This window comes from Streptomyces sp. NPDC048255 (assembly GCF_040652415.1).
In the GTDB taxonomy this organism is placed as follows: domain Bacteria; phylum Actinomycetota; class Actinomycetes; order Streptomycetales; family Streptomycetaceae; genus Streptomyces.
Window position 1 is genome coordinate 1 of the sequence record NZ_JBEZMA010000025.1, and the last position, 57671, is coordinate 57671.

Sequence of the window (57671 nt, forward strand, 5' to 3'; positions counted from 1 at the left end):
GCCGGGAGCCGGGAGCCGGGAGCCGGGAGCCGGGAGCCGGGAGCCGGGAGCCGGGAGCCGGGAGCCGGGAGCCGGGAGCCGGGAGCCGGGAGCCGACGTTCGGCCTCTCGCCGGAGTGGCTGCTGGCCGATGGCGAGCCGTTTGTGGACGGTCTCGTGCTCTCCCACCCGGAGCAGCTGGAGCGGCTGCGCCGCGTGTGCCCCGAAGCCGAAAAAGCAGCCGTACTCGCCGGCGACCCTTGCTTCGACCGCATGCTGGCGGCCCGCCCGTACCGTGAACGGTTCCGTCGCGCCCTGGGCGTACGCCGTGGCCAGCGGCTCGTCGTACTGAACTCCACCTGGAACCCGGAGGGCTTCTTCGGGAACGGCGGCGGTCGGGATGTCCTGCCGAGTCTGCTTCCCCGTCTCACCGCCGAGTTGCCGGCGGACGACTACCGCCTGGCGGCCGTCCTGCACCCGAACGTCTGGTACGGGCACGGTCCGGGTCAGATACGTGCCTGGCTGGACCGGGCCCGCCGCAGCGGGCTGACCTTGATCGACCCCGTGCACGCCTGGAGGCAGGCCCTCCTGGCCGCAGACGTCGTTCTGGGCGACTTCGGCGCGGTCTCCTACTACGCCGCAGCTCTGGGCCTCCCCGTGATGCTGGCGGCCGCCGCTCAGGACAGGCTGGATCCCGAGGCGCCGCTCGCGTCGTTCGTACGCGACGCACCGCGACTCGATCCGCACGGCCCCCTGCGGGAGCAGGTCGAACGGGTGCTGACCGATCACCGTCCGCTCGCCGGGCCGGCGGAGTTCACCACCTCGGCTCCGGGCGCCTCGGCAACCCTCCTGCGGCAGCACTTCTACACGTTGATGGACCTCGCGGAGCCCGAGACCCCCGCGCTGCTGGAGCCGCTGCCCCTGCCGGCTTACGATCCGCCGCGGCGTACGGCGCCTCTGCGCGTGCGGACCCGGGTCCAGGCGTCGGACGTGGTGATCGAACGTTCCACGGCGCACCCCTACGGGGCCGGCGGCCACACGCATCTCGCCGTGCACGAGGACACCCTGGACCCCAGCGTCCTGGACTCGGCCGACGTGATCACGCGTGAAGGGCAGCCGGACGATCCCCGCCTGGGCGGTCCGGAGGTGTGGACCGCGGAGGTGCTGCGCCGGTATCCGCACTGTGCGGTCGCCGCCTACGTGACCGGGCCGCACACGTGCACCGTCCGGACCCGGGAGCACGGCGTGTTCCGGTTGTCAGCAAGCCCGGGAGCGGACGCCGACCCGGCGGCGTACGCGTCCTCGCTGGCCGCATGGCTCGCTGTCAGGGGCAGGGTGCCTCCAGCCGGGACCACGCTCCGGATGCACACGGCCGGTGGCGTGCATCCGGTGGCGGTAGAGCCGGTGCTACCCGGCGACCTCACAGCGCAGTCGTAGGGCAGCCAGGTACCCGAGGTGCGGGGTCGCGGCCGGCGTGAGCAGGCGTTCGGCCGCCGCGATCTTCGTCAGCGCCTCGGTGTTCTCGCCCGCGTCGTGCAGGGTCTCGGCCAGGTCCGTGAGGGCGCGGGCCTGGTTGTACGCCTCTCCCCGCTGCCCGAAGAAGTCCGTCACGGTCTCCAGCAGGCGGCGTGACTCGTCGAGCCGGCCCATCCCGCGCAGGGCGCGTCCCCGGTGGCGCCGGGACAGGGCGAAGGCACGAGGGAGGTCGTCTGCGCCTTCCTGACCGGGCGCGATCCTGCCGTAGACGGCTTCCGCCTCGACGAACCGCTCGTGTGCCGTCTCGTACGACCAGCGGTGCAGGTGCAGCAGACCTTGCAGCTCCACGGAGGATGCCTCACCGCGTAGGTGACCGGCCTCGCGCTCGGCCCTGGCGGCGGCCTCCGCCTCCCGGTCCGCCTCTTCCCAGCGTCCCAGTTCGCCCAGGCAGTGGGCGAGCTGGAAGTGCAGCGCTCCCGCGATGCGGGACCCGGGCTGGTGTTCTTCGGCGCAGCGGGCCGCGACACGGAGTGCGGGCAGCACTTCGTCCCAGTGGCCCGCCTTGAGCTGGAGGGGCCAGAGGGCACGTCCCAGGCGCAGTGCGGTGGTGGTGTGCTGGTACTCGCGGGCGACGAACACGGCACGGACCAGGTTGCCCGCCTCGGCCGCCAACGCTGCCACGCCCTGCGCTTCGTCGCGGTACGCCTCCCCCTGGGCGGGCGCCGGCTCGGTCCGCCAGCTCTGGGGCAGAGCCGCGTGGGCCGCGTGCAGCGCCCTGTTCAGCAGGGCGTCGAGGGTCCGGGCGACGGCTGCGGAACACTCGGGGATCCCGTGCTCCGGTCCCGCCGTGTCCGCCAGATAGCGACGCACCTCGGGTCGGAACCGGTAGCGCTCGTCGGGCAGGGGCTCCAGCAATTGGGCGTCGGCCGCTTCGGCCAGCATGCCGGCGGCCTCTTCCTCGGCGGCGCCCGCGGCGGCCGCGGCGAGGCGGGCAGTGACGGACGGCCAGCCGCCCAGGGCAGTCAACCGGCAGAGCCGAGCCGTCTCCGGCGGGACCTGGCGGCACCCGATCCGTGCCGTGGCCCGTACCGGATCGCTCCCTGACCCCTCGGTCACCAGGGCCGGGAGGTCCAGCTCCGGGCCCTCGGCCAGCAGGCGCATCGCCGTCGTCCTCAGGGCGAAGGCGTTGCCCGCGCAGTGGGCCAGCACGTCCGGCATCTGCGACTTGGCAAGCGCGATCCTCTCCCGGCCGGCGACCTTTCTCATCATCTTCAGCGCGTCCCGGTCGCTCAGCCGGGGGACGGGGACGGGCTCGGCTTCCAGAACGAAAGGCGAGCCGGACACGATCACCAGCAGAAAGACCTCGGGGGTGGCCGGGATGAGACCTCGGACCTGTGCGACCGAGGACGCGTGGTCGATCACCACCATCGCCCGGCGGCCGGCGGTGAGACGCCGGTAGAGCTGTTCCCGGCCCGCCTCGGTCGGCGGTATCCGGTCGGACGCGACGCCCATCTGCCGGAGAAGGCGCTGCAGAACGGCTGCCGGAGCCGGGCCGAGCTCCCCGGAGTCGGCGCGGAGGTCGACGTAGAACTGTCCGTCGGGGAACCGGGCGTGGCAGGTCGCGCCGAGGTGCAGGGCCACCGCGGTGGTGCCGATCCCCGGAGGGCCGTACAGCAGGGCGACGCGCGGCCGACCCGCGGCGGGGCGTGTCGCCTCTCGCCTCAGTTGCTTGACGACACCCTTGCGGTCGGTGAAGTGGCGCGTAGCAGGGGGAAGTCCGTTCCCGGAGGGAAGTTCCGCCGCGTGCTCCGGAAAGCTCCGGACGAGCAGCGACCACTCGTCCGCCTGCCGCGGATCGTCACCCAGGCGGGCGTGTACGTGACCGGCCAGCGACTCCCAGCCCTCCCGGCTGGTGGGCAACGGGGTCTCCCGTCCCGTGACTCTTCTCGCCAATGCGCCGGTCGACAGCAGCAGTTGCTTGCCCATCTCGCCGGCCGCACCGTTGCCCACCGAAGTGAGGAATGCGGTCAGCGCGCTGAGCGCCACGATCTCCAGCATGTCGGCCCCTCCCCTGGTCCCGATCCGCCCCTGGCCGGACTGTATCCCCGCACCACGCGCTCGGGGAAACCACCTCGGCGGATCAGTAGACGTCGCGAACGTACCGCTTGTCGGCGCCGAGTTGCTTGACGTACAGGGCTGCCGCGTCCTCGTCGAGGCCGCCCTGGGTGACGGCGATGTCGCGCAGGGCCCGGTCGACGTCCTTGGCCATCCGCGCGGCATCGCCGCAGACGTAGAAGTGTGCGCCTTCCTGGAGCCAGGACCAGAGCTGGGGACCGCGTTCGCGTATCCGGTCCTGGACGTAGATTTTGGCGCGCTGGTCGCGCGAGAAGGCGGTGTCGAGCCGCGTGAGGGTGCCGTCGCTGAGGAAGGCGGTGAGTTCGTCCTCGTAGTAGAAGTCCGTGGCGCGGTGCTGTTCGCCGAAGAAGAGCCAGTTGGGGGCCCGGTGGCCGCGGGCCCGGCGTTCTTCGAGGAAGCCGATGAAGGGAGCCACCCCCGTCCCCGGGCCGACCATCACCACCGGCGTCCCGGGGTCCGCCGGAGGCTTGAAGTGGGGGGAGCGCTGGACGAAGACCGGGACCGCGGCGTCGGGCGCGGCATCGGCGAGGAAGGGCGAGCACACGCCCTTGCGGGGGCGTCCGTGGACGTTCCCGTACCGGACGACGGAGACCGTCAGCGACACCTGGTGGGGGTCGGTGAGCGGGCTGGAGGATATGGAGTAGAGGCGGGGCTGGAGGCGCTTGAGTACGGTCGCCCACTCCTGCGCGGTGGCGCGGACCGGGTGCTCGGCGATGACGTCAACGGCCTGGCGGCCCCAGGACCAGCGGGCGAGCTCGCCCTTGTTGTCGGGGCGCAGCAGCTTCTTCAGTTCGCGGTCGCCGGTGCGTTCGTTGATGAAGCCGAGCAGTGCGGGGGTGAGTTTTGTGATGTCCAGGTGCCGGTGCAGGGCGTCGGCCAGGCCGACCCCGCCGATCCCGGCGACCTCGACGGTTTCGGCAGGGTCGACTCCGGTGACGGCCAGCCATTCGGTCACGAGGTCGGGGCAGTTGACGGGGTGCACGCCAAGGGCGTCGCCGGCTTCGTAGACGAGCGGAGTGCCGCTGTCCCTGGTGTCGAAGGTGAACCGGCGGACCTCCTTGCCCGCCCCCGGAAGGCTGAGCAGGCGGTTCCCCGTCAGCAGTGCGGTGGCCAGGGCCGGCTTCGAGGCGCGGGCGGGTGCGACAGCATGGGCAGGGACAGGGGCAGGGGCAGGGACAGGGGCGGGGGCCGCGTCCTTCGCCGGCTGCTCGGAGAGATGGGTGAGGACCTGTTCCAGCCAGGCGTGGGCAGAGGGCTCGTAGTCCGGTTCGCAGTCCGTGCGCGGAGCGAGACGTACGGCCCCCAGCTCGTCCAAGCGCTGGTCCAGGCGTCGTCCGTGGCCGCAGAAGTCCTCGTACGCGGAGTCGCCGAAGGCGAGCACGGAATAGCGCCGGCCGTTCAGGCGCGGGGTGTCGGCAGCCGTGAGGGCTTCCCAGAACGCGGAGCCGTTGTCAGGGGCGTCGCCGTCGCCGAACGTGCTGGTGACCAGCAGCAGATCGGCGGCAGGCGGAAGGGACGTCAGCTCCGCGTCCGCCATGCCCACGAGCGCGGCACGGTGCCCCGCCGCGGACAGCCGCTCGGCAGCGGCCGCGGCGAACTCCTCGGCGTTGCCCGTCTGCGAGGCCCACAGCACGACGACCTCACGGCCCGGGGCCGTGGCCCCCGCCATGGCGCCCGCCGTGGTTTCCGCTGCGGCCTGCGGGGCTCGGGAGTACAGGCCTGCGAGCACCCCGTTCACCCAGCGCGCGTGCTCCTCCCTGAACGGCGCACCGGCCGGCAGGACGGGGACGCCGGGAGCGCCCGATTCCAGCCCGGCGAGGAATCCGACCAGGTACTGGCGTTCGTGCTCGGTAAGCACGGGCGGCGGTGTGCTCCGCAGCCCGAGTACGGCTGCCGCACCAGGGTGGACGGCCGTCGGCACGATCGCGGCCGGCTCCTGGCCGGGGGCGGGGGCAGTCACGGGTGCCGGAGCCACGGTCACCGGCGTGGCGACCTTCGCCAGGGTCACCGCGCACACTTTGAACTCGGGCTGGAAGGAGATGGGGTCGACGGCGTCGCTGGTCACCGCGTTGATGCTCAGGTACTCGCCGAACAGGTCGTTCCAGTGGAACGGCGCGAAGCAGCAGCCCGGGCGCACCCGGTCGGTGACGACGGCCGGCAGTACGGCGCGGCCGCGCCGGGAGGCGACTTCCACCGAGTCGCCTTCCGCGATCCCGAGCCGCTCCGCGTCCTGCGGGTGGACCTCGACGAAGGGAGCCGGGTTGAGCTTGTTGAGTGCGGGGACCTTCCCGGTCTTGGTGAGGGTGTGCCACTGGTGCTGGAGCCGCCCGGTGTTGAGGACGAACGGGTAGTCGTCGTCGGGCATTTCGGCGGCGGGGATGTGCGGGCGGGAGAAGAAGACGGCTCGTCCGCTCGCGGTGGGGAACACCGGGCCCCCGTCCTCGCCCAGGTAGCGGATGGGGTTGCGGTCCGGTCCGTCGGCGGTCGCGGCGGGCCACTGGACGGGCGTCTCGCGAAGCCGCTCGTACGTCACACCGCGCAGGTCGTATCCGGTCCTGGGGTTCGCCGCGCGCTTGATCTCCTCGAAGATCTCCTCGGCGCTGTCGTACGAGAAGGCGTGGGCGTAGCCCATCTCGCAGGCGATGCGCGCGATGATCCGCCAGTCCGCGAGCGCCTCTCCCGGCGGGTCCACGGCGGCCTGGGCGAGGGTGAGGTTGCGTTCGCTGTTGATCAGTACGCCCTCGGTCTCGGTCCACAGGGCGCCGGGGAGCACGACATCGGCGTAGGCGTTCGTCTCGGTGTCGGCGAACACGTCCTGGGTGATGACGAGTTCGGCCGTCTCCAGCGCCTCGATGACGGTCCTGCGGTTGGCGACCGAGGCGACCGGGTTGGTGCAGATGATCCAGCACGCCTTGATCTCGCCGTCCGCCATGCGCTGGAACATCTCGACGGTGCCCTTGCCGGATCCGTCCGCGCGTACGGCGCCGGGCTCCAGTCCCCACAGTTCCTCGACGAAGGCACGGTCCTCGTCCACGAGCACCGACCTCTGTCCAGGCAGGCCGGGGCCCATGTAGCCCATCTCGCGGCCGCCCATGGCGTTGGGCTGGCCGGTGAGGGAGAACGGGCCGCTGCCCGGGCGGCAGATCGCGCCGGTGGCCAGGTGGAGATTGATCAGGGCGTTGGTGTTCCAGGTGCCGTGGGTGGACTGGTTGAGCCCCATGGTCCAGCAGCTCATCCACTCCCCCGCCGCGCCGATCCACTCCGCGGCCCGCCGGATGTCCGCTTCCGGGATGCCGGTGATCTCGGCAACCGTCGCGGGCGGGTAGTCGGCGAGGAACTCCGGCATCGCCTCCCAGCCTTCGGTGCGCTCCGCGATGAAGACGGCGTCCGTGCGACCGTTCTCCACCAGCAGGTGCAGCAGTCCGTTGAGCAGGGCCAGGTCGGTGCCCGGCTTGATCTGCAGGAAGAGATCGGCCTTGTCGGCGGTGGCGCTGCGCCGCGGGTCGACGACGATCAGCTTGGCCCCCGCCTTCACCCGCTCCATCAGCCGCAGGAACAGGACGGGGTGGCAGTCGGCCATGTTGGAGCCGACGACGAAGAAGACGTCCGCCTTCTCGAAGTCCTGGTACGAACCGGGCGGGCCGTCGGCGCCGAGGGAGAGCTTGTAGCCGCTGCCGGCGCTGGCCATGCACAGCCGGGAGTTGGACTCGATCTGGTTGGTGCGGACGAAACCCTTCGCGAGCTTGTTGGCCAGGTACTGGGCTTCGAGGCTCATCTGCCCGGAGACGTAGAACGCGACGGCGTCGGGCCCGTACTCGTCGATGACCGCCCGCAGCCGCAGGGCCGTGGTGGAGATCGTCTCGTCGACACCGACGGGTATCGGCTCGGCCCCACGCTCCGAACGCACCAGTGCGCTGGTCAGCCGTCCCGGGGCGGCGAGCATGTCGGCCGTCGTCGCGCCCTTGGTGCACAGCCGGCCGAAGTTGGCGGGGTGGGCCTTGTCGCCCGATGCCTTGAGGACCTTACGGCGGCCGTCGGGTCCGGCGGCGACGTCAAGGAGCATGCCGCAGCCCACACCGCAGTACGAGCAGACCGTCCGCACCTGGGAGACGGCCGTCGACGAGTCCTGTGGGGGCACCGGATGACCTCTCTGTTGATCGACGCGTGCCCCGACGGTACTAAACGCTCATTACGCGATGTGACACCGGACGATCATGCGCGGTAACGGTCGACACACACCCTCACGGTGGACGCTGTGAGGACGAGCGGAATGATGCACATGCCGTCATTTGCTCCAGATGTCCAGCAGTTGGTTTGCCGCACGGAAATGATCGGGTGAATCCACGTTGCACACGACGGTGACGGCAGTGTTACGGTCCGGACTCACCTTGAAGGTGCTGTGAAACCCCTCCCAGTCGCCGCGATGTACCAGGCTCTTGTCGGGGAGAAGGAGGATTCCGGCCCCGTACCGCCCTTCTTCGATGCCACGCGGGCGCAGGACGTCGCCCACACTCACCGCTCCCTCCGTGACCCCGGCGAGCAGCTCGGTTCCACCGATGCGGCCAGTGCGGTAATTGTCGGCCCAGCGGACGAATTCCCCAGGGGTGGTTTGTACGGACCCGTCTCCGTACTGCTTCCAGGGGGAGGAATTGGGAGTGAAGGAGCCGTCCTTGTCGTCGTACGACTTTGCCTTGCCGGGAACGTCCACCGCCGGGGACAGAGTCATGCGCAGGTGCAGCGGGGTGAAGAACTCCTGTTGGACGAAGGTCGGGAACGGCTTGCCGGTGACCCTCTCGGCGACCTGTGCCAGGAGGACGTAGTTGGAGTTGGAGTAGGAGAATCGCTTGCCCGGCGAATCCTCCGGCTTTGAGGCGAGGATGGCCGCGATCGCTTCCTCCTGGCCGGCCGGATCCGTCAGCTCGATGCCCTTGGCCTCCAGCAGATCCTGGTAGTCGGTGATGCCGCTGGTGTGACGCATCAGGTCGCCCAGGGTGACGTCCCGCGTCCAGGCGGGCGGGTCGTCGAGGAAATCGGACAGGGGGTCGGTCAGCGCGAGTTGGTCTCGTCCGGCCAACAAGAGGACGGCGTCCGCGGTGAATTGCTTGGAGTTGGATGCCATGTCGAAGACGGTCTTCGAGGTGATGGCGCGCCCGGTCGTCAGATCGGCTTTTCCCCTCCCCGCCTCCCAGACAACGCTTCCCCGAATGCCGACAGCTGCCGCACAGCCCGGGCCATCAGAAGAAGGCACCAGCTTCTGGAGAACATCTGCGCTGCGCTTCTCGCGGTCCTCGCCGGTCGCGTATGCCTGCGGCCCTGCGACACCGGCCAGTACCACCACGACCATGGCGCCCCCGGCGGCGCACAACGACGCAATCCGATTCACGGGACACCGCCTTCATTCTCCACTTGAATCAACGCTACCGGGCGGTCCGAGGACGCGCACAGGGACGGAAGACGGCCCTGGACGGACGGCCGGGGACGGCCGGGGACGGCCGTCAACGGCCCTGGTCACGGGTCGCGACCACTCCGGGTGCGCGCACGGCAGCGACCCGGTAGCGTCGAAGACGCGCGTTCCGCCCAAACGCTGCGGCCTGGCCCGGCAGGGCCGCCGCCGATGTCGGCAGAGGAACGAGATCACATGCCCAAGCACGGCGTCCCCGCGGTGACTGCAGGGGTGGCTCTGGTCTGCCTGGCGGCATTCGGCCCCACACCCAGCAGCGCCGCGTCAGCACCCGCCCAGCCCGCCGGGCAGCCCAGTCCGGCGGCCCCCCGGTTCGTGCCGGGCGCCTGTCCGGAGCCGCCCGAGCCGATCAAGGCGCTGAGCGACGCGAAGTGCGGCTTCCTCGAGGTCGCCGAGAACCGCTCCCGCCCCGGCAGCCGCACCATCAAGCTGGCCGTTGCGCGCATTCCGGCCACCTCCGCAAAGCCCGCCGCGGACCCCGTGGTGTTCATGGCGGGCGGCCCCGGTGGCGAAACGTTCGACGACATCCCGTTCCTCGTCGACTCCGGCCTGAACAAGGACCGCGAGCTGATCATCATGGCCCAGCGCGGCAACCTCTACGACCAGCCGAACCTCGCCTGTCCGGAGATCGACCGGTTCAACGAGCAGGCCGTCGGCCTGGGCTACGACGCGCAGCGGGCAGAACAGCTCTTCCTGAAAGCGGTGAAGGACTGCCGGGACCGCCTGACGGCCGACGGCACCGACCTGAGCGCCTACAACACCACTGAGAACGCCGCCGACTTCGCCGACCTGCGCAATGCGCTGGACATCCCCCAGTGGAACGTCTACGGGTACTCCTACGGCAGCAACCTGGCCCTCACCTACCTGCGCCTGCACCCCGAGGGCATCCGCGCGGTGGCGATCGACTCGATCACCCCTCCCCAGGTCGTGACTCTGCCGTGGACATGGGGCAGCACCGCCGAGGGGATCCGCAACATCTTCGAGGCGTGCGCGGCGCAACCCGCCTGCAAGGACCGGTACCCGGACCTCTCCCAACTGTTGTCGGAGCAGGTGCGCAAGCTGGAGGCGAAGCCACTGACCCTGAACGTCCCGCCGCCGAGCGGTGGAAAGCCGGTCAAGGTCGTCCTCGACGGGGGCGCACTGCTGAACCTGATCGTCGCCTTCAACCCGCGGCCCAAGGACATCCCGGCGGCGCTCGACGAACTCAGCAACGGAAACCCGGAGCGCTTCGCGAAGGCCCGCGCGGCCGGCTCGGTCCAAAAGGTCGGTGAGTTCGCGCACGGTCTGACGAATTCGGTGGTGTGCAGCGAGTGGGCTCCGGGGTATTCGGAAGCCGACGTGCTGAAGGCAGGACAGAAGGCCTACCCCGGGTGGCCGGACACCGTCCTGGCGCAGGTGCCGCAACTTCCCTTCCAGTACCCGGCATGCGGGATCTGGAACGTTCCGGACCGCGCCTCCGTCCAGCGGGTGGCCACGGTCAGCTCGGTGCCGGCGCTCGTCGTCTCCGGCACGTTCGACGTGAAGACCGCAGCGAGTTGGGCGAAGGACGTCGCCCGCAACCTGTCCCGCTCGACTGCCGTACAGGTCCCCGGGATCGGCCACTGGGTGGTCCCGCAGTCGGCGTGCGCGCAGAGCGTGCTGGCCTCGTTCCTCGCTCGCCCGACCGCGCCCGACACCAGTTGCGTGGACGATCTCGAGCCCGCAGCGTTCACGATCATCCCGAAATGACTTGGGAGGGCAGATGACTCTCCGCCAAGCGCCCCGTCGTCGGCGCACCGCACGACGGCTCCTGGCCACGTCGGCCGGCATGGCGACCGGTCTCCTCGTCACCGGCCTGCTGACAGCGCCCGCCCAGGCACAGTCCCGCACCGGCACCAGCCCCAGCCCTGGGGCGCCGATCGGCACGGTCGCGCGGACGGTGGGCGACGCCCGCTTCGAACCGGGCTCCTGCCCGAGGACGGCGGAACCGATCGAGGAGCTGAAGGGGGCCCGCTGCGGAACGCTCACCGTGCCCGAGAACCGCGCCAAGCCGAGCAGCAAAACGATCAAACTCGGTGTCGCGATCGTGCCGGCCGCAGCCGACACACCGAAACCCGACCCCATCGTGTGGCTCGCGGGCGGACCCGGAGACGACGCGGTGGGAGAGGCGAAGATGGCGATCGACGGTGGCCTGAACCGCGACCGTGACGTGATCCTCATGTCCCAGCGCGGTACGTACTCGGCCGACCCGGCCCTCCTCTGCCCCAACGTCGACAAGTTCAACGGCCAGGTGATCGGCCTCGTCTACGATGCTCCGTCCACCGAACGCCTGCACGTCGACGCCACGAAGGCCTGCCGCGACGAACTGGCGGGCCGCGGGGTCGACCTCGGTGCCTACAACGACACCCAGAGCGCTGCCGACTACGACGACCTGCGCACCGCGTTGGGCATCGAGCAGTGGAACCTGTACGGCATCTCCTACGGCACCCACCTGGCGCTGGTCTACATGCGCCTGCACCCCGAGGGTCTCCGCTCGGTGGGCATCGACGGCATCCTGCCGCCGTCCAATTCCGGGTCCGCACAGACGTGGAGCAGCTTCCGGCAGGGTGTCGAGGGACTGTTCAAGGCATGCGCGGATCAACCGGCGTGCGACAAGCGCTATCCGAACCTGTCTGCCACCTTCGAAAAGCTCGTCCAGGACCTCGAGGCCAAGCCGGTCACCACGACCGTCACGCTCCCCTACAGCAAGGAGCCGGTGAAGGTCGTGCTGGACGGCGGAACCTTGGTGAACTGGCTGACCTCCGCCACCCACACGGCGGAGGCCGTACCCCTCTCCATCGACGAGCTGGCGAACGGCAACCCGCAGCGGATCGCCCAGCAGTGGGCGGGCTGGAGGCTCAACCCCAAGGGCATCGGACTGACTTCGCACGGTCTGGCCTACGGAATCTTCTGCAGTACGTGGACGCCGTACGAGAGCAAGGACGCGGCGCTCCAGGGTGGACAGAAGGAGTTCCCGTCGTTCCCCAGCTCGGTGCAGGCCCAGGCTCCGCTGCTCACCTTCCTCCGTGGTGACTGCGACGTCTGGAACGTCCCCCCGGCCGCGCGCTCGGTCCGGGACGTCACGAGCAGTGACATCCCCACCCTCGCGCTGTCGGGTGCGTTCGACGCCCAGACCGGCGCGGCCAACGGGCCGTACGTGGCCCGTACGCTGAGCAAGGCCAAGGTCGTCACGATCCCCTACGAGCCGCACGTGGTGTTCGCCACCTCGAAGTGCGCCCAGGAGATCGCCGTCTCGTTCTTCGAGACCCCGGACGCGCCGAAGACCGAATGCCTGAAGGGCCTCGAGGCGCCCGAGTTCGAGATCGCTCCCTGAGACCGCTTCCCACCTCTTCGGAGTCACCATGGCCCCAACGTGGGAGCCACGTCGCCCGCGCCCCTCCGGGCCCTCGCTGCTGCCGGTCCTGCTTCCCATCGCGGTGCTGGTCTTTGTGGCGGTGGCCGTGGGGTCGTGGCTGCAGTTCACCGAGCGGCAGGCGATCGACACGGTCCGCACGGTCGGATCCCAAGCCGTCGACCGGGTGGAGGTGGTGGCCACCGTCCAACGCGTCGACGCCGTGGCCAGAGAGCTGGCACTACGGGTCCGGGTCACCCCGCGCGGGAACCTCGGCGAGCAGGACGGGACCGCCCCGGTGGCCGATCTCAGGCTCCAGACCTCCGCGCAGACCCTCGGCGACCTGGAGTTCAAGGCGCACGAGCGGATCGCGATCAGGGACGTGAAGGTTGCGATCACGGATGGATCGGTCAACGACTACCCGTTCGACACCTACAAGACCGACATCGAGTTCTGGGCGGAGCAGGGCGGCAAGCAGGTGCCGGTGCGGTTGCTGTTCTCCAACAACGACACCCTCTTCTCCATCTCCGCGACACCCGCGCCCTCCTCGCAGGAGGCTGTCCTGGGCCTGGGTGTGGCCCGATCGGGCAGCCTGCTCGTCTTCGCGGTCTTCATGATGGTCGTGATGTGGGCGCTGGCGGCGTCCGTGCTCCTGGGGGCCTGGTATGTGACGACGCGCACAGAGGGCCTGGTATGGGCTGCCCTCGGCTGGATGGCCGCCACCCTGTTCGCCCTCTCGGCCTTCCGCAACAACGCTCCCGGCACACCCCCGATCGGCTGCGTGCTGGACTGGTTCGCCTTCCTGTGGGCCGAGACCGTCATCGCCCTCTGCCTGATCGCCGTAGTCGTCACGGGCGTCCGCACCGCCCTCCGACACGACGACACCCACCCCACCTGAGGGCTCGCAGAGAACGGCCCGGACGCCGGGGTGGAAGGGTGCTCAGTGCGCGTCGGCGCAGCACCAGGAGGGCGCGCCGACTCGGAGCGTCTACTGCACGTCCGGGCAGATGAATTCCTTTACAGGAATTCGTTCCTCAGGTATTCGATGGCCTTGTCGAAGGCAGCTCGATCGCGGGCGGCGAAGACAACCCAGCCGATCTTGTCGTCGTTGATGACCGGGCCGTGGCGCTCGGGGGCCGCGGCACCGATGTGCAGCCGATGGATATCGACATCCACCAGGTTCGCCCGCAGGACGTCCGGATCGACCGGCTCGTAGAAGAGGTGGGACGAGGCGAACTCGTAATCGCCCTGTGCGCCCGTAGGCTCCGGCTCGCCCGCGAAGAAGCGGATGGTCTCCCGGAACATGCTCACACCGGTGGTCAGCTCCGCCAGGAGGCCCACGTAGTCACCGCCGACCCGATTGTTGATCTCGATCAACCGGATGCGGTCCCCGTCGAGCTTCAGCTCGATATGGCAGGGGCCGTGTTCGTGGCCGATGAGAGTGAGCAGCCGGGTGCAGAATTCGGCCAGCCGCTCCCTGGTCCCGGAATCCACGACGTCCGGGGTGACGATGTGCCTGGCCTCCGCCAGTGCGCCAGGGTGGAGCGTCTTGTCGGTGACCGTGAGAAGCCGGTGCCGCCCGTCGATCGTCAGCGTTTCGAGGCTGACTTCACGGCCGGGGAGATACTCCTCGGCCAGCATCGAGAACTGCTCTCCGCCGAGCACCTTCACCGCTCTGACCAGGTCGTCCTCGTCATGGATCACGAACACGTCCTCGCTGCCCGAGCCCGTGGGCCGCTTCAGGACGAGGCCGGCCGGATTCTCGTGCAGGAAAGCCCGGACATCTGCCGCGTTCGCACATATCACACTGGCGACGGCGAACTCGGTGCCGCGCAGATGATCGCGCATCATCCTTTTGTCCACGCACAGCCGACAACTGGACTCTGACATTCCGGGCAGACCGAGACGACTGGCCGCGACGGCAGTCGGGAGCAGACCGTCCTCGGTGAAGGAGAAGACATGGTCCACGCGCTTGTCGGCCAGAATCGCACCGACCACTTCGACGACGGTTTCCACCTCGAAGTCGCCCACCGGACGAATGTCATCGGTCAGGGCACGCAGATTCGGCCCGATCGAACCTTCGAGCTGCACGACGGTGAACGTCAACGGCAGGTCCCCGAAGTGCGTGAATGTCTCATCGTGCCCACCGATCAGCACGATGTTCTTCATGAGCGGTACCCCTTCGAAGCGCCAACACGAGGTGACACTGGTGGTGCCCGCCCGATGTGCATGACCTGCCTGTTTGCAGAAGTCGAAGTTGATCTTAAGTAGTTCCGGAAGCGGTTGTCACTGGGTTTCGGGGCATTTTTCGGAGGTAGAGGGCTTGGGCGCGAAAATGGACAGGATCCGGGCAGCCTCATCAGCATCACGCTGCTGAGCGAGGGCCTGGCCAGCGCCTCATCTCGTCCACGCCGCGCTCAGCTCCAGCCCCCAGAGAGCACGGGCACGCTCCGGCCGGGCCGACGCCGGGGCGGCGAAAGGGTTGGCGTGAGGGGCCGACGGAACCAGGTACCGTCTTTGTCATGTTCTTCCAGAGGCCGATTTACGAGTGAGGGCGTGATGGGCCCCTGCTGACGTCCTTCGACGTCGCCGCCCGTCCCCCACCGATGAATCCGTAGATCACTTCACACATCATTACCGGGAGAACCCGTGACCGTGAGCAAGAACATCAACAACCCCGTGGGCCAGGGCGGCGGCCAGCGCAAGCGGCTGTCCCGCGCCGAACGGCAGAACAACGGCCCGCACCGCAACCTCGACCGCCAGGGTGCAGCCGACCAAAAGGCGGAGCTGGTGCGCAAGATGCGCGAGAAGGCAGGCGCAGCTGAGGGCACCGGGCAGGCGGGCGACGACACCGCACAGGGCTGACGCACCGCCGCCGCACGGCGGCACCGCACGAGCAGGGCCCGGACCGCGACGCGCGATCCGGGCCCTGCTGCCGTACCGGGGGCCCTGCTGCCGTACCGGCTGCGGCCGGTCCCGCTCAGCTCGGGGCCGGCCACCACTCGCGTCTCAGCCGACCACAGCATCAGCTCTGGAAGTACGGCACCCAGCCTGAGGATCCCGCCCCGTCTCCTTCACGGCCGCCAGAAGTTACCCAGAATCCTGACGGACTGTCACCAAAGTCGGCATGGGGTCGGCATCGGCGCCCAAGGAGTCCCGCACCGCACGGCAACGAAGGCGCTCGCTCACGGCATGGGCATCTTCTCCAAGGACTGTGAGCACCCGCAGTCCCGCTGGTCGAAGTGTCCGCACGAGTACACGATCCCCTGCCGCAGCGCAGCTGTCAGGCCGCTGGTAGTTCTTGAGCCGGCAGCCGGCCTGCGCGTACTGCGTCGGCCAGGGCTTGGAAGTCGCGTTCGTTCTGGTCGGCATAGGCTTCGGCGAAGGTGACCAGCGCCCGGTCGAAGCTTTCTGCGCGGCCCAGGTAGGCGGCGATCGCGATCCGGTCGCCCGACCGCGCATGCGCACGGGCAAGGGTGATGCCGCACACCTCGCCGAACGTCTTCAGCTGCCCGGGCGACATCGTCTCCGGCATGGCGATCCCCTTCCAGTCGCGTAGCTGGCGGATGTAGAAGTCGCGCTGCTTGCCGTCGATCCCCTCCAGCCGTTCCCAGCCGAGGAAGATGTCGCTGGCCGCCTGCATCAACCGCTGTCCCGCCACCACACGCTCGCCTTGGTTGCGGTACCGGCTTGTGCCGACGTGGGCGGCGAGGACGGAAGTATCGGCTTCCTTGGCCTGCAGCAGGAGCGGGTCCCGCCCGTCACGGCCGAGCAGCAGCAGGATCCAGGAGCGGGTACCGACACTGCCGACACCGACCACTTTGCGGGCCATGTCCACCAACCGGTAGTCCTCCAGGAGAGCCCGCCGGTCGGTCGCCAACGTCTGGCCGTAGCGGGCGAGCAGCCGGCGGAGCTGGTCCTCGAGCGCGCTGCGCTCGACGTCCGGCAGGAGGTCCGCGATCGGCACCAGCAGCGGGGGGTCCGCCGCGATTCTCGGCCGGCCCTCGACCATTTCCGTGAGCTTTCCGAAGACCTGCAAGGTGTCACGCGTGCGGGCCTTCGCCATGGCACTGGCCAGCTTCTTCCGTCCACCCTCGTCGAGCTGACCGGTGGTCAGGGCCTCCAGGCGGTCCGCGTCGATCTTCGCGTACCAGACGTCGAGGTTGCCCATGCCGGCGAAACCGCGCATGGCCTCGCGGTACGAGCGCACGCCACTGCTCACGATGCGCGCACGCTCGGCATCGTCGAAGCCGTTCGCCCGCCCGGCGATGACGAGGCTCGCCGCCAGCCGTTTGACGTCCCACTCCCAGGGGCCTGGCAGTGTCTCGTCGAAGTCGTTGATGTCGAACATCAGCCGCCGCTCCGGGGAGGCCAGCAGCCGGAAGTTCAGCAGGTGCGCGTCGCCGCACAGCTGGGCCGTGATCCCCGAGTCCGTGGTACTGGCCAGGTCGGACGCCATGATGGCGGCGGCTCCCCGGTAGAACCGGAAGGGGGACTCCAACATCCTGCCGTAGCGGATCGGGACCAGCTCGGGTATCCGCGCCGAGGACTGCGCCTCCAGGATCGCCAGCGGATCGGGCCTGTCCGGAGACGGCCGGTACACGGCGTGCTGCGACCGCGGCGAGCGGCGCCGGGCCCCTCTGCCGTGGGTCGCGCGTTCCTCAGGGGTGCTGTGGGGTACCGCGCGCATCGCCGTGGTCGAGGTCCGGGACATCGTCACACTCCTGCCTGGCTGTGCGGTCCCCCAGGACGGGAACGGCGCCCTTATCTGCCCGCCGAGGCCGTCTGCGCCGCGGCGCCGGGTGTCAAAGCTCGACCTCGGCCGGGGTGACGGTGGCGGTACGCAGCGCCGCGCCGCGCCGCGCCGATGTGAGGGTGTCGTCCCACCCGAGTGTGGGCATCGCGACGACGGCAGAGGAGTTCCATGATCGCTGGTATGCCTCCGGTTCAACCCTAGAGCCTCACCGGCTGCTGCGCATGGGGGCACGCACTCGCCCGCCCGCCCGGACCAGCGCGCCGTACCACACCCGCTTAAAATGGGGCTGATAGGTAAATAATGCACATCCGACGGCTGCGAGGGCCCTTACAGGGCCTCCGGCCGGCCCGGGAGGCGTGATGACCGTATCCCCCGACGCGGCACCGCAGCACAGGCAGAGCGATCCCGAGGACGTCCTCAAGCGGCTCGGTGGCTCGTGGCATTGGGCGCTCGGCTTGGCCCTTGCGACCCTGATCCCGGGCATCTTGGTGCTCGTATGGCCCGACGAGACGCTGCACATCCTTGCCGTCATCATCGGTCTCCAGCTCCTGGTGGCCGGTGGCTTCCGTTTCGTCACGGCCTTCTCGCACAGCGATGACGGGGGCGGCAGCAGACTGGCGGGCGTCCTGATCGCCATACTGGCGTTCCTGGCGGGCGTCCTGGTCCTGCGGCACCCCTTGCAGACGATCGGCGCGCTGTCCCTGATCGTCGGAGTGTTCTGGCTGCTGACGGGGGTGCTCACCGCGTACGTCGCGGTCGCCGATCGCGCGCTCGTGCACCGCGGCCTGCTCTTCGCCCTGGGCGCCCTCGGCGCCGTCGCCGGAATCGTTGTGCTCTGCTTCCCGGTGGATTCCGCCGTCGCCCTGACGCGGCTGCTGGGACTGTGGCTCGTCCTGCTCGGCGTGTTCGAAGTGGTCATGGCCCTCGCCCTGCGCACCGCCACCCGCGGGATCAGGCCCACGCCCCGCGAGTCGTAGTTGCCCAGGACCACCACCCGGCCCGGACGGCAGCCAAGCCGACTGGCGAACGGGCCCCTGTCCTGTGGGACGGGCGTGACACCGGCGTCGCCAGCTGACGCACGATCGTCTTCGGCCGCTGGCCGGTCAGCGGCCGGAGTCGTACGCGCACTCGCCGCCACCACCGAGGAGAAGGCAGGAGCCGCTCCCGCAGGCGGCTCGGTCCGCTGACGTGGCGAGTGGAGCACGGCAGGGTGCCGCCACGTCGCCGGTGTGGTCGCATCGGCTCATGAAGGATCCGTTCGCGTGCGACGATCCGGCGGTGCTGTCCGCGTCCGCGTCTGCTCCGGCCGACCGTGTGGCTGCTCGCCGTGCGGTGGCCGCGCATGCCGAGAGTCCCGCCGAGTGCGAGGTGCTGCTCGACATGCTCGGGCTGCTTCCCGACGAGGAGCGCCTGGGGACGTGGAGCTCAGGCCCCGACTGCCGCGGCCAGGTAGCGGAAGGAGTGGACCCTCTTTCCGGGCGGAGTGACGGTGACGACGCGCATGCCGTCGCCCGGTCGGGCACGGGCCCGGTGGGCGGACTGGGCCGTGGTGCAGTGGCCCATTCACTCACCCGGCGCTGCGCCGGAGAGCACATCTGCAGGCGGTGCGCTGACACGCAACCGGCCTGGACCCGAGGCGAATGACCCGAGCCGCGGGAGAGCTGTGCCGAAGCCGAACGGTGGGAGTGCGGGTGCGGATGGTGCTTGATCGTGTGTATGTGGTGATGGGTTCGGTATGGATCCGCCCCCGCCATCTCGCTTGAGGAGTCACGATGAAGCGTCTTCCCGTGATCGGCGTGCTCTGCGCCACCGCGGTCTTCGGTCTCACCGCCTGCTCCGACGACAGCAGCTCGCCCTCGGAAGAGGCCACCAAGGCCGCGAGTGAGCTGTGCACGGACCTCTCCGAGCTCAAGGCCGACAACGCCAAGCTCAGGGCGCTCAATCCGTCCTCCGCGACGAAGGACCAGGTGAAGGAAGCCCACCAGGCCGTCCAGGACGACTGGAACAGCGTCAAGGAGAACGCGAGCCAGCTCAAGGAGGCCGAACGCTCGGCCGTCCAGACCGCTGCCGAGGACCTGAAGAAGGCGTACGAGGCCCTGCCGGGCGACACGACGGGCCAGGACGCGCTGGCGAAGCTGCAGCCGCAGATCCTGAAGCTGGACGAGGCCACGACCTCCGCCTCCACCGGCCTCAAGTGCTGACGACACCTCCGTAGCACTCGGCTGCGGAGGCGTCTGCCGTACGGCGGTCTGGAGGCGCGGCGCACGGCCGGCCGGGCTGACGATGCGAGGGCGACCGCGGCGCCGGCGTACGGTGCCGGGTCAGCCGGTGAGCTGATAGAGGCTCCTGCCGACGAGCCACAGGCCCAGGAGGAGACAGATGACGACGATCGCCGGGTCCTTGTGGCGTTCCAGCCATCCACGCAGGCCCAGCAGGGCGAGTTGTGCCTTGTCGGGTGCGAACACCATGTACAGCTCCATGACCAGCAAGGTGGAGGTCGCCAGGATGCAGAAGGCCGTCAGGGCCAGGAAGGACTCGGGGTGGGAGAGATCGGCCTGTACGACGGTGGCGGCAGCGGCGCCGACCATCCCCCACGGCTGAAGGAGCACGGCGAGGCCCGCCGCGGACCATCCGGTGGCGTCGTCCATCCTCGAGGTCACGGACGAACCGGACGCCGTAGTCAGCTCTTGCGCAGAGGACTCCGGGGCTTTCGCCGGACGACGGCCGCGGCGGCGCCGGTGTTCGCTGTACACGACCAGGCCGACACCGATCACCAGCGTGGCCACGAGCGCCCCGATCGACGGGGGCGAACGGGGCAGGGGCGGCTGCCCGTCGGTGAGCAGGAGAACGACCGCCATCACGGCGACGAGGCACGCCAGCCAGGCGAGGATGAACGCCAGGCCCTTGCGCACGCCACGGGGTGAGGACACAACCAGCACAAAGGCCATGATGGGCAGCGGAAACAGCGTGACCGCCAAGCCGATGACAAGCAGGTCAAGCACCATGGCAGCGCGCACCGCCCCCGCGCTTCCTCCCGTACGGCAGGTCGGGCCGAGCCGAGGCCGGCACCACTCTCACAGAAGTGAGGCTCATGTGACCATCGTGACCCCGCTCTTGCTCGGGGTGCAAAAGATGCATCTTCGTAGCAGGTGACGTGACCTGGGCGCCGTAGACCCGGACATCGGCTGCTGCTTGGGTGATGCGGTGCACGGCGGCGGCCTCGATCGCCGGGTTCGAGGCGTGCGGGACGACGGTGGACACGCACCGGCCGGTGTCCGGCACGATGTCGTGGACCCACACCGTGATCAGGGAGACCGGCACGAGGAGGCAGGTGAGGTGAACGGCAGATTCCCGATCGTTGGATACGTCGCGTCGCGCACTCCCCGCCGGAGTACCTGACACGCCGTCTAGGGCTGTGTCGAGCGGGGCTGGGTCGTCGGGATGCGGTGAGTGAAGAACATCGCGAGTAGGGCGGCGAAGGCCAGGATGGCGAGGGCGGCCTGGAGGCCGTCGAGTCGTGCTGCGGCGTTCGCGTCCAGCGCGTCCTGGGTCACTTCGCTGCTGATGCCGGCTTCGTCGAGGGCCGTCTCGAGCTGGGCGTCCGACAGGAAAGGTGCGCCACTTTGGATCTTGACGGTCGCCTGACTCTTGACACTGTCCGGGATCGCCGGATTCTGCTCGACGCTGGTCAGGAAGGAACTGGCGAGCGCGGCGATCATGATCGATCCGGCGAGTGCCGTACCGATCGACGCGCCGAGGTTGGTGACGGCGTTCTGAACGCCGCCGACCTCTGCGCTCTTCTCCTCCGGTACCGCGGACACGGTGACCGACCCGAGCTGGGACGCCAGCGCACCCATACCGAGCCCGATCAGCAGCAGGGGGACGGTGACGACTTCCGCACCGGCATCCGCGTCGAGCGCGGCCATCAGGACCACCGCGCCCGCGAGCAGGGCGAGTACCCCCAGCCGTACCACCCGCCGCGGCGAGACGTCCGGGAGGAAGCGCGGGATCAGGACCGCGGCCGCCAGCAGTGTCACCGACAGCGGCAGGAGGCGGGCGCCGGTCTGCAGTGCGGACAGGCCGAGGGCGACCGACAGGTAGAGCGGTACAACGAAGAACACGCCCATCTGCACGAGGTACTGGAAGAAGAACATGGTCAGCCCGCCGGTGAGCTGCTTGTTCTGCAGCAGCGCCGGGTCGATGAGCGGGTCCCTGCCCCGTTCCACGAGGCGGGCCTCCCAGCGCAGGAAGAGCCAGATCAGCAGCAGACCTGCCAGCATCAGCCACACGACCAGCGAGATCCCGAGCCACGACGGCGCGTCGGGCTTGGGCTGGAACCAGCCCCATTCGTCCGAGCGGAGCACCCCGTAGACGAAGAGCCCGAGCCCGAGTGCGGACAGCACGGCGCCGACGAGATCGACGCGCCGGCGTTCGCCGACCGGGGCGTCGGCGATGCGGCGGGCCAGCACCAGGATGCCGAGCACCACCAGCACCTCACCGGCGAACACCCACCGCCACGAGAAGTACGTCGTCGCGACACCGCCGATGAGCGGCCCGACCCCGATCGCCACGGCCCCCGCCGCCGCGACGAGTCCGTAGGCGGCGGGCCGGCGTTCAGGGACGAAGTTCCCGGCCACCAGCGCCACGATCGCGGGCAGGATGAGAGCCGCACCGATGCCTTCGAGGAGCGCCCAGCCGAACAGGAGCACCGGTAGGTTCGGTGCGAGCGCCGTGGTGAGAGAGCCGGCCCCGTAGATGCAGCAGCCGATCAGGAACGCGCGTTTGCGGCCGATCAGCGCCCCGACCTTGCCACCGGGGATCATGAACATCGCCATCACCAGGGTGTAGGCGGTGATCGCGCCCTGGATGCCCGTCACGGTCGTGCCCACGTCCTCGGCCACCGTCGCGATCGAGACGTTCATGACCGAGCTGTCGAGCGCCATCAGGAACTGACCGGCCGAGAGCGTCAGCAAGACAACTCGCGCTTTCGCAGAACTCTCGGCAGTACCCGTCCTTGATGCCATGGGCGGGATCGTCCCAGCAAACCCGGCAGGCGCATCCGCGACCCGCCACGCATCATCCGATCGGCAGACTGTCCTACTCCGTGCGCAATGGGCACAGGGAAGCCCGGCGGGCGCGGCGGACGCGGCGGACGCGGCCAACCTGCGCCGCTTCATGGCAGGCGTCTACACCGGGTGGGTTCCCCTGTGATCGAGCCGCTGCTACCGAAGGTGGAGCGGCAGCCCCGGCACCCCGGGCGCAAGCGGCATCCGGACCGGCTGGTGTTCCAGGGCATCCTGTTCGTCCTGCACACGGGGATCGCCTGGGAACATCTGCCTCAGGAGCTCGGCTTCGGCTCGGATCTGACCTGCTGGCGCCGCCTGCCTGAGTGGACCGAGGCTGGAGTCTGGCCCCGGCTGCACGGGGTCCTCCTGGCCAAGCTTCGCAGCGCGAACGCCCCGGACTTCTCCCGGGCGGCCGTCGACGGCTCCCGCATGCGGGAGCTAAAGGGAGATCCAACCGCCCGGACGTGGTGTTGGGCACCCGCACTGGTTCCGCCGCCCGCGGATCCGCTGGTGATGCGCGACGACATGCACGCAGCCTTCCGCCCCCTCGGATGCGCGCTGATCCGCTGGCGATGCCTGAACTCCCGGTAGGAGTTTCAAGACGGGCACGGCTCACGTTGACGGCCCGGTGGCCGACCTCAGGTTGGCTTGCGCCACACGGAGATGTGCTTCGCGGAGTCCTGGGTGAACGGCGCCCCGTCCCAGTCCGCGACGCGACGCTCCAGGTCGAGCCCAGCGATCCGTGCCATCAGGTCGAGCTCTGCCGGCCAGGCGTAGCGGTGCCGGGATGCGTCGCGGCGGTAGCGGCCGTCGTCGCCGTCGCGGGTGAAGTGGTGCGAGACGAGGATCTGCTCGACCAGGTCGAAGGTGTCGAAGCCGAGATGCTGCTCAGAGACGTCGAACGGCACCGCGACCTGACCGGGCGGCAGGAACCGCAGCGGCGGCACGCCCAGCTCGATGACGAATCGGCCGCCGGGCTCCAGATGCCGTGCGGCGTTGCGGAAGCACTCGACCTGCTCGTCCTGCGTGAGCAGGTTCGTGATGGTGTTGTAGACGAGATAGACCAGGGTGAACTCGCCGGGAACGACGGTGGTGGCCATGTCCCCGATGACTACCGGGAGCGTGTCCTCGTCGATCTTGCGCCGCAGCACCGCTGCCATGTGCTCGGACAGTTCGATGCCCACTACCGGCACGCCGCGTTCCCGGAGCGGGACGCCAACTCGTCCGGTCCCGATGGCGAACTCCAGTGCCCGGCCGTCTCCGGCGAGTTCGGCGAGGAAGGCGAGGGTCGGTCCGAGAACGGCGGCCGAGGACGTCTCGGTCTCCTCGGCGTCGTAGCGGTCGGCGGTCGCGCGGGTCCACAGCTCACTGGTCGTCACGGGCGGCCACTTTGCCGGGTACCGAGGGGCGTTGTCGACGCATTTGCCTTCCACCGGCTCCGATCACACGGTTCGGGGCGGGCCGGTACAGACCTTTCAGGGCACCGCCCGGCTCGGGGCGCACGGTCACGGCAGTGGTGCGGTCGTTCCCCTCGGCGCGGCGTGCACCGCCCACAGATCGCCGTCGACTTCCCATGGCTTCGGCCGAGCGAGCGCTTTTGTCTGCGTCGGACGCCCTCAGCCGTCCGGTCGTATGACGGCCCCGTCGGTCATGGGTAGCGCTTCGGTTCGCCGGGGCGCTCGAAGTAGAACCCGCGCGGCCCGTGGGGTTCCGCGGCACCATCGCACAGGCAGGGCAGGCTCTCGCCCTCGACCAGACCGCTGCCGTCGAGGAGGGGCTTCCCGTCGAAGCGCCGCCCGACAGAGCCGAACAGGTGCGTCCCGCGGCCGAGCCGCATCAGGCCCGCAACGACGCGCCGCGGCGGGACGGGCAGTCCGCCCGACACGAGGGGGACGAGCAGGAAGAGGTTCCTCTTGTCCCGTGCACTCGGGCCGGTCCACAGCGCGACGATCACTGCGGCGTCGTCGGGGTCGGGAACACATCCGCGGACGTAGTATGGCCTGGCGATGGGGGTGTCGGTGTACTGCCAGAGGGCTGCTGCAACGGCGCTCTGCGCGCGGGAGAGGCAGCCCCCGGAACAGGTCAGTTGACCCATGACGGGCATTTCTGCACCCCCCGGCAATAGGCCGTGATGACTCCGACCTTCCCCTTTGCGCCGGGTGCTTCGTACCTGTCGTCATCGGTGGTCTTGGCGTAGCGGACCTTGACCACGAAATCGACTTGGCGGCCGTTCTTGATGGCCGAGCCCCAGTACTCAAGGTTCCGCTGCTGGTCGGACAGCTTGTCGGGCTTGCCGTTGAGCGCGGCGTTGATGAGTCTGCAACTGGTGATGCCGTGCGGACGGGAGAAGTGCTGCCATCCGAGCTCGGCGTTTCCCGTCCGCGTGGGGATGCGGCGGTGGTCCCAATCCGTCTGAACGCACCTCTCCGTGGTGTCCCAGGATTCTTGCGGGGCACCGGCCGGAGCAGCGCCCAGGAGAGCCGCGACAGCCACCATGACGGCCGTCCGCCGTAAAGGAGCAGTGATCACCCGCCAAGGATCCCGGCCCCCTCGCCTGCGCGTACATGGGCGGCATGCAAGTTCACCCGGATGCCGGATCAAGCCGCTGCGGCCGGCCGCCGGCTCCCGTACCGGGCCGGGGACCGCACGCTGATACTCAACGGGAACCCGCTCGCCGAACCGTACCTGCCACCCGAGCCCCCGCCCTCGGCAGCGGCCTTCGACATCCTGGTCCCCGAGGGCAAGGTCGTGGCCCTGCGCGACAACCGGGTCGAGCCGCACGAGCGCGACTTCCCGGAAGGCGGGCCCGGCGCGTTCGCCGCCGCGCCCGCCCAACTGCGAAGCTAGCGGTGGGGCGGTGCCCCGGCCCACCGGGCGTCCCCCGTTGTCGTGTCTCGGGTGTCAGCCCGACAGGCGGGCGACGTCTGAGGCCAGTTTCTCCGGCGCGGGGTGCGCGAAGAGCACGTCCTGCCGTAGCCCTCGGTCCCGTCGGCGCTAGGCCCTGTCCGGGCGATCTTCGCGGGCCCGCGCCGCCTGGTACGGCGCCTCGCCGCGTTGTCGGACCGCGCGAGTACGGCCGAGTACGAGCGCTCCTCCGCCTTGCGATGCACCGCACCAGACGACGCGGGCTGATCCACGAAGATCGCCCGGACAGGACCTAGTAGCCCTCGCGTCAGGCAAGCACGCACCGACCCTGACTGCTCGCGGCAGTCGGGGCCGACAGGAGTTCCACCACGCGCCTCGCGCCTTCCCGCCCCGGGCCCGAGCCGGCCGAACCGGCCCTGTGTCCCTGGGCGTTCCGGCGCTACACCGCCGCAGGCGAGCTCAGGGTCTACGGCGACAAGTGCCTGGACGCCGCCGGCACCGGCAACGGCACCAAGGTCCAGATCTACAGCTGCTGGGGTGGCGACAACCAGAAGTGGCGCCTCAACTCCGACGGATCCATCGTCGGAGTCCGGTCCGGCCTCTGTCTCGACGCCACTGGCAACAACACCGCCAACGGCACCCTGATCCAGCTCTACTCCTGCTCGGGCGGCAGCAACCAGCGCTGGACCCGTACCTGACGACCTGCCATGAAGTGGAGCCAGGACGATCCTGGCTCCACTCCGTCGTCCATCGCCGGGTGGGCGGGGCGTGACGATCGTTCAGGAGCAGAGTGCACCGTTGAGCGTGTAGCGCGCCGGCATCGCGTTGGTACCCGAATACGTCGCCTGGAAGCCGAAGCTCACGCTGCCGCCGGGTGCCAGTGTTCCGTTCCATCCGGTGTCCCGGGCGGTGACCGTGCTGCCCGACTGGCTCACCCTGGCGTTCCAGGCGTTGCCAGGGGGGTGGGGGCTCGGAGTGGGAGCGCTCCTAATCAAGCCAGGCGCCCGGCAAGGACGTCAAGTCGCCTGCCTGGGACGGCGGTTGACCGTCCTTCATCCGAGAACAGGCCAACTACCACCACAGCTTCGGCGCACGTTGAACCGGTGGCGCGAAATCGCCGATCAGAGGGGGCGCCGGCCAGGCGGCCGGCTCCCGGGCAAAGTCGCGCCCCGGCACAGGGTCGACGCAAGCGATCCGTCCCGCGCCGCCGCAGCGGGTAACGGCGAGACGGTGCGCGGCCTCAGACGCTCGGGGTGTGCGGGACGTTGCCGTAGTAGGCGTCCGGTCCGTGCTTACGGGTGAAGTGCCGCTCCAGCAGATGCTTCGGCGGTTCGGAGGCTTCCCCGAGGCGGGACCCCAGCGCCAGCGTGTGCAGCGCCATCTCCGCCACGGCCTCGCAGACGATGGCGTTCTCCAGCGCCGCCTTCGCGGTCGCACCCCAGGTGAAGGGTCCGTGCCGTGAGACGAGCGCTCCGGGGACCTCCTCGGCACGACGGGGGTCGCCGTCGAGCCGGGAAACGATCACCCGTCCGGTGTTGTACTCGTAGTCCCGCTCGCACTGCTCGGCGGTGAGGTCCGCCGTCACGGGGACGGGCCCGTTGAAGGTGTCGGCGTGCGTCGTGCCGAGTACGGGGATCGGGCGGCGCGCCTGGGCGAAGGCGACGGCGTGCGTCGAGTGCGTGTGGGTGACGCCGCCGATGGAGGGGAAGGCCCGGTAGAGGCACCGATGGGTTTCGGTGTCGGTGGACGGCCTGAGGTGTCCCTCGACGACCCGCCCGTCCTCCAGCGCCACCACCACCAGGTCCTCCTCGGTGAGGTCGGCGTAGGAGACGCCGGACGGCTTGATGACGAAGACGCCCGCGTCTCGGTCCACTCCGCTGACGTTTCCCCAGGTGAGGGTGGCCAGACCGGCCTCCGGGATGCGCAGGTTGGCCGCGAGGACCTCGCGACGGAGGTCCCCCAGGAAGGTCTCGCTCACTACGCTCTCACCGTCTCTCCGGCATGCGCGGCGGGTTTCTCCGGGACCGCTGCCCGGCAGGCCCCCGCGGTCGCGCATGAGTGGACTGGACTGATCGGGGCTGCAGCACATCGCGGCTGGCCCACCTTGGCCGCCCCGATCAGATTGTGAGCGCTAACACGCAGCAATCTCAAGAGGTACGAGGAGATTCCTGCCCACAGCATGCGATCAACGCTGCATAATGTGAACGCAAACATCTACACCTGGTCGACAATCCTCCGGTCGGTCCGAGATGTGTGCGGGCCGCGGCTGGTTCGGTACCTTGAGGGAAGGCCGCTCGATGAGGAAAGGAAGAGAGTTGACCCAGCTCCCAGACGTCTCGCGAGCGCCCACGATGACGGACGTCGCACGCGTCGCCGGCGTGTCCCATCAGACCGTTTCGCGGGTGCTCAGCGACCACCCGAACGTCAGCGCCAAGACCCGGGCCGCGGTGACTCAGGTCATCGAGCAGCTGGGGTACCGCCGCAATTCGGCGGCCCGGGCTCTGGCCACCCGCCGGACCCACACGCTGGGCGTCATCGCGGTGAACACCACTCTGCACGGGCCCGCCAGCACCGTGGCGGGAGTGCAGGAGGCGGCTCGGGACCGCGGCTACCTCACGTCTGCCGTCACGCTTCGGACCGCCACCCAGACAGCCCTCGCCGAAGCCATGCAGCACCTCGCCGGGTGGGGCGTGGAGGGGATCGTCGCCGTCACTCCGCAACGCGCCGCGGTGCGCGCCCTGGCGGCACTGGAAGCACCGTGCCCGGTGGTCACCGTGGAAGGCGGCCACACCCTCGACCTGCCGGGGGTGTCGCTGGACCAGAACCTCGGCGCCCGCATGATCACGGAGCATCTTCTCGCGTCGGGCCACGCCACCGTGTGGCATGTGGCGGGCCCCCCCGACTGGCTCGAGAGCGAGGCCCGCACGCAGGGGTGGGAGGACGCGCTGCGCGATGCCGGCGCCGAGGTGCCGCCCGTGCTGCGCGGCGACTGGAGTCCGCTGTCGGGATACCAGGCCGGCCAGCAGCTCGCGGGTCGGGTCCTGGCGTCAGGGCGGGGAGCCGGCCTCACCGCGGTGTTCGTCGCCAACGACCAGATGGCTCTCGGTGTCCTACGGGCCTTGCGGGAAGCGGGCCTGCGCACGCCCGAGGACGTGGCGGTCGCCGGCTTCGACGACATCCCCGAGGCGGAGTTCTTCCCGCCCCCGCTGACGACGATCCGCCAGGACTTCGCCTCGCTCGGCCGCGACAGCATCGGGCTGCTCCTGGACCACATCGAGGGCAGGACCGACGAGTCGGCCCACCTGGTGGTGGCGCCCGAGCTCATCGTGCGCGCCAGCACGGCCCGCAGGATCGCTCCCCCCGGCGAATGACCCCCACGTGCCCGGCGGTTGACCCCTCTCGCAGGAGGCCGGGCCCCGGGGGCACCTTCGTACGCGGGAAACCGGGCGCAGGCACCAAAGCCGCTGTCCGGTGCCCCCCGGCACCGGACAGCGGCTACGGCCGCCGCCGCCCCTCTCAGGCGGCGACCGTGGTGAAACTGTGGATCGTGGTCGACCGGTACAGCTCGCCCGGGCGCAGGACGACCGTCGGGTAGTCGGGGCGGTTCGGGGAGTCCGGGAAGTGCTGGGTCTCCAGCGCGACCCCCGCGTAGGCGTGGTACGGCCTGCCTGCCTTGCCCGTGATGTCACCGGTCAGGCCTTGCGCGGTGTAGACCTGGATGCCCGGTTCCGTGGTGCGCACCTCCATGCGGCGGCCGGATGCGGGGGCGTACAACACGGCGGCCTTACGAGGACTGTCTCGCCGGGCGTCGTCGAGGACCCAGTTGTGATCGAAGCCTCCGCCGGCGAGGGCCAGTTGCGCCTCCGTATGGGTCAAGGCGTCGGAGAGACGCCGGTGTCGGCGGAGGTCGAACGGGGTGTCGCTGACCGGGCGGTGAGGGCCGTCGGGGATCAACTCGGCGTCGACCGGGGTGTAGAGGGGGGACGCAACCTGGAGGTGGTGGGCCAGGATGTTGCCGCGCCCCTCCCCTTCGAGGTTCCAGTAGGCGTGGTTGGTGAGGTTGACGATCGTCGGCGCGTCGGCGACCGCCTGGTACGACACGGTCAGGTTGTCGTCGCGGTCCAGCGTGTACGTGAGGCGGACGTTCAGGGCACCGGGGAATCCCTGATCCCCGTCGGGGCTGTGCAGGAACAGGCGGACACCGGTGCGGTGCGCTGAGTGGAAGGGTTCGCACCGCCACAGGCGCTGGTCGAACCCGTCGGGACCGCCGTGCAGCGTGTGCCCGTCCTCCTGGGTGGCGAGCCGGTGGGTGACGCCGTCGACCACGAGCCGGCCACTCGCGATGCGGTTGGCGTAACGGCCCACCGTCGCACCGAAGTAGCGTGCGGAACCCTCGCAGGCGGCGGGGTCGCGGGGCGCGAGCACCACGTCAGCGGTGTGGCCCCAGCGGTCCGGCAGGATCAGGGAACGGAGGCGGGCGCCGCGCGTGTGGACCTCGGCACGGGCCCTGCCGGGGAAGCCGAACCGCCACCTCTCCCCCGTTCCGCCATCGTCCAGACGCAGGGGGCGGGCCGTCCGCGGACAGGCGGCCGTCTGCCTGGGCTCGGCGGCCTGGTCGACAGATTCGTATGCGTGTTCCATGACGGCATTCCCTGGAAGTCGGTCCACCGGATGCGCGCCGGGACCAAGCTGTGATCGCGGCACGCGAACGCGGTGGCACGGGCGGGTGGGCTGCGGAGCCGGAGTCAGTCGGCGGCGGGGCGGCGGCCGCTCATCAGTCGTTGCAGCACGATGAACACGAGCAGCAGGGCGCCGATGACGATGCGGGTCCACCAGGAGCTCAGCGTGCCCTGGAAGTTGACGACCGTCTGGATCATGCCGAGGACGAGCACGCCGAGTGCCGTGCCCAGGACGAAACCGGAGCCTCCGGTCAGCAGCGTGCCGCCGATCACGGTGGCGGCGATCGCGTCGAGTTCCATGCCCATGGCGTGGAGGGCGTAGCCGGAGAGCATGTAGAAGGTCAGCAGCAGGCCGCCGAGTGCGGAGCACAGGCCGCTGACGGCGTATACGGCGATCTTGGTGGAGCCCACCGGAAGACCCATCAGGCGTGCGGAGGCCTCATTGCCGCCCAGCGCGTACACGTTGCGGCCGAAGCGCGTGTGGTGCAGTACGACGAAGGCGATCACCAGCACGGCCAGGGCGATGACCACCGGGATCGATACGAACAGTCCTCCCGGGCCGTACAGCCGGGTCTGCGCGATTCCGGCCGTGGTGGGGTCGCTGATCGTGATGGATTCGGTGCTGATCGTGTAGCAGAGCCCGCGGGCGAGGAACATGCCGGCCAGGGTGACGATGAACGGCTGGATCTCGAAGGTGTGGATGATCCAGCCCATGAGCGTCCCGCTCGCGGCGCCGACCAGCAGGACCAGTGGGATGACGGTGGCCAGGGGCCAGCCGTGCGACTCGACCAGCCAGGCGGTGAGCATGGTGGACAGGGCCACCATGGAGCCGACGGACAGGTCGATGCCGCCGGTGAGGATGACGAAGGTCGCCCCGACCGCGACGACCAGCAGGAATCCGTTGTCGATCAGCAGGTTCAGCACGACTTGCGCGGAGAGGAAGCCCTCGTAGCGCACCGATCCGACGCCGAGCATGACGACCAGCAGGACGGCCGTGACGATCAGTGGGATACGGGTGCGGGTGCGCGGGGACACGGTCGCGAAGGGGCGGGTGAGGTGCGCGGCGGCGCTCGCGATGCCGGTACTCATGCGCGTACCTCCTGCTGCTGCGGGGTGGCGCCCGCCGGGGTGTGGGATCGGGGAGTGCTCGTCCTGCGGCGGCGCAGGACCTTGGCCCGGAAGACCGGGGACTGCACGAGGCAGACGACGATGACGACGAAGGCCTTGAAGACGAGGGTGGTCTCGGGTGGGACGCCGAGGGTGTAGACGGTGGTGGACAGGGTCTGGATGATCAGTGCGCCCAGGACGGTGCCGCCGAGGGAGAAGCGTCCTCCGGTCAGTGCGGTGCCGCCGACGACGACGGCGAGGATCGCGTCGAGTTCGATCCACAGGCCGGCGTTGTTGCCGTCGGCGCTGGAGACGTTGGAACTGATCATCAGTCCGGCGACGGCGGCGCACAGCGCGCTGAAGACGTAGACCAGGGCGAGCAGGCCGCCGGCGCGGATGCCGACCAGGCGGCTGGCGGCGGGGTTGCCGCCCACGGACTCGATCAGCATGCCGAGTGCGCTGCGACGGGTGACGAAGGCGGTGAGCGCGACGAGGGCGGCCGCCAGGAGGACGGCGAACGGGAAGGTCAGCCAGTAGCCGCCTCCGATCATCTTGTAGGGGGCGCTGGTCACCGTGATGATCTGGCCACCGGTGATCAGCTGGGCGACGCCGCGGCCCGCGACCATGAGGATCAAGGTGGCCACGATGGGCTGCACCCCCAGCCCGGACACCAGGAAGCCGTTGGCGAGGCCCAGCACGAGGGCGACGCCGAGGGCGAGGGAGACGGCCGTGAGCATGGTGGCGACGCTGCCGGGATGCGCGGCGGTGGAGATGTGTCCACAGGCGAGGGCGCCGGCGATGGCGACGGTGGAACCCACCGAGAGGTCGATGCCGCGGGTGGCGATGACGAGCGTCATGCCGAGCGCCACCAGGATGAGGGGCGCGCCGAACTGGAGGATGTCGATGAGGCTGCCGTAGAGGTGGCCGTCGCGTACGCGGACGGAGAAGAAGTCGTGGTGGAACGCGAGGTTGCCGAGGAGCAGGGCGAGCAGGATGAGCGCGGGCCACAGCAGGCGGTGGCCGGCCAGCCGTCTCCCGATCGCGGCGGCCGCCCCGGACTTGGCGGGCTGGGTGGTCATGAGTCCGTTCCGGTGGCGATGGTGGTGAGGAGGCGTTCGGGCGTGACGGTGTCGTCGTTCGCGAGGGTGGCCACCATGCGGTGGTCGCGGAGCACGGCGATGCGGTGGCTCAGGCGCAGGACCTCTTCGAGTTCCGCCGAGATGAACAGCACGGCGGTGCCTTCGCCCGCCAGGCGGGCCACGAGTTTCTGGATCTCCGCCTTGGCCCCGATGTCGATGCCCCGGGTGGGTTCGTCGAGGATCAGGAGCCGGGGTGCGGTCAGCAGCCAGCGGGCGAGGAGGACCTTCTGCTGGTTGCCGCCGCTGAGGTGGCGCACCTGCGCTTCGGGGTCGGCGGGGCGGATGTCCAGGGCTTCGATCCAGTGCCGTGCCAGTTCGTCCTGCTTCGAACGGGCCAGCGGCCTGGTCCAGCGGCGGGCGGCCTGCAGGGCGAGGACGATGTTCTCGCGGACCGTGAGCTCGCCCACCAGTCCCTCGGACTTGCGGTTCTCGGAGCAGAACGCGATGCCTCGGGCGATGGCGTGGCGGGGGGTGCGCAGGAGTACCTTCTTGCCCTCGATGCTCACTTCTCCGCCGTCCGCGCTGTCCGCGCCGAACAGGAGGCGCGCCGCCTCGGTGCGTCCCGAGCCCAGGAGGCCGGCCAGTCCGATGACCTCCCCGGCATGGATGTCGAGGTCGTACGGTTCGATCGAGCCCGTGCGGGTCAGTTGTCGTGCCTGGAGGAACGGCTCGCCGGCCGCCCGTTCGGCCGCTTCCTCGTGGGCACGTTCGGACAGCTGGTCGAGGGTGGCCAGTTCTCCGCCGATCATGCGCTGTACCAGCGTCACCGGCGTGAGTTCCCCGATCGGGTACTCGCCTTCCAGCCGGCCGTTGCGCAGGATGGTGACGCGGTCGCAGAGGTCGAATACCTGGTCGAGGAAGTGCGTGACGAACAGGACGGCCACACCGCGGTCCCGCAGGCGCCGCACCAGGGTGAAGAGCTGGGCGACCTCCTCGCGATCCAGGCTGGAGGTGGGTTCGTCCAGCACGAGCACCTTCGCCGAGACGTCCACCGCCCGGACGATGGCGACCAGTTGCTGCACCGCCAGGGAGTGCGAATCGAGCAGACTGGTGACGTCCAGATCGAGGTCGAGTTCCGTCAGCAGCTCTGCCGCCCGCTGCCGCATCGCGGACCAGTGGATGAGACCGAACCGGCGCGGTTCGCGCCCGATGAGGATGTTCTCGGCGACCGAGATGTTCGGGCAGAGGTTGACCTCCTGGTAGACGGTGCTGATTCCGGCCTGCTGCGCCTGGAGTGGGTCTGCGAATGCGTGGGGCCGGCCGTCGACGAGGAGGGTGCCGCCGTCGGCGGGGTGGACACCGGTGAGCACCTTGATCAAGGTGGACTTCCCGGCGCCGTTCTCGCCCATCAGGGCATGCACCTCACCGGGGAAGAGGCGCAGGGCGACTCCGTCGAGCGCGAGCACGCCCGGGAACCGCTTGCGGATGCCGTGGGCTTCCAGGACCGGCCGCGGGCCGCCGGCGCCCGTGGCCGGCGGGGTGGACGGATGCGTCATCCGCCCTCCTCTCATGTGTGGGGTGGTGGAGCGGGCTCCGGAGGGTGAAGGAGGCACCGGAGCCGGGCCTCCTCCGGCACCAAAACCTGTCGCGTCAGTAGTTCCGGGACGGCAGGGCGGCCGCGGCCTTGTCCTGCGGGAAGACGCCCTCCTGGGTCTCGACCCGGGTCGGCACGCTCTCCCCCGCCACGACCTTCTTGGCCAGCTCCATCAGCTGGTCGCCGAGCATCGGGTTGCACTCCACCACGACGTTGATCTTGCCCTCGGTCATGGCGACGAAGGCGTCCTTGATTCCGTCCACCGAGATCACCTTGATGTCCGTACCGGGCTTCTTGCCGGACTCCTCGATGGCCTGGATGGCGCCGAGGGCCATGTCGTCGTTGTGGGCGTAGAGGACGTCGATGTCCTTCTGCGACTTCAGGAACGCCTGCATGACCTCCTTGCCCTTGGCTCGGGTGAAGTCGCCCGTCTGCGAGGCAACGATCTTGAACTTGCCGTCGGTGCGGATGACGTCGGCGAAGCCGGCCTTGCGGTCGTTGGCGGGTGCGGAGCCCGTGGTGCCCTGGAGCTCGACGATGTTGACCGGGCCCTGCTCGTTGGCGTATGCGCCGGTCAGCCACTCGCCCGCGGACTTGCCCTCCTTGACGAAGTCCGAGCCCAGGAAGGTCTTGTAGAGGGAGGTGTCCTTGGTGTCCACGGCGCGGTCGGTGAGGATGACCGGGATGCCCGCGTCCTTGGCCTCCTTCAGCACCGTGTCCCAGCCGGACTCCACGACCGGCGAGAAGGCGATCACATCGACCTTCTGCTGGATGAAGGTGCGGATCGCCTTGATCTGGTTCTCCTGCTTCTGCTGCGCGTCGGAGAACTTGAGCTCGATCCCGGCCTTCTTCGCCGCCTCCTGGACGGACTTGGTGTTGGCGGTACGCCAACCGCTCTCGGCGCCGACCTGGGCGAAGCCCATGGTGATCGCGCCGCCGGAGTCCGCCTTGGCCCCGGAGGCCGGGCCGGAGGCGGGGCCCTCGGTCGAGCAGGCGGTCAGCGCCGAGGAGGCGAGGAGGGCGGCGGTGAGGACGAGAGCTGCTCTGCGAGCCATGACGGGTGTCCTTTCGGGGGCTACGGATGAGGCTCCGCACGGCCGGTGCCGGGCTGCGCCCGTGGTCATGGGCGTGGCGGGGCGGGGGCGGGGGCCGGGGGCGGGGGCGGGGCGACAGGAGCGGGATGCCCTTGAGGGGGCGCCGTCGCATTGTGAGCGCTAACAAGCCGGGTTCTCAACCCCTTTGCGCGCGTTACCTGTCCGTTACCGCGTCACGTGCGACAACAACGCGGACTCCATCCGTTCGCGCGACCATCGACCCCGCCTACCCGAATCGGAGACCTCAACCCGCCTCGCACCAAAGGCATATCGAGCCGCGGCCCCGTATACGAAGGCCGCCGCACCATGAGGGTCTCCCACATGATCCACGCAGACCCCTTGCCTATCGACATTGTTAGCGCTCACACTGCAAGCTCATCGGATCCTCCGCCGACCGCCAGGATGGTCGGGACGGCATCTCCGGCTGCCGGGCCGCGCCGCGTGCCGCCCACGGCTCCTTCGAAAGGCACTCTGTTGACGTCACCCCATCTCCTCGCGCCCGCCCCTCCTTCCGAGGAATCGGAGCAGTACACGGTCGGTGTCGACTTCGGCACCCTGTCGGGCCGCGCCGTGGTGGTGCGGGTTCGCGACGGTCAGGAGCTGGCCGCGGCGGTCCACGCCTACCGGCACGGCGTCATCGACCGGCATCTGCCGCACGGCGGTGCGCAACTGCCTCCGGACTGGGCCCTGCAACACCCCCAGGACTGGCGGGACGTACTGCGTCACGCCGTCCCGGAGGCCGTGGCGGCGGCCGGGGTCGATCCTGCCGCGGTGATCGGCATCGCCACCGACTTCACCGCGTGCACCGTCCTGCCCACCCTGGCCGACGGGACTCCCCTCGCCGAGACGGAGCTCGCCGGACGGCCCCACGCGTGGCCCAAGCTGTGGAAGCACCACGCGGCCCAGTCGTATGCCGACCGCATCAACGAACTCGCCCACGCCCGCGGGGAGAAGTGGATCGCCCGCTACGGCGGCCGGATCTCCGCCGAGTGGCAGTTCGCGAAGGCCCTCCAGGTCCTGGAAGAAGACCCGCTCGTCTACGAAAGCTGCGCGCGGTGGATCGAGGCCGCCGACTGGATCGTGTGGCAGCTCACCGGAACCGAGTCCCGCAACGCCTGCACCGCCGGATACAAGGGCATCCACCAGGACGGCGCCTACCCGAGCGAGGAGTACCTGGCCGCGCTGAACCCCCGGTTCGCCGACTTCGCACGCACCCGCCTCGAATTCCCCCTCGCCGCTCTGGGATCACGAGTGGGCTCGCTCAGTACGGAGGCGGCAGCAAGGACAGGGCTGCGCCCCGGCATCGCCGTGGCCGCGGGCAACGTCGATGCCCATGTCACCGCGGCGGCGGCCCAGGCAGTCGAGGACGGACAACTGCTCGCCATCATGGGGACCTCCACCTGCCACGTCGTGAACTCCCCCGTCCTCGCCGACGTCCCCGGCATCTGCGGTGTCGTGGCCGGCGGGATCGTCGAGGAAACCTACGGCTACGAGGCCGGCCAGAGCGCGGTCGGCGACATCTTCGCCTGGGTACTGGACCAAGGCGTCCCGCCGGACTACCTCGCCGAGGCCGCCGACCGCGGCGAGGACCTGCACACCCTGCTGACCCGGAAGGCCGCCTGCCAGCCGGTCGGCGGCCACGGACTGGTCGCCCTCGACTGGCTGAACGGCAACCGTTCGGTCCTCGTCGACCACCACCTCTCCGGAGTCATCGTGGGTCTCACCCTCGCGACCCGCCCCGAGGACGTCTACCGCGCACTGCTCGAAGCCACCGCGTTCGGCACCCGCGTCATCGTGGAGGCCCTGGAAGCAGGCGGCGTACCGGTCCACGAGTTCATCGTCGCCGGCGGACTGGCCAAGAACGAACTGCTGATGCAGATCTACTCCGACGTGCTGCGCCGCCCCGTATCCCTGGCCGCGTCCAACCAGGGCCCCGCCCTCGGGTCGGCCATCCACGCCGCCGTAGCCGCCGGCGCGCACGGCGACGTAAGGACGGCCACCGCCGCCATGGGCCGCCGGCTGCCGGCCGTCTACCTGCCCGACGCCACCCGGGCCGAGGCGTACGACGCCCTCTTCGCCGAATACCGGCTCCTGCACGACCACTTCGCCACGGGTGGCCTGCTGCACCGCCTCAGGCACATCCGCGACACGACCCACACCGCGGGCTGACCCCCGCCCGTTGTCCGTTCCCGCATTCCCACCCGCCCGCCGCCCTCACCACCGTTGCGGGACGTCACCTTCAGGAGTCCATGTGCCCAGCCGAACATCTCCCGCCCAGGAAATCTGGTTCCTCACCGGCAGCCAAGGCCTGTACGGGGAGGAGACGCTGAAGCAGGTCGCCGAACAGTCGCTGCAGATCGCCGCCGCGCTGGCCGACGCCTCCGGCATTCCCGCGCGCGTGGTGTGGAAGCCGGTACTGACCGACGCCGACGCCATCCGCCGGGTGTGCCTCGACGCGAACGCCGACGACCGGTGCATCGGGCTGATCGCCTGGATGCACACCTTCTCGCCGGCCAAGATGTGGATCGCCGGACTGGACGCGCTGCGCAAGCCGTTGCTGCACCTCCACACCCAGTCGAACGTGGCCCTGCCCTGGGACACCATCGACATGGACTTCATGAACCTCAACCAAGCTGCCCACGGAGACCGTGAGTTCGGGCACATCCAGACCCGTCTGGGCGTACCCCGCAAAACGGTGGCCGGCCACGTCACCGATCCCGAGACGAGCGCACGCGTCGCGATCTGGGCGCGGGCGGCCGCCGCACGATCCGAACTGGCCACCCTCAAGGTCGCCCGCTTCGGCGACAACATGCGCGACGTGGCCGTCACCGAGGGCGACAAGGTCGAGGCCCAGCTGCGCCTGGGCGTCTCCGTCAACACCTACGGCGTCAACGACCTGGTGAATGTCGTCGACAGCGCGGACGAGACCGACGTGGCTTCCCTCGTCGAGGAGTACGCCGACCTGTACGACCTGGCGCCGGAACTGCGACCGGGCGGCGAACGGCACGACGCGCTGCGTTACGCGGCCCGCATCGAAGCCGGCCTGCGCACCTTCCTCCAAACGGGCGGCTTCGGGGCCTTCACCACCAACTTCGAGGACCTGGGCGGACTGCGCCAGCTGCCCGGCCTCGCGGTCCAGCGGCTCATGGCCCAGGGGTACGGCTTCGGAGGAGAGGGCGACTGGAAGACCGCCGTCCTGCTGCGCGCCCTCAAGGTGGCTGCCGCCGGCCTCCCGGGCGGCACCTCCTTCATGGAGGACTACACCTACGACCTGACACCCGGCAACGAGCTCATCCTCGGCGCGCACATGCTGGAAGTCTGCCCCACCATCGCCGCCTCCAGGCCCAGCTGCGAGATCCACCCACTCGGCATCGGCGGGCGGGAGGACCCGGTGCGGCTGGTGTTCGACGCGGCACCCCGCCCGGCCGTGGTGGTCGGGCTCGCCGACCTCGGCGACCGCTTCCGCCTGATCGCCAATGACATCGACGTGGTGGCACCCCCTCACCCGCTGCCCGCACTGCCCGTCGCCCGCGCGGTCTGGCGGCCCCACCCCGACCTGCGGACCTCCACCGAATCCTGGCTGACGGCCGGAGGACCGCACCACACCGTCCTCAGCACCGCCCTGACCTCCGACCACCTCGACGACCTGGCGGAAATGCTCCGCCTGGAGCTCGTCCTCATCGACGAGACCACCACCCCGAAGCAGTTCCGGCGCGATCTCCGCTGGAACCAGGCTTACTACCGGCTGGCACTGGGACTGTGAACCAGTTGAAGCCCGGCACGGTCCGCGCAGCCTGGCACCGGCCGCGACCGTCCACATCACGGCCGTGGAGCAGTGGCCGGCCGCCTGTCCGAGCGGCGACTCGCTGCGAGCGCGATCGACGACTGACCGCCCCGGTGCACCGGGGAACGGCGGCCACCAGCCCGGCGAACCCACGCGGTCACAGCACTACCGGGCCGGCAGGCGAGTGGGATCGGCGATGATCTCTCGGACGGTCGACCAGGCCGCGCCCAGCACCGGTCCGCGGCGCCCCAGGGCGGAGGGGCGCACCGCCTCCGGGTTCCAGGGCCGGACGGTGATCCGGGCGGCCAGTTCGGCGCGTATGGACGGGAGGAGCCAGTCGGCGAGTTCGGCGTAGGCGCCGCCCAGAACGAGGCCGTCCGGGTCGATCAGGTTCACCGCCGAGGTGAGGGCGAGGCCCAGGGCCCGTCCTGCGCGGTCCAGGGCGCGCAGGGTCGCCGCGTCCCCGGCGGCTGCCCGCTCGGCCAGCAGGGCCACCGGTTCGCCGACGAGTCCCAGCCCGGCCTCCCGCAGCACGGCCGCCTCGCCCGCGTACTGCTCCAGGCAACCGCGCGCCCCGCAGGCGCAACGGGCGCCCTCCGGGTGGACGGGCAGGTGGCCGAGTTCGCCCGCGAAGCCGCGGGCGCCCCGGAACAGCTGCCCGCCGATGACCAGTGCGGCACCGATTCCGGCCTCGGCGGAGACGTGTACGAAGGTCTCGGCGGGGTTTCCCTGGTACCACTGCTCGGCCAGCGCCCCGAGGTTGGCTTCGTTCTCCGGCTCGGGCGCGGTGTCGGGGTCGGGCCAGTGGTCGGCGGGGCGGACGGCTTGCCAGCCGAGGTTGGGAGCGTTCGCGACCAGTCCGCCCGGCTCGTTCGGCACCACCCCCGGCACGGCCAGGACGCGGCCCTCGACGCGCAGGCCGAGGGCCGCGGCCTCGGACTCCGCCTCGGCGCCCAGCGCGGCGGCCTCCGCCAGCACCTCTCCGGCCGGCCGGCCCGCGTTGGCCCGCTCCACGCGACGCCAGACCCGGGGTTCACCGCGCAGGTCCACGACGCACGCGGCGAGATGGGTGACGCCGATCTCCAGGCCGAGGCCCGCGGGACCCCGATCGTTCAGGGCCAGCGCCCGTCCGGGGCGGCCGACCCGTCCGCTGGGCGCGGTCTCCGTCTCGGTCAGCGCTCCTCGACCGATGAGCTCGTCGGCCATGGAGGAGACGGCCGGCCTGGTCAGGCCCGTGTGCCCGGCCACGTCCGCCCGGGAGAGCGGGCCGTGCGCGGCGACCACGCCGATCACCACCGCGAGGTTCCGCCGGCGCATCCCCTGCTGCGAGGCGGGCGCGGCCTCCGTGCCCCCGCTCCCCCTGCCGGTCCCCGTCATCGGCCCGACCCTCCTATCGCTCTCCCGGCATGACCTCCTGCAAGGCCCGTGCCCGCCGCAGCGTACTGGTGATCCGTTCGAGCGTGTCGTCGTCACGGGGTACGGGCTCCAGCACCCGGCCCCCGGCGGTCCGCCAGCGCCGGGCGACGGCGTCGGCGGGCTCACCCGTGAGCAGTGCGGCAGCCTGGGCGGCGGCCCCGAGCGCGACCAGTTCCCGGGCCTCGGGCACCTGGACCGCACGGCCGGACAGCCGAAGGACGGTCCGCTGCCAGGCCCTCCCGCGGGCTCCGCCGCCGATCAGCAGCAGTGGTTCGTCGGGGGCGGGGTTCTCGCCTCCGACACGCAGCACGTCGTCCAGGGCCGTGAGCAGGGCTTGGGCGGCGCCGTCGTAGGCGGCCTGGAGCAGCTGGCCCGGCGTGGTGTCGTGGCGCAGGCCGTGGACCAGGCCGGAAGCACCCGGGAGGTCGGGGGTGCGCTCGCCGTCCAGGTAGGGAAGCACCACCGCCGTGCCGCCTCCCTCGACGTCCTCCCGGTCGCGGCCGACGAGGGCGGCGAAGCGGTCGACGGCGACGGTGCAGTTGAGCGTGCAGGCGAGCGGCAGCCAGCTGCCGAGGGCATCGGCGAAGCCTGCGACGGTTCCGCCCGGGTCGGTGGGCCGGGTCCGGCCGACGGCGTAGACGGTGCCGGAGGTACCGAGGCTCAGCACCGGACGTCCGGGGGTCAGGCCCAGGCCGAGGGCGGCGGCCATGTTGTCACCGGTCCCGGTGGCCACCAGCGCGCCCTCGCGCAGTGGCATCCCGGCCCGGACGACGCCCGCCAGGGCGCCCGGCGGGAGGACGTGTGGCAGCAGCCCGGGGTCGAGGCCGATCCGGCCGAGGACGTCGGTGTCGTAGCCGTCCGGGCCCCACCAGCCGGTTCCCGACGCGTCTCCGCGATCCGTCACCGCCTCACCGGTCAGGCGCTCCGTCAGGAAGTCGTGGGGAAGCCGGACGGCCGCCACGCGGTCGGCGGCGGCGCGCTCGTTCGTGTGCAGCCAGGCCCACTTGGCGGCCGTGAAGGCGGCCGTGGGGACGCTTCCAGTGCGGCGGGCGAGCTCTGCCGCACCGAACGCGACTGCGAGTTCGGCGGCCTGCGGGGCGGAGCGGACGTCGTTCCACAGCAGCGCCGGGCGCACCGGCCGTCCGGCCGCGTCGAGGGTGACCAGACCGTGCTGCTGGCCGGCGATCGAGCAGGCGGCGGCGCGATCCGCCCAGCCGGTGCCCGCCATGGCCTCGCCGAGCGCCCGCCACCACTGTTCGGGGTCGCTCTCGCGTCCGGCGCCCGCGCTGACGGTGTGAGCGGCGCGGCCCTCGCCCAGGACGGCGCCGGTGTCCAGGTCGACGGCGAGGGCCTTGGTGGCCTGGGTCGAGCTGTCGACACCGATCACGACACGCTGAGCAGACATGCGTTTCCTCCGGTGGGGTTCCTTCTGGCGTGTCCGCATACTAATTTGTTTTTCGCCATTACAAATAGCCCTCGGCCCAGATCCGGAGCGCCCCATGACCAGCGACCCGCTCGTCCCCACCCCCGCGCACAGGTTCACCTTCGGCCTGTGGACCGTCGGCTGGCAGGGGCGGGACCCGTTCGGCGACGCCACCCGACCCGCCCTCGACCCCGTCGAGAGCGTGGAGCGGCTGGCAGGGCTCGGCGCCTACGGCGTCACGTTCCACGACGACGACCTGATCCCCTTCGGCGCCGGCGAGGCCGCCCGCGAGCAGGCGGTCAAGCGCTTCCGCACCGCACTCGACACGGCCGGGCTGAAGGTCCCGATGGCCACCACCAACCTCTTCACCCACCCGGTGTTCAAGGACGGCGCCTTCACCGCGAACGACCGGGACGTGCGCCGTTACGCGCTCCGCAAGACGATCCGCAACATCGACCTGGCCGTGGAACTCGGCGCCTCGGTCTACGTCGCCTGGGGCGGCCGCGAAGGCGCGGAATCGGGCGCGGCCAAGGACGTGCGCTCCGCCCTCGACCGGCTGAAGGAGGCCTTCGACCTGCTGGGCGAGTACGTCGAGAACCAGGGATACGACCTGCGCTTCGCGATCGAACCCAAGCCCAACGAGCCGCGCGGCGACATCCTGCTGCCCACCATCGGCCACGCCCTGGCTTTCATCAACGAGCTGGAGCGGCCCGAGCGGGTCGGCCTCAACCCGGAGGTCGGCCACGAGCAGATGGCCGGGCTGAACTTCCCGCACGGCATCGCCCAGGCCCTGTGGCACGACAAGCTGTTCCACATCGACCTCAACGGCCAGTCCGGCATCAAGTACGACCAGGACCTGCGCTTCGGCGCGGGCGACCTGCGCCAGGCCTTCTGGCTGGTCGACCTGCTGGAGACGGCCGGCTACGACGGCCCCCGCCACTTCGACTTCAAGCCGCCGCGCACCGAGGACTCCGCCGGCGTCTGGGCCTCGGCGGCCGCCTGCATGCGCAACTACCTGCTCCTGGCGGAGCGTTCCCGTGCCTTCCGGGCCGATCCGGAGGTCCGGGCGGCGCTCGCCGCCTCCCGACTGCCCGAACTCGCCCTCCCCACCGCCGAGGACGGCCTGGCCGGGCTCCTGGCCGACCGGTCCGCCTTCGACGAGTTCGACGTCGATGCCGCCGCCCGCCGCGGCATGGCCTTCGAACAGCTGGACCAGCTCGCCCTCGAACACCTCCTCGGAGCCCGCTGAGCCGGTGTGCCCACGAGCCGGGCCGTGACGTTCCACGGCCCGGCTCCGCTACGCCTTGGCCACCGGTACAGGATGAGGAACCCCAGCCGATGCGCGGCTGGGGTTCCTCGGTGCGGTGAGCACGGGTCAGCAGGTGGAGCTGCCCACGCCATGAACCGCTCGGCTGCGCGTCGGCGGAACGCACCACATCGCGAGCGCCGTGGTTCAGACGGGTCAGCGCTGCAGGGTGAGCAGACCCGGCCGGTACGGCAGCTTCAGGTAGTCGGTGTTCTCCGGTGTGGTGGTGGGGAGGCCCTGATAGAGGAACTGCAGGTTGCAGGGATCGATGGTCATGGTCTGGTCGGGGTTGTTGCGGACCAGGTCACCGTGGCTGACGCCCTTGGCCCAGGTGGAACCGCTGTTGGCCTGACCCGCGAAGGGGCTGCTCTCGCTGCCGGCCTGGACGGTCCACGGACCGTCCAGGCTGGAGGCGGTGAACGAGCGGAAGTAGCGGTTCGAACCCTGCGCCTCAACGATCATGAGGTACTGGTTCCGGCCCTGGACCTTGTAGACCTCCGGCGCCTCGAACAGAAGGTCCGTCGCGTCGCTCATGACCGTCGTGTACGAGGAGCCGAAGTTGCCCGGGAAGTTCCCGATCGGCATGCTCGCCCGGTAGATCTTGCCGTTGTCGGCGGCGAAGAACAGGTACATGTTCTGGTCATCGGCGATCATGGTCGGGTCGATCGGGGCGTCCCTCCGGTCCCCGGGTCCCACGGGCAGGCTGCCGGTGAACAGCGGCTGCGCGGCGGACCAGCCGTTGGGGTCGGTGGGGTCGCTGGAGGTGCGGTAGTAGAGCGGCCACTGACTCCACTGGGACACCATCACCCAGACGTCCTTGGGCGCGAAGTAGAACAGTTCCGGCGCCACCGCGGGTTCGTTCATCCTGGTCTGGGTGGCCGCCCCCATGTCCGACCAGTTCGTGAAGGGGCTGAACGCCGTCGAGCCCCACGCCGTTCCGTTGGAGGTGGTCGCGTAGACCAGGTGCTTGCCGTTGTACGTGGTGGTGGAGAAGTCCTTCAGCGCCAGCTGCCCGTTCGCCGGCTGCGCCAGCGGACCCGTCGAGGTCCACCGGTAGGCCGACGGAAGAGCACACGCGTTGCTCACCCCGGACAGGCCGGTCCACTTCTGGTTGCTGCCACCGTGGCACGACCAGGTCTGCACCCCCGTGCCGTTGGCCGTGCCCCAGCCCGAGACCTCCAGACACAGCCCGGACCGCACGCCGACGATCGTGCCGTCGGAGTTCACCCGCCACTGCTGGTTCTCACTGCCGTTGCACGTCCAGATCTGCACCGGGGTCCCGGACGTGGTGGCGCCGCCCCGGACATCCAGGCACTTGTTGCCGTACACGGTCAGCTGGCTGCTGTCCGTCAACGTCCACTGCTGGTTGATTCCACCGTGGCAGTCCCAGATGTGCACGTTTGCGCCGTCGGACTGGCTGAAGCCCGCCACATCGAGACAGCGGCCGGAAGCAACACCGCGCAAGTCGCTGGTGGTGGCCGCCTGAGCCGGGCCGGCGACGAGCAGCGCCGCCAACGCGGCCAGGGCCGCGACCACGGCGGCGAGCACCGCGGGCAGGCGGCTGCGGCTGGAACTTTGTCTGCGCATTTGAGATCTCCTTTGTGACCGGATGAGCTGTCACACGGTTTGGGCAGGGGCGACCTGCCCTCGGCACCTGCGGATCCGGCTGCACGGCGCGTCGCAGCGGCGGAGCGGCGACAAGGTGTGGCCCCTGAGGGTGGTGGGGGACGCCGGAGAATTGTTAGCGCTAACAATTTGCAGCTCGCACATGGGCGTTGGAGGCAGGAGACCAGGGGCCTGAGCGACTGTCAAGATCTTCTGCAAGAATCCGTCGGATCACTGAAACAACATCAGGACGGTCAACCGCAAGGGGAGCTGATGAAGTCGAGGCCCAGCAAGTCGACCTCGACCCGTAACGGGACCGCACTGCCCACCTGAAGCCAAACGGCTCTGGCCGCGAACTGGGGCGGCCTGGAAGGGCGCGTGGTCGCGGATCACGACCCAGAGGACATTGCCGCGGCGCCGAGCGAGGGTGAGAACTGCTCGCTGTGCCCTTTGCCTTCCTTCCCCTTCCGGTCGCATTACGCCTTGGAGACCGGGCAGAAGAATACGCTGACCTGCGCGGAGAGGTAGAGGTTCCGCTGGAGGCCGCGGTGGTAGCGGCGGCGTCCGCGCAGGTCCCGCTGACCGTCCCGGAGTCCCAGGGGACGGGTGCCAGGCGGGCAAACGCGGGCAGGCGGTCGGGGCCGGCAAAGGCGGTGAGTTCACCGCCGGTCGCGGCGACGAACTCCGCTCCAAGAGTGCGTCCCATGCCGGGCATCGCGAGGATGACCTCGGCGTCCTGGTGCCGGCGGAACCGGGTTTCGATTCGGCCGTCGAGTTCGGCCACTTCGTCGCTGTGGGCGGCTACCGCGCGGGCGACGAGCTCGGTGCCCAGCTCTTCGCCTCGCAGGGCGGTCATCTGGTTCTGGGCAGCTTCCACGGCCCGGGCTGCGAGCGCGGCCGCCCCGCCGACCTTACGGTTACGGAGCCATGCCTCCAGCCGCCCGACACCCATGCGGCGGATCGCGGCTGGGGTCCGGTAGGCGGTCAGCAAGATGGCGGGCCCTTCTTCGTTAGGTCCAGGGCCCGTTCCAGTACAGGGAAGAACTCCAGGAGCTGGGCCCCCAGGCGGTTGATCCGGCGGCTCCGGTCGTGGACCACGCCCAGACGCCGTGCAGTGAGAACCCGCAGGTCGAGGGCAATGTCGTCGCCGGGCCGGAACATGCTCACGCCGCGGCGGACGCGGGCCTGGTCCGCGATGATGAAGGCGTCGCGGGCGTCGGGCTCGTCCTCGCCCCGGTAGGGGGTGGGCGCTTGGTGGACGGCCCGGCCTGTGAGGTATGCGACGGGCTGGCCGTGGTTGAGGAGGAGACCGGGCAGTTCTGTCTCGTCGTTCATGACGCGGCGGGACAGCTCGGGCACGGTTCCCTCCGCCAGCTCGTCGTCACACTGTTCCCGCAGCCGACGTCGTCTTACAAGCGACCGAGTCGCGAGGCCATGGGACCCTCGGCCGGCTGCTGGAACCGACCGCGGCGCGGGGCACAGAACTGGCGCGCCGGCCGCCGCACTGACGGCGGAGATCCGGTACGCGATCACGTCGACGTCTTCCAGGCCCTGGCCGAACGGCGGGGTCGAGTCGAAGCCGACCACGCCGAGGGTGTGCGAGCTGCGGGTGACCAGAACACGGGCAGCGGGGTCGGGCCGGTGGTCCAGCTCCCGGAATTTCCGCGCGCATCCGCTCCCGCACGCCGGAAGTATGCCCCGACAGCGATCCGAACAGACCCTTGACGGACCACTTGTGAGCGTTAACACTCAGGTATCGCCAGGCCGGAGCCGCCGCGAACCCGGACTTCACACAGTGCGAGGAAACGACTCCCGGCCGGCCCCGCTCGACCGCTTCCGGCTTCTCCCAACCGGGTCGCACCGTGCCGGTCGCGGAACATCACTGGAGGAACTGTGCGGAAGCTTTCAGCCGGCCTTGTCACCCTGGGCCTCACGCTGTCGCTGGCAGCCTGCGGCCAGAGCGCCAACGGAGCAGGCGAGGGCGGGGGTGGCGGGGAGGCCAAAGGCGGCCTCGTCGGCATCGCGATGCCGACCAAGTCGTCGGAGCGCTGGATCAATGACGGCAACAACATGGTCAAGGAGTTCCAGGCCAAGGGTTACAAGACCGATCTCCAGTACGGCGACAACGTCGTGGAGAACCAGGTCTCCCAGGTGGAGAACATGATCACCAAGGGCGCCAAGCTGCTGGTGATCGCCGCCATCGACGGTTCCTCGCTCACCAACGTGCTGCAGAAGGCCGCCGACGCGCACGTCCCCGTCATCTCCTACGACCGGCTGATCCGCGGCACCGGGAACGTCGACTACTACGCGACCTTCGACAACCACAAGGTCGGCGTCCTCCAGGGCAGTTACATCGTCGACAAGCTCGGCCTCAAGGACGGCAAGGGCCCGTTCAACATCGAGCTGTTCGCCGGCTCACCGGACGACAACAACGCCACGTTCTTCTTCAACGGTGCGATGAGCGTCCTCAAGCCGTACATCGACGACAAGAAGCTGGTCGTGCAGAGCGGCCAGACCTCCTTCAATCAGATCGCCACGCTGCGCTGGGACGGCGGTCTCGCCCAGTCCCGGATGGACAACCTTCTGAGCAAGTCGTACACCGCCGCACGCGTCGACGCCGTGCTCTCGCCGTACGACGGCATCTCGATCGGCATCATCTCCTCACTCAAGGGCGTCGGCTACGGCGCCGGCCAGCCGATTCCCGTCGTCACGGGCCAGGACGGCGAGCTGGCCTCGGTGAAGTCGATCATCGCGGGCGAGCAGACCCAGACCGTCTACAAGGACACCCGCCAACTGGCCAAGGCGGCGGTCCAGATGGGTGACGCGCTGCTGACCGGCGGCAAGCCCGAGGTCAACGACACCACCCAGTACGACAACGGCGTCAAGACCGTACCGGCGCAGCTGCTCCAGCCGGTCAGCGTCGACAAGGAGAACTACCAGAAGGTCCTGGTGGACAGCGGCCAGTACACCGCGGACCAGCTCAAGTAGCCCACGGCGCCCGGCCGACGGGTCGGCGACGACGACACGGCGGTGCGACGCCCGGGAGACCGGCCGCCGCCGCACCGCCCCGACGATACGGATGCACAACCATGGCCCGACCCGTTCTCGAGATGCGGTCGATCAGCAAGACGTTCCCCGGCGTCAAGGCCCTCTCCGAGGTCAACCTGACCGTCGCCGCGGGTGAGGTGCACGCCGTCTGCGGTGAGAACGGCGCGGGCAAGTCCACGCTGATGAAGGTACTCAGCGGGGTCCACCCCCACGGCGGCTACCAGGGCGAGATCTACTTCGAGGGCGAGCCCTGCCGGTTCCGGGACATCCGGGCCAGCGAGCAGCGCGGCATCGCGATCATCCATCAGGAACTCGCGCTGGTGCCCTACCTGTCCATCGCCGAGAACATCTTCCTCGGCAACGAGCACGCCACCCGGGGCGTCATCAGCTGGCACAAGACGCTGACCCACGCCGCCGCACTGATCCGGCAGGTCGGACTCGACGAGAGCCCGCACACCAGGATCGCCGACCTCGGCGTGGGCAAACAGCAGTTGGTCGAGATCGCCAAGGCGCTCGCCAAGAAGGTCAAGCTGCTCATCCTGGACGAGCCGACGGCCGCCCTGAACGACGAGGACAGCCGCAAGCTGCTCGACCTGATCCTCGAACTCAAGGCCCAGGGCATCTCCTGCATCCTCATCTCGCACAAGCTGAACGAGATCGCCCGGGTCGCCGACGCCGTCACCATCCTGCGCGACGGGCGGACCATCGAGACCATCGCGATCGGGCCCGAGGGCATCTCCGAGGAGCGGATCATCCGTGGCATGGTCGGCCGCGACCTGGAACACCGCTACCCCGACCGGCAGCCCTACTCGGCACCAGGGGCGGAGACCGGCGAGGTCGCCTTCGAGATCGAGGACTGGAGCGTCCAGCACCCGATCGACCACCGGCGCAAGGTGGTCGACGGCGTCTCGCTCAACGTCCGTCGAGGCGAGATCGTCGGCATCGCCGGCCTCATGGGCGCCGGCCGCACCGAACTGGCCATGAGCGTCTTCGGCCGCTCGTACGGGCGGTGGACCGGCGGCCGGGTGCGGCTGCACGGCCGGGAGATCCGTACCCGGACGGTGCCGGAGGCGATCGGGCACGGCATCGCCTACGTGACCGAGGACCGCAAGCAGCTCGGCCTCAACCTCAACGACGACATCAGCCGGAACATCTCGCTGAGCGCCCTCGGCAAGGTCGCCCGGCGGGGCTGGGTCGACAGGCACGAGGAGGCGCGGATCGCCGAATCGTTCCGGCGGACCATGAACATCAAGGCCCCCTCGGTGTTCGCGGAGACCGGCAAACTCAGCGGCGGCAACCAGCAGAAGGTCGTCCTCAGCAAGTGGATCTTCGCCGAGCCGGAGGTGCTGATCCTCGACGAGCCCACCCGGGGCATCGACGTCGGCGCCAAGGCGGAGATCTACACCGTCATCGCCGAACTCGCCGCCCAGGGCAAGACGGTACTCGTCATCTCCTCCGAACTCCCCGAACTCCTGGGCCTGTGCGACCGGATCTACACCATGGCCGAAGGCCGGATCACCGGTGAGGTCAACCGCGCGGAAGCCACCCAGGAATCCCTCATGCGGCTCATGACCATGAGCGCGGCATACCCCGACAAGCAGGTGTGAGGCATGGCCCAGACCAAGACCACCCCAGATACCACGCCCCGCACACCACAGAGCGGCCAACGACCGTCAGCCGGTGCCGTACTGGCCCGAGCGCTGCGCGGCAACCTGCGCCAGTACGGGATGCTGCTCGCGCTGGCGCTGATCGTGCTGCTGTTCCAGTTCTGGACGGACGGCATCCTGCTCCAGCCGCTCAACATCACCAACCTGATCCAGCAGAACGGCTACATCCTCATCCTGGCCATCGGCATGATGATCGTCATCATCGCCGGGCACATCGACCTGTCGGTCGGGTCGCTCGCCGCCTTCGTCGGGGCGGCCGCCGCGGTGATGATGGTCAAACACCACGCGCCGTGGCCCGTGGCGCTGGTGGCCGCGCTGCTGATCGGGGCCCTCGCCGGAGCCTGGCAGGGCTTCTGGATCGCCTATCTCGGAATCCCCTCGTTCATCGTCACGCTGGCCGGCATGCTGCTGTTCCGCGGTGGGACCCAGATCCTCCTGCAGGGCCAGTCGGTGGCGCCGTTCCCCAAGGGCTTCCAGAACATCAGCAGCGGCTTCCTCCCCGAGGTCGGCCCCCGCACCGACTACCACAACCTCACCCTGCTACTGGGCTTCGCGGTGCTGGCCGTCGCGATCCTGCAGGAGGTGCGCGGACGGCGGCGGGCCGCCTCGTACGGGCTGGAACCGCTCCCGGCCGGGCTGTTCCTGGTGAAGCTCGGCGCGATCACCGCGGCCGTGGTGGCTTTCACGCTGCTGCTGGCCAGCTACCACGGGGCGCCGATCGTCCTGCTGATCCTCGGCGTCCTGCTGGTCGGCTTCGGATACGTGATGCGCAACTCGATCCTCGGCCGGCACACCTACGCCATCGGCGGCAACGAGGCGGCGGCGCGGCTGTCCGGGGTGAAGAGCAAGCGGGTCGTCTTCCTGGCCTTCGTGAACATGGGCGTCCTCGCGGCCCTGGCCGGGCTGGTCTTCGCCGCGCGACTCAACGCCGGTACCCCGCAGGCCGGCATCAACTTCGAGTTGGAAGCGATCGCCGCCGCCTTCATCGGCGGCGCCTCCGCGAGCGGCGGTGTGGGAACCGTCATCGGCGCGCTCACGGGCGGTCTGGTGCTGGGCGTACTGAACAACGGCATGTCGCTGGTCGGCGTGGGTACCGACTACCAGCAGGTGATCAAGGGCCTGGTACTGCTGGCGGCCGTCGGCTTCGACGTCTACAACAAGCGCAAGGCCGGAGCCTGACCTCGCCCCTCCTCGGCTCGGCGCCGCCGCCCGCACGAGGAGGGGTGGTGCCCCGCCTACCGGGAGCCCGCCTCCCGTGGCTCCGCTCGCGCGTCGACGATCCACTCGAAGAAGAACTCGTGCCTGAGGAAGGAGACGTCGTACTCATGACCCGGGTACGGCGGGATCAGCTGAGCGGCCTGGATCAGCCGCCGGCCCGCCCGGAGCGCCGCCACCCCCGACTCGTACGGCGGCTCGTCGCTGTCGCCCGTGGTCGGTGAGGTGCGGCCCGTGCCGTCGTACGGCACTCGCCCACCTTGACGAGCCCCCCGCTCTCACCGCCGTCGGCATCGGCGTGCACGGCCCGGCCGGCCACGTGGACGTGTTCTCCCTGCCGGATCTCTGGCAGCTCCATCTGTACGACTACGAGGCCGATTTGACGGTGGACGGCACGGAGTGCGCGATCCGCCCCGGCCGGGTCAGCCTCGTACTGCCCGGCGCCGAGGTCCGCTATCGCTGCCGGGGCCGGTCCTCACACCTCTACGTCCACCTCCGTCTGGGTTCAGGTGGAACTCCGCACAGCGTCCCGGCGTTCCAGGACGCGGGCCCCGAACACACTTGGCTGACTGTCCAGTTGCGGCATGCACTGGCCGCCTGTCCACATAGCCCGGCACGGGCCGCGGCGGAGGCGTGGGCCGCCTTGTGGCGGGTCACCCGGCTCGCGCCCGCGAGGGAGCGGAACACGCAGGCCGCTCATCCGGCGGTCACGGCCGCGCCACTTCCCGCAGGCCACCGCCCTCTTCGTCCCCGCCGTCGCCGCGTCGGTCGGCATTCCCGACCTCCAGGCGTTCAACAAGGCTCGTCGCCGCGCGCTCGGAGCCTCTCCGCGCGGCATCCGCGCCGCCAGCCCGTTTCCCCGCACTCCCTTGCTCAGTGAGCGGACCTATTCGGGGCACCGCTGTCCGGCCGCGCTGAAGGACCCGCCGCGCGCCTGCTTCCCACCGTCGGCAACCTTTTCGCGCCCTGCGGCGACCAGGCAGTGCACCTCGACTCAGATCTTCGAAACGGACGGACATGCAGACTGCACGGCAGGCCGCGCGGCAGCGCAGGCGCAGACACAGGCTGATGCTGGGGACGGCAGTGATACTGACCGCCGCGGGCGTCCTCTTCTGCCTGGTGACGGCCATGCTCCCCGGCCCCAAGTCCAGGGCCGGGGCCGGGGCCGACGCTGCGGCCGACGTGGCCGCCCCCGCCGCCACCCTCGCGGGAGCCACGCCCTCGGCCCCGACGAGCCCCGCGCCCCCGGCGAACTCGCATGCCGCGGCAACCCCGAGCGCGGCCGTCGCCACGACCACCGCGGAGACGCCACGGCCTTCGGCGAAGGAAACCCCACCGGCGGCGTCCACCCCGGCACCGTCGGCAGGACGCATCCAGCCCGGGACCACCTACAAGGGCGTCGCCACCGCATACGCTGCCGGCGACGGCAACGGCGCCTGCCTGTTCGGCCCGAGCGACAACCTCATGATCGCGGCAATGAACACCACCGACTACGAGTCGTCCAGGGCGTGCGGCGCGTATGTGCGCGTCCGCGCCGCGAACGGCACTTCGATCACGGTTCGGATCACCAACGAATGCCCGCTGCCCTGCGCACCCGGACAACTGGACCTCAGCGAACAGGCCTTCGCGGAACTGGCCGACCCCAAGCTCGGCCGCATCCCGATCACCTGGAGCCTGCTGAGCCCCCACGTGTCCGGCGCGCTCTCCATCCGGTACAAGACCGGGTCCAGCCCCCACTGGTGCGGCATCCAGGTGATCGACCACCGGAATCCGGTCGCGCGGCTGGAGGTACGCACCGAGAAGGGCTGGCGGAGGCTGCCCCGTACCGACTACAACTACTTCCTCTCCGCCGACGGCGGTGGGTGCGGCGGCGCGATGAGGATCACCGACATCTACGGAGAGCAGTTGACGGTCGACGGGACCGCGCTGCTGCCGAACGTCGCACAACCGACCCGGGTCCAGTTCGCCGCGCACTGAATCCTCACCGCGGCGGGGTGGCGGAGCCGGGTACGCCGCATCGGCGCGCCCTGGTCAAACCGGGCGCTGGTACGCTGCCGCCCGGATGTTAGCGCACACATTTGCGGAAGGGGCGACTGCCGGACATGGTCCTCGATGACGCGTCCGCGGAGTTCCACGACTTCTTCGAACGCCACTACGCCGAACTCGCCCGGTTCGCCCATCTCCTGACGGGCGAGGCGGACGGCGCCGACGATCTGGCCGCGGACGCCCTGATCGCACTGTGGCAGCGCTGGGACCGGCTGCGCCAGGCCGAGTACCCGCTCGCCTACGCCCGTGGCGTGGTCGCCAACCTGGCACGGTCACGGATCCGCAGCGCGGTGCGCGAGCGCCGCCGGATCGCCCTGTTCTGGTCCCGCGGTGCGGAGCCGTTGCACGGTCCGGACGTGGCCGCCGTGGTGGACGTGCGGACCGCTCTCGCCCGGTTGCCGTTCCGGAAGCGGGCATGCGTGGTCCTGCGGCACGCCTTCGACCTGTCGGAGAAGGACACCGCGCTGGCGCTCGGAATATCGGTCGGTACGGTGAAGAGCCAGACCTCGAAGGGGATGGCCGAACTGGAACGGATGCTGGACAGCACGGGATCAGCCGGGGAACTGTTGGCGGGGAGGAGGAGTCGTTGAACGAGGAGCTCACCGAGCGGCTGCGCGCAGCCGCCGAGGCCCATCAGCCCGACCGCGCCCGGATCCTGGCACGCGTGGAACGCGGCATGTCCGGAGCCCCCGCCCTCCACCGCGAGCCGTCCGGCGCGAGGCCCTGGCCCAGAGTCGCGCTCGCCTCCCTCACCGCGGTCGGCACTCTGGCGGTCGGTGGTTTCGCCGTCGCCGCCATCGTCCAGTCACCGCCGGCCCGGCCGGACGTCTCGGCCACCCCCGCCGCGCCGTCCGCGCCGTCCGGGACTCCCCGGCCGACACCGTCGACACCATCGGCGCCCACCACCGGCCGCCCGACCACGCCGGACCGTTCGTCCCCGACGGGCCCCAGCCCTTCGGCGTCAGGCTCCGCGGGCTCGGCCCGGCCCGGCAACGCGCACGTCCAGGACGGGCCTCTGTCGTCGGCCGGCTCCTTGGGCACGAACAGCAACAGCTTCTGGGCGCAGAGCAACATCACCCTCAAGTCCACCCACCCGCTCACCGCACTCACCGTGGAACTGCGCATCACGCAGACCGGCGCAGTGCAGAGCACCGGCAGCTGGCGGACGCTGCCCGCCGAGGATTTCACCGTCACCGTGCAGAACGAGGGCGGAGCAGTGGTCTACCGCTGGATACTCAAGCCGGGCCGCACGGTACCGGCCGGACAGCACGTCTTCGCCGGCCAGTACAACCACGCCGCCGGCGCACGCGAGGTCGAGCACGACGGGTACCGCGTCGACGCCGACGGTCCCCGCGGCGCCCTCTCGGTCTGGGGCGGCTTCACCCCGGCACGATGAGGCCGTGCCGCTTCGCGAGCCCGTGGGGTGGACGGCGCGGAGATCGTCGCGCTCGGCTCCGCCCTGCTCGTGTACGCGGTCGGCCTGATCTCCGCCGACCAGGCCTTCGCGGGCTTCGGAGACCCCGCGGTCGTGTACGTTGCGGCGCTGTTCGCCGTCGGCGCGGCCCTCCGGCAAGCGGCCTCACCACAATGGCAGGTCAGGAGCTGCCTGCCCGCGCCGGAGCCGACGATCACCAACGGAGTGCACGCCGCCGCGCTCGTAACCGGCGTCCTGTGTGTCATCGGCGCCGTCCTCGCCGCAGCCGGCGTACGGCGCAGCCCCGAGGAAGCCCGTCACCAAGGGGGGGACGGGGCCGGACGGCCCGGACGGCACCCGCAAGCCCGCGGGATCGGCGGCTCACGCCCGGCCGGGCCGGCCGATCCCTTCGCACCCCGCCGTTGCCGTCCGTATCCGCCGGTTGGATGAAGGGCACCACACCGCCGTCCTCGCCCTGGCTTCCACGACCGCGGCCGGGCGGCCCAGCCTCCTTCGGTGACGGAGCTGGAGGGCCATTTCGATCAAGGGTTGGTTTAGGCTCCACCCAGTCCGCGCAAAGGGTGCTTGCCCCAAAGGACCAGTCGCCTGAAGGCGTGATGACCGTCCGTCATCTGCAACTGGTCGGGGAGCTGGAACGGGGGACGTCGTTCAAGCCGCTCGGCACAGTGAGGACCATCCTGCAGCTGCCGGTTCCGAAAGTCGACCGGCCGCTCGGCTTCAACGCATATCCCTCACAGGCCAACACCTACCGCGTGCAGACGCAGGACTTGCGGCCTGGCGACCAGCCAATCATGCGGACCGAGGGCGTGCTGGAGCGCGACGCCGAGAGCCTCGACTTGACGGACCCGATCATCCGCACTCGCTCACTGCAATCTTTCAGAGTGGCCACTGATTGGGTGACGGGCCAGCGTTCCGCAACTCACAAGGCTCCCGTGCCGTTGAGAGAGATGCTCGACGTCTCAACTCAACAGCACAGGAGCCTCGTTGGTGCCCCGGCCTGCTGCACTCGACCTGCCGCACGCTCTGGTCGAGTGGGTATCCATGCTCATCGTCACCCATGAGGGTGACCGACGCTGCAAGCTCCCACCCCACCAGCGCGCCCTCGTCGGCCTGGTCTACCTGCGCCGGCACGACACGCTCACGCAGATCGCCGCCGGCTTCGGCATATCCGTCGGGACCGCCCACGCCTACGTCACGGCCGTCGTCGGTCACCTGTCCCGCCGGGCACCCGGCCTGCTGCGGGTCCTGCGCGAGACGGATCCCGATCACGTCCTGCTCGACGGGACGCTCGCCGAGTGCGACCGGGTCGGCGACAGCCGGGCCGACTTCCCTCAGAAGCACCGCCGTCACGGCGTGAACGTACAGGTCGTGGCCGATCCCGCCAGGCCCGCTGCAGCCCCAACCGGATGACCGTCATTGCCGCAGCCATCCTCACCTTGGAACGTCAACGCTGATGAATCTCATTGCCGTTCCAGGGTGAGGGCAGCTTGGCAATGGCCGTCATCCAGTTGGGAACCGGCTCACGACCAGACAAGTCGACCTTCGGTGAACCGACAGACCGGGGAGCTTCCATCGGCGATCCTCGTCAGCGTCTTCGCCACGGAGTCGAAATACTGGGCCATCGACTCGTACTCGCCCGTAACCGTGGGGTCACCCACGAACCAGCGGCCGACGCGCCCGTCCCGCATATCGATGAACTTTCCCATCCAGCCGTCCTGGTCTGACAGGAACGGGATCCACTCGTTACGCCAGAACGGGTAGTCCGGCTGGTCCGGAGGGTCGAATCCACAGGACGTGGAGCGGTTCGCGTAGAGCCTCTCCATCGCCCGGATGCCCAGAAAGAAGCTTCCCTCGTCGGGGAACCCGTCGAAGCCGCAGCACATCACGTCGTCGTCGACGTCTTCCTCTCGCAGATCCAGATTGTTCTGCAACAGCCACGTCCGCAGGTCCCCATGCAGGGAGATCCCCATCCGTTCCTCGGCTGCCGCGAGAATCTGCTCCGTAGCGGGCCCTGGCAGATCTGCGTGATCGGCCGGCGCGTGCTCCCGAAGAAGACTCATCACACGCGACCAACTCTCAGTCACACTCATCGCCCTCTGTCCTCTGTCCTCTCTACAGGGATGTCTCCGTCCGACTACGCCACTGCGGAGGTTGAGAAGTACCGGCCGGAGAACCTTGCAGGGATGGTACTTCGAGCGTGTGTTCCATCCCTCCCCACGATCGTCTTCCGCCCCGAAGCGCAGGGTCGGCCCCTCAGCAAAGTGACGCCTGCGACTCTTCACAGACGACCCACTGCGCCCGGCGGGCCCAGCCGAGGAGTTTCCAGGACTCAAGCGAGGGCCACGGCGTCACCCTGGGGTGGCGAAGCTGAAAACGCTCACTGTAAGTGGGGGCGCGGAGGTACTGACTGGCAGTGGCAGCAGTCACCTCGATGCCCACGGTCCTGAACCAGCAGGGGCTGGCTGAGACCGACCGCTGGCCCCGGGAGATTACGGGTCCCTCATTTCGGCGCTTCTGGGGGCTTCCGCGTCACGGAAGCCGGCCCCCGCCCGTCCTCGACCTCATCCCTCAGGCCCCTCCCAGCTGCTGGGCATCGACGAGTGATGCTCCACCGGCCTCTCCGTACCCAGCGCCGCCCAAACCAAAAAGGCGCACGCGCCCACTCCCAGCAGACCGACCGGAATAAGCACAGCGAGCAGCCATTCAGGCATGACGTCCCCCCAGACACCTTCCCTGCACCCCGTCCGACCAGCATAAAGGCCCCCACTGACACCGCCTCGGGGCGAGCCGCCGGCTCGCCATAAAGGGCTTCTGCGTGTTGAGATCCCTTGGCCAACGCCCGCCGTCTGGCCCGTGCCAACACACTGCGTCCGTCCCAACGCGAGCAGCTCACAGCAACCTGCAGCAGCCGCACGCCGTAGGCGCCGTCGGGACCGATGCACTTCAGCGTTGGTCCCGACGGCAAGTTCACAAAGCCGGGCGGCTACTTCGCAGCCTCTGCCCGAACGGTGCCGGCGTCGATGGCACCCCGGAGGACGTGGGCGATCTCCTCGGGCTTGAGGTCGATTCCGTCGAGCCCCTCGACGGTCAGCGGGATTTCCTCCAGCGCGTATTCGCCGCGGCCCTCGGCACTGAACTCGGGCCCGGAGCGGTCCTCGAAGGACCAGGTGGCGATGCGGGCGAGGTAGAAGAGCTGACGCTCGTCCTCGGACTCCATCGTGTGAAGGAGTCGGACGATGTCGGCCTTCCCCGCAATCTCCTCGTGGATCTCCCGGTGAAGGGCGGCCTCCCGCGACTCATCACTGGGTTCGACGCCGCCGCCGGGCAGTACCCAGTACACGGGGATGCCGGGCTTGGTGCGGCGGATGACCAGCATCGTGTCGTCCGCAGTGACGAGGACGGCTCGGACTCGTTCGATCATTTCGGTCTGTCTCCTTGCTTGTTGGCTGTCTCAGTGCAGCAGCCAGCCGCCATCGACGTGGACGGATTGCCCAGTGATGAACGACGCGGAGGGGCCCACGAGGAACGCCACCAGGGCCGCGCCATCCTCGGGCCGACCACGGCGAGGGACGCACTGGCGCTTGATCTGGTCCTCCGGGCGCGCGAGGTGCTGGGCGGGGATGGCGTTCTCGGCCTCGACCTGGATGGCGCCGGGCATGACCGTGTTGACGCAGACCCCGTACGGGCCCAGTTCGCGGGCGAGGGAGCGGGTCAGGCCCAGTAGCCCGGCCTTCGCGGTGCTGTACGCGACGAGATTCGTCCGGCCGGCGCGGGCGTTGACGCTGCCGATGTTCACGATCCGGCCCCAGCGGCGTTCGATCATGCCGGGGGTCACGGCGTGGCAGGTGCGGTAGTGGGCGGTGAGGTTCACGTCGAGGGAGTAGCTCCAGGCAGCCTCGTCGGTGTCCTGCCAGGGGACGCGGGGGTAGGAGCCGGCGTTGTTCACCAGGATGTCGATGGGCCCGATCTCGGCGCGGACGAGCTCGACCATGCTCTGGACGGCGCCGGGATCGGTGAGGTCGGCGTTCGCCGCGATCCCGGGGCTGCCGTCGCGCTCGAAGGCGG

43 protein-coding genes and 5 pseudogenes (1 of these 48 running past the window's edge) are annotated in these 57671 nt (G+C 69.9%); 22 read left to right on the forward strand and 26 right to left on the reverse strand.

The features are described from left to right. The coding region (locus tag AB0D94_RS20485) for a hypothetical protein (RefSeq protein WP_362053659.1) at nt 1-1415 on the forward strand (1415 nt) is incomplete at its 5' end. On the opposite strand, the gene AB0D94_RS20490 is transcribed toward AB0D94_RS20485, so the two are convergent. The 3 genes from AB0D94_RS20490 to AB0D94_RS20500 form a co-directional block, all read right to left on the reverse strand. After that, complete coding sequence (locus AB0D94_RS20490) at nt 1386-3512, reverse strand: ATP-binding protein (protein ID WP_362053664.1); 2127 nt, start codon at nt 3510-3512, stop codon at nt 1386-1388. The two genes, AB0D94_RS20485 and AB0D94_RS20490, sit on opposite strands and share 30 nt — an antisense overlap. Nucleotides 3513-3594: 82 nt before the next feature. Further along, nucleotides 3595-7692 carry a molybdopterin-dependent oxidoreductase gene (locus AB0D94_RS20495; protein ID WP_362053899.1) on the reverse strand — a complete coding sequence of 1366 codons (4098 nt, stop codon included), beginning with the start codon at nt 7690-7692 and terminating at the stop codon, nt 3595-3597. 183 nt (nt 7693-7875) lie between these two features. After that, nucleotides 7876-8973: a serine hydrolase domain-containing protein gene (locus AB0D94_RS20500; RefSeq protein WP_362053667.1), complete on the reverse strand. Its 1098-nt coding sequence runs from the start codon at nt 8971-8973 to the stop codon at nt 7876-7878. 255 nt (nt 8974-9228) lie between these two features. Between AB0D94_RS20500 and AB0D94_RS20505 the strand changes: the two genes are divergently transcribed. Genes AB0D94_RS20505 through AB0D94_RS20515 form a run of 3 tightly spaced genes read left to right on the forward strand, consistent with a single transcriptional unit; the run spans nt 9229 to nt 13319 of the window. Continuing rightward, a complete protein-coding gene (locus AB0D94_RS20505) occupies nt 9229-10779 on the forward strand; it encodes an alpha/beta fold hydrolase (RefSeq protein WP_362053670.1) in 1551 nt (516 codons plus the stop codon). Nucleotides 10780-10792: 13 nt separating this feature from the next. Further along, a complete protein-coding gene (locus tag AB0D94_RS20510) occupies nt 10793-12403 on the forward strand; it encodes an alpha/beta hydrolase (protein ID WP_362053673.1) in 1611 nt (536 codons plus the stop codon). A 28-nt stretch (nt 12404-12431) separates the two neighbouring features. Then, the gene (locus AB0D94_RS20515; protein ID WP_362053676.1) at nt 12432-13319 is read left to right on the forward strand and encodes a DUF4436 family protein; all 888 of its coding nucleotides are present in this window, start codon (nt 12432-12434) and stop codon (nt 13317-13319) included. 119 nt (nt 13320-13438) lie between these two features. Here AB0D94_RS20515 and AB0D94_RS20520 read toward each other — a convergent pair whose 3' ends face one another. Then, nucleotides 13439-14590: an ATP-grasp domain-containing protein gene (locus AB0D94_RS20520; protein WP_362053679.1), complete on the reverse strand. Its 1152-nt coding sequence runs from the start codon at nt 14588-14590 to the stop codon at nt 13439-13441. A gap of 480 nt (nt 14591-15070) precedes the next feature. On the opposite strand from AB0D94_RS20520, the gene AB0D94_RS20525 reads away from it, so the two are divergent. Further along, nucleotides 15071-15286: a DUF6243 family protein gene (locus tag AB0D94_RS20525; protein WP_362053682.1), complete on the forward strand. Its 216-nt coding sequence runs from the start codon at nt 15071-15073 to the stop codon at nt 15284-15286. A 418-nt stretch (nt 15287-15704) separates the two neighbouring features. On the opposite strand, the gene AB0D94_RS20530 is transcribed toward AB0D94_RS20525, so the two are convergent. After that, a complete protein-coding gene (locus tag AB0D94_RS20530; RefSeq protein WP_362053685.1) occupies nt 15705-17135 on the reverse strand; it encodes a DUF2252 domain-containing protein in 1431 nt (476 codons plus the stop codon). Between the two features lie 401 nt (nt 17136-17536). Between AB0D94_RS20530 and AB0D94_RS20535 the strand changes: the two genes are divergently transcribed. Both AB0D94_RS20535 and AB0D94_RS20540 read left to right on the forward strand, forming a co-directional pair. Continuing rightward, a complete protein-coding gene (locus AB0D94_RS20535; protein WP_362053688.1) occupies nt 17537-18154 on the forward strand; it encodes a DUF308 domain-containing protein in 618 nt (205 codons plus the stop codon). Between the two features lie 795 nt (nt 18155-18949). Further along, complete coding sequence (locus tag AB0D94_RS20540) at nt 18950-19378, forward strand: hypothetical protein (RefSeq protein ID WP_362053691.1); 429 nt, start codon at nt 18950-18952, stop codon at nt 19376-19378. Nucleotides 19379-19498: 120 nt separating this feature from the next. On the opposite strand, the gene AB0D94_RS20545 is transcribed toward AB0D94_RS20540, so the two are convergent. Together AB0D94_RS20545 and AB0D94_RS20550 are read right to left on the reverse strand one after the other, a co-directional pair. Next, nucleotides 19499-20182, reverse strand: a complete 684-nt coding sequence (locus AB0D94_RS20545) for a GAP family protein (protein WP_362053694.1) — start codon at nt 20180-20182, stop codon at nt 19499-19501. A 402-nt stretch (nt 20183-20584) separates the two neighbouring features. Further along, nucleotides 20585-22201, reverse strand: coding sequence for an MFS transporter (locus AB0D94_RS20550; RefSeq protein ID WP_362053697.1), 1617 nt, complete (start codon nt 22199-22201; stop codon nt 20585-20587). Between the two features lie 171 nt (nt 22202-22372). Between AB0D94_RS20550 and AB0D94_RS20555 the strand changes: the two are divergent. After that, nucleotides 22373-22690 (forward strand): annotated as a pseudogene (locus tag AB0D94_RS20555) (transposase); the annotation flags it as partial. A gap of 191 nt (nt 22691-22881) precedes the next feature. On the opposite strand, the gene AB0D94_RS20560 reads toward AB0D94_RS20555, so the two are convergent. From AB0D94_RS20560 to AB0D94_RS20570, 3 genes are all read right to left on the reverse strand, one after another. Further along, nucleotides 22882-23622, reverse strand: coding sequence for a class I SAM-dependent methyltransferase (locus tag AB0D94_RS20560; RefSeq protein ID WP_362053700.1), 741 nt, complete (start codon nt 23620-23622; stop codon nt 22882-22884). Nucleotides 23623-23891: 269 nt separating this feature from the next. Further along, the gene (locus tag AB0D94_RS20565; protein ID WP_362053703.1) at nt 23892-24338 is read right to left on the reverse strand and encodes a hypothetical protein; all 447 of its coding nucleotides are present in this window, start codon (nt 24336-24338) and stop codon (nt 23892-23894) included. Further along, entirely contained in the window at nt 24326-24772 is a 447-nt protein-coding gene (locus AB0D94_RS20570) for a hypothetical protein (protein WP_362053706.1), read from the reverse strand. The genes AB0D94_RS20565 and AB0D94_RS20570 overlap by 13 nt, the downstream gene beginning before the upstream one ends. A gap of 60 nt (nt 24773-24832) precedes the next feature. On the opposite strand from AB0D94_RS20570, the gene AB0D94_RS20575 reads away from it, so the two are divergent. Together AB0D94_RS20575 and AB0D94_RS20580 are read left to right on the forward strand one after the other, a co-directional pair. Then, nucleotides 24833-25090 carry a hypothetical protein gene (locus AB0D94_RS20575; RefSeq protein ID WP_362053709.1) on the forward strand — a complete coding sequence of 86 codons (258 nt, stop codon included), beginning with the start codon at nt 24833-24835 and terminating at the stop codon, nt 25088-25090. Nucleotides 25091-25548: 458 nt separating this feature from the next. Then, a pseudogene (locus tag AB0D94_RS20580) lies at nt 25549-25806 on the forward strand (RICIN domain-containing protein); the annotation flags it as partial. An 84-nt stretch (nt 25807-25890) separates the two neighbouring features. Here AB0D94_RS20580 and AB0D94_RS20585 read toward each other — a convergent pair. Together AB0D94_RS20585 and araD are read right to left on the reverse strand one after the other, a co-directional pair. Further along, nucleotides 25891-26061: pseudogene (locus AB0D94_RS20585) on the reverse strand (cellulose binding domain-containing protein); the annotation flags it as partial. Between the two features lie 287 nt (nt 26062-26348). Further along, nucleotides 26349-27086, reverse strand: coding sequence for an L-ribulose-5-phosphate 4-epimerase AraD (gene araD / locus AB0D94_RS20590; RefSeq protein ID WP_362053712.1), 738 nt, complete (start codon nt 27084-27086; stop codon nt 26349-26351). A gap of 337 nt (nt 27087-27423) precedes the next feature. Here araD and AB0D94_RS20595 point away from each other — a divergent pair, with 337 nt between their 5' ends. Further along, complete coding sequence (locus AB0D94_RS20595) at nt 27424-28479, forward strand: LacI family DNA-binding transcriptional regulator (protein WP_362053715.1); 1056 nt, start codon at nt 27424-27426, stop codon at nt 28477-28479. Nucleotides 28480-28624: 145 nt separating this feature from the next. Here AB0D94_RS20595 and AB0D94_RS20600 read toward each other — a convergent pair whose 3' ends face one another. From AB0D94_RS20600 to AB0D94_RS20620, 5 genes are all read right to left on the reverse strand, one after another. Then, nucleotides 28625-29749 (reverse strand): aldose epimerase family protein, encoded by a 1125-nt coding sequence (locus AB0D94_RS20600; protein WP_362053718.1) that lies wholly within the window; start codon nt 29747-29749, stop codon nt 28625-28627. 104 nt (nt 29750-29853) lie between these two features. Beyond that, nucleotides 29854-30876 (reverse strand): galactofuranose ABC transporter, permease protein YjfF, encoded by a 1023-nt coding sequence (gene yjfF / locus AB0D94_RS20605; RefSeq protein WP_362053721.1) that lies wholly within the window; start codon nt 30874-30876, stop codon nt 29854-29856. Continuing rightward, the gene (locus tag AB0D94_RS20610) at nt 30873-31973 is read right to left on the reverse strand and encodes an ABC transporter permease (RefSeq protein ID WP_362053724.1); all 1101 of its coding nucleotides are present in this window, start codon (nt 31971-31973) and stop codon (nt 30873-30875) included. Before AB0D94_RS20610 ends, yjfF begins: the two co-directional genes overlap by 4 nt. Beyond that, nucleotides 31970-33529: a sugar ABC transporter ATP-binding protein gene (locus AB0D94_RS20615; protein WP_362053727.1), complete on the reverse strand. Its 1560-nt coding sequence runs from the start codon at nt 33527-33529 to the stop codon at nt 31970-31972. Before AB0D94_RS20615 ends, AB0D94_RS20610 begins: the two co-directional genes overlap by 4 nt. Before the next feature lie 94 nt (nt 33530-33623). Beyond that, a complete protein-coding gene (locus AB0D94_RS20620) occupies nt 33624-34622 on the reverse strand; it encodes an ABC transporter substrate-binding protein (protein WP_362053730.1) in 999 nt (332 codons plus the stop codon). Between the two features lie 513 nt (nt 34623-35135). Between AB0D94_RS20620 and AB0D94_RS20625 the strand changes: the two genes are divergently transcribed. Both AB0D94_RS20625 and araA read left to right on the forward strand, forming a co-directional pair. Then, on the forward strand, nt 35136-36830 hold the full coding sequence (locus AB0D94_RS20625; RefSeq protein ID WP_362053733.1) for a ribulokinase: 1695 nt from the start codon (nt 35136-35138) through the stop codon (nt 36828-36830). 82 nt (nt 36831-36912) lie between these two features. After that, nucleotides 36913-38424: an L-arabinose isomerase gene (gene araA / locus AB0D94_RS20630; protein ID WP_362053736.1), complete on the forward strand. Its 1512-nt coding sequence runs from the start codon at nt 36913-36915 to the stop codon at nt 38422-38424. Between the two features lie 186 nt (nt 38425-38610). On the opposite strand, the gene AB0D94_RS20635 is transcribed toward araA, so the two are convergent. Next, nucleotides 38611-39822 (reverse strand): ROK family protein, encoded by a 1212-nt coding sequence (locus tag AB0D94_RS20635; RefSeq protein ID WP_362053739.1) that lies wholly within the window; start codon nt 39820-39822, stop codon nt 38611-38613. A gap of 13 nt (nt 39823-39835) precedes the next feature. Beyond that, complete coding sequence (xylB, locus tag AB0D94_RS20640; protein WP_362053742.1) at nt 39836-41266, reverse strand: xylulokinase; 1431 nt, start codon at nt 41264-41266, stop codon at nt 39836-39838. Between the two features lie 94 nt (nt 41267-41360). Between xylB and xylA the strand changes: the two genes are divergently transcribed. Next, entirely contained in the window at nt 41361-42533 is a 1173-nt protein-coding gene (gene xylA, locus AB0D94_RS20645) for a xylose isomerase (RefSeq protein ID WP_362053745.1), read from the forward strand. A 213-nt stretch (nt 42534-42746) separates the two neighbouring features. Here xylA and AB0D94_RS20650 read toward each other — a convergent pair whose 3' ends face one another. From AB0D94_RS20650 to AB0D94_RS20660, 3 genes are all read right to left on the reverse strand, one after another. Continuing rightward, complete coding sequence (locus tag AB0D94_RS20650) at nt 42747-44177, reverse strand: non-reducing end alpha-L-arabinofuranosidase family hydrolase (protein WP_362053748.1); 1431 nt, start codon at nt 44175-44177, stop codon at nt 42747-42749. Nucleotides 44178-44337: 160 nt separating this feature from the next. Beyond that, on the reverse strand, nt 44338-45147 hold the full coding sequence (locus AB0D94_RS20655) for a transposase (RefSeq protein ID WP_362053902.1): 810 nt from the start codon (nt 45145-45147) through the stop codon (nt 44338-44340). Between the two features lie 32 nt (nt 45148-45179). Continuing rightward, nucleotides 45180-45554, reverse strand: coding sequence for a transposase (locus tag AB0D94_RS20660; RefSeq protein ID WP_362053751.1), 375 nt, complete (start codon nt 45552-45554; stop codon nt 45180-45182). A gap of 534 nt (nt 45555-46088) precedes the next feature. Between AB0D94_RS20660 and chvE the strand changes: the two genes are divergently transcribed. The 3 genes from chvE to mmsB all read left to right on the forward strand — a co-directional run bounded on the left by chvE (nt 46089) and on the right by mmsB (nt 50089). After that, entirely contained in the window at nt 46089-47183 is a 1095-nt protein-coding gene (chvE, locus tag AB0D94_RS20665) for a multiple monosaccharide ABC transporter substrate-binding protein (protein WP_362053754.1), read from the forward strand. A gap of 101 nt (nt 47184-47284) precedes the next feature. Then, nucleotides 47285-48850 carry a multiple monosaccharide ABC transporter ATP-binding protein gene (mmsA, locus tag AB0D94_RS20670; protein ID WP_362053757.1) on the forward strand — a complete coding sequence of 522 codons (1566 nt, stop codon included), beginning with the start codon at nt 47285-47287 and terminating at the stop codon, nt 48848-48850. 3 nt (nt 48851-48853) lie between these two features. Then, nucleotides 48854-50089, forward strand: coding sequence for a multiple monosaccharide ABC transporter permease (mmsB, locus tag AB0D94_RS20675; RefSeq protein WP_362053760.1), 1236 nt, complete (start codon nt 48854-48856; stop codon nt 50087-50089). 56 nt (nt 50090-50145) lie between these two features. Here the strand turns inward: mmsB and AB0D94_RS20680 are convergent. Then, nucleotides 50146-50370, reverse strand: a pseudogene (locus AB0D94_RS20680) (hypothetical protein); the annotation flags it as partial. Nucleotides 50371-51208: 838 nt separating this feature from the next. Between AB0D94_RS20680 and AB0D94_RS20685 the strand changes: the two are divergent. The 5 genes and pseudogenes from AB0D94_RS20685 to AB0D94_RS20705 all read left to right on the forward strand — a co-directional run. Beyond that, nucleotides 51209-52102 (forward strand): expansin EXLX1 family cellulose-binding protein, encoded by an 894-nt coding sequence (locus AB0D94_RS20685; RefSeq protein WP_362053763.1) that lies wholly within the window; start codon nt 51209-51211, stop codon nt 52100-52102. Between the two features lie 125 nt (nt 52103-52227). Further along, the gene (locus tag AB0D94_RS20690; protein WP_362053766.1) at nt 52228-52761 is read left to right on the forward strand and encodes a SigE family RNA polymerase sigma factor; all 534 of its coding nucleotides are present in this window, start codon (nt 52228-52230) and stop codon (nt 52759-52761) included. Further along, nucleotides 52758-53567, forward strand: a complete 810-nt coding sequence (locus tag AB0D94_RS20695; protein ID WP_362053769.1) for a hypothetical protein — start codon at nt 52758-52760, stop codon at nt 53565-53567. Before AB0D94_RS20690 ends, AB0D94_RS20695 begins: the two co-directional genes overlap by 4 nt. Nucleotides 53568-53594: 27 nt before the next feature. Beyond that, nucleotides 53595-54035, forward strand: a complete 441-nt coding sequence (locus AB0D94_RS20700) for a hypothetical protein (RefSeq protein ID WP_362053772.1) — start codon at nt 53595-53597, stop codon at nt 54033-54035. A gap of 555 nt (nt 54036-54590) precedes the next feature. Further along, nucleotides 54591-54986, forward strand: a pseudogene (locus AB0D94_RS20705) (transposase family protein); the annotation flags it as partial. A gap of 140 nt (nt 54987-55126) precedes the next feature. Here the strand turns inward: AB0D94_RS20705 and AB0D94_RS20710 are convergent. From AB0D94_RS20710 to fabG, 3 genes are all read right to left on the reverse strand, one after another. Then, entirely contained in the window at nt 55127-55696 is a 570-nt protein-coding gene (locus tag AB0D94_RS20710; RefSeq protein WP_362053775.1) for an SMI1/KNR4 family protein, read from the reverse strand. A gap of 893 nt (nt 55697-56589) precedes the next feature. After that, nucleotides 56590-57027 (reverse strand): NUDIX domain-containing protein, encoded by a 438-nt coding sequence (locus tag AB0D94_RS20715; RefSeq protein ID WP_362053778.1) that lies wholly within the window; start codon nt 57025-57027, stop codon nt 56590-56592. Nucleotides 57028-57057: 30 nt separating this feature from the next. Then, on the reverse strand, nt 57058-57671 hold the 3' portion of the coding sequence (gene fabG / locus AB0D94_RS20720) for a 3-oxoacyl-ACP reductase FabG (protein WP_362053781.1). The gene runs 178 nt beyond the window's last position; only the last 614 of its 792 coding nucleotides appear in the window; the start codon falls outside the window, past its right edge — the gene reads right to left on this strand; the stop codon is at nt 57058-57060.

Excerpts from the sequence above, each read along its gene's own strand:
- AB0D94_RS20490 (WP_362053664.1), bottom strand. The coding sequence starts at position 3,512 with ATGCTGGAGATCGTGGCGCTCAGCGCGCTGACCGCATTCCTCACTTCG.
- AB0D94_RS20505 (WP_362053670.1), top strand. The coding sequence starts at position 9,229 with ATGCCCAAGCACGGCGTCCCCGCGGTGACTGCAGGGGTGGCTCTGGTC.
- AB0D94_RS20510 (WP_362053673.1), top strand. The coding sequence starts at position 10,793 with ATGACTCTCCGCCAAGCGCCCCGTCGTCGGCGCACCGCACGACGGCTC.
- AB0D94_RS20515 (WP_362053676.1), top strand. The coding sequence starts at position 12,432 with ATGGCCCCAACGTGGGAGCCACGTCGCCCGCGCCCCTCCGGGCCCTCG.
- AB0D94_RS20520 (WP_362053679.1), bottom strand. The coding sequence starts at position 14,590 with ATGAAGAACATCGTGCTGATCGGTGGGCACGATGAGACATTCACGCAC.
- AB0D94_RS20530 (WP_362053685.1), bottom strand. The coding sequence starts at position 17,135 with ATGTCCCGGACCTCGACCACGGCGATGCGCGCGGTACCCCACAGCACC.
- AB0D94_RS20535 (WP_362053688.1), top strand. The coding sequence starts at position 17,537 with ATGACCGTATCCCCCGACGCGGCACCGCAGCACAGGCAGAGCGATCCC.
- AB0D94_RS20540 (WP_362053691.1), top strand. The coding sequence starts at position 18,950 with ATGAAGCGTCTTCCCGTGATCGGCGTGCTCTGCGCCACCGCGGTCTTC.
- AB0D94_RS20545 (WP_362053694.1), bottom strand. The coding sequence starts at position 20,182 with ATGGTGCTTGACCTGCTTGTCATCGGCTTGGCGGTCACGCTGTTTCCG.
- AB0D94_RS20550 (WP_362053697.1), bottom strand. The coding sequence starts at position 22,201 with ATGGCATCAAGGACGGGTACTGCCGAGAGTTCTGCGAAAGCGCGAGTT.
- AB0D94_RS20565 (WP_362053703.1), bottom strand. The coding sequence starts at position 24,338 with ATGGGTCAACTGACCTGTTCCGGGGGCTGCCTCTCCCGCGCGCAGAGC.
- AB0D94_RS20575 (WP_362053709.1), top strand. The coding sequence starts at position 24,833 with ATGCCGGATCAAGCCGCTGCGGCCGGCCGCCGGCTCCCGTACCGGGCC.
- AB0D94_RS20600 (WP_362053718.1), bottom strand. The coding sequence starts at position 29,749 with ATGGAACACGCATACGAATCTGTCGACCAGGCCGCCGAGCCCAGGCAG.
- yjfF (WP_362053721.1), bottom strand. The coding sequence starts at position 30,876 with ATGAGTACCGGCATCGCGAGCGCCGCCGCGCACCTCACCCGCCCCTTC.
- AB0D94_RS20610 (WP_362053724.1), bottom strand. The coding sequence starts at position 31,973 with ATGACCACCCAGCCCGCCAAGTCCGGGGCGGCCGCCGCGATCGGGAGA.
- AB0D94_RS20615 (WP_362053727.1), bottom strand. The coding sequence starts at position 33,529 with ATGACGCATCCGTCCACCCCGCCGGCCACGGGCGCCGGCGGCCCGCGG.
- AB0D94_RS20620 (WP_362053730.1), bottom strand. The coding sequence starts at position 34,622 with ATGGCTCGCAGAGCAGCTCTCGTCCTCACCGCCGCCCTCCTCGCCTCC.
- AB0D94_RS20635 (WP_362053739.1), bottom strand. The coding sequence starts at position 39,822 with ATGACGGGGACCGGCAGGGGGAGCGGGGGCACGGAGGCCGCGCCCGCC.
- xylB (WP_362053742.1), bottom strand. The coding sequence starts at position 41,266 with ATGTCTGCTCAGCGTGTCGTGATCGGTGTCGACAGCTCGACCCAGGCC.
- xylA (WP_362053745.1), top strand. The coding sequence starts at position 41,361 with ATGACCAGCGACCCGCTCGTCCCCACCCCCGCGCACAGGTTCACCTTC.
- AB0D94_RS20650 (WP_362053748.1), bottom strand. The coding sequence starts at position 44,177 with ATGCGCAGACAAAGTTCCAGCCGCAGCCGCCTGCCCGCGGTGCTCGCC.
- AB0D94_RS20655 (WP_362053902.1), bottom strand. The coding sequence starts at position 45,147 with ATGGGTGTCGGGCGGCTGGAGGCATGGCTCCGTAACCGTAAGGTCGGC.
- mmsA (WP_362053757.1), top strand. The coding sequence starts at position 47,285 with ATGGCCCGACCCGTTCTCGAGATGCGGTCGATCAGCAAGACGTTCCCC.
- mmsB (WP_362053760.1), top strand. The coding sequence starts at position 48,854 with ATGGCCCAGACCAAGACCACCCCAGATACCACGCCCCGCACACCACAG.
- AB0D94_RS20690 (WP_362053766.1), top strand. The coding sequence starts at position 52,228 with ATGGTCCTCGATGACGCGTCCGCGGAGTTCCACGACTTCTTCGAACGC.
- AB0D94_RS20710 (WP_362053775.1), bottom strand. The coding sequence starts at position 55,696 with ATGAGTGTGACTGAGAGTTGGTCGCGTGTGATGAGTCTTCTTCGGGAG.
- AB0D94_RS20715 (WP_362053778.1), bottom strand. The coding sequence starts at position 57,027 with ATGATCGAACGAGTCCGAGCCGTCCTCGTCACTGCGGACGACACGATG.